This window comes from uncultured Methylobacterium sp., assembly GCF_964244095.1.
Taxonomy (GTDB): domain Bacteria; phylum Pseudomonadota; class Alphaproteobacteria; order Rhizobiales; family Beijerinckiaceae; genus Methylobacterium.
Map to the genome: position 1 here is coordinate 1 of NZ_CAXTHR010000010.1, position 51,851 is coordinate 51,851.

Below are 51,851 nucleotides of genomic sequence, written 5' to 3' on the forward strand. Positions count from 1 at the left end.
CGAGCACGACGCCGACGATGTTCTTGCCGATGTCGTGGACGTCGCCCTTCACGGTGGCCATCAGCACCTTGCCGGCGGCCCGCGGCTTGCCGTCGCCGCCGTTGGCGAGCTTTTCCGCCTCCATGTACGGTTCGAGGTAGGCCACCGCCTGCTTCATCACCCGGGCGGACTTGACCACCTGCGGCAGGAACATCTTGCCCGCGCCGAACAGGTCGCCGACCACGTTCATCCCGGCCATCAGCGGGCCTTCGATGACGTGGAGCGGGCGCGCGACCTGCCCGCGCGCCTCCTCGGTGTCGGCAAGGATGTATTCGGTGATGCCGTTGACCAGCGCGTGCTCGATGCGCTTCTCGACGGTTGCCTCGCGCCACGTCAGGTCGGCGGTCCTGGCCTGGGTCGAGGCGCCGCTCTTGAAACGCTCGGCCGCCTCCAGCAGCCGGTCGGTGGAATCGCCGCGCCGGTTGAGGACCACGTCCTCGCACAACTCGCGAAGTTCGGCCGGCAACTGGTCGTAGACCGCGAGCTGGCCCGCGTTGACGATGCCCATGTCCATGCCGGCCTGGATCGCGTGGTACAGGAACACCGCGTGCATCGCCTCGCGCACCGGCTCGTTGCCGCGGAAGGCGAAGCTGAGGTTCGAGATGCCGCCCGAGATGTGGGCGTGGGGCAGCGTCTCGCGGATGATCCGCGTCGCCTCGATGAAGGCGACGCCGTAGCCGTCGTGCTCCTCGATGCCGGTGGCCACCGCGAAGACGTTGGGATCGAAGATGATGTCCTCGGGCGGAAAGCCGACCTCCTCGGTCAGCACGCGGTAGGCCTTGGTGCAAATCTCGACCTTGCGCGCGAGCGTGTCGGCCTGACCCTGCTCGTCGAAGGCCATCACCACCACCGCCGCGCCGTAGGAGCGGCACACCTTCGCGTCGGCGATAAACTTCGCGATGCCCTCCTTCATCGAGATCGAGTTCACGATCGCCTTGCCCTGGATGCACTTCAGGCCGGCCTCGATGACGTGGAATTTTGAGGAATCCACCATCACCGGCACGCGGGCGATGTCGGGCTCGGCCGCGACGAGGTTGAGGAACTCCACCATCGCCTTCTCGGAATCGAGCAGGCCCTCGTCCATGTTGACGTCGATGATGGTCGCACCCGCCGCGACCTGGTCGCGGGCGACGTCGAGCGCGGCGGCGTAGTCGCCCGCCGTGATCAGCTTGCGGAACTTGGCCGAGCCGGTGACGTTCGTGCGCTCGCCGATGTTCACGAAGGGGATCTCCTTCGTCAGCGTGAACGGCTCCAGGCCCGACAGCCGCATCAGCGGCGCTACCTCCGGGATCGCCCGCGGCGCCTTGCCGGCCACGGCCTCAGAGATTGCACGGATGTGGTCCGGCGTCGTGCCGCAGCAGCCGCCGACCATGTTGACGATGCCGGCCGACGCGAACTCGGCCACCAGCGTCGCCATCGCCTCCGGGCTCTCGTCGTAGAGGCCGAACTCGTTGGGGAGACCCGCGTTCGGGTAGGCGCAGACCAGGGTGTCGCACACGCGCGACAGCTCGGAGATGTGGCCGCGCATCTCGCGGGCGCCGAGCGCGCAGTTCAGGCCGAAGGTCAGCGGGTCGGAATGGCGCAGCGCGTTCCAGAACGCCTCCGGCGTCTGGCCCGACAGCGTGCGGCCGGAGAGGTCGGTGATCGTGCCGGAGATCTGGATCGGCAGCCTGACCCCGCGCTCGTCGAACACCTGCCACGTCGCGGCGACCGCGGCCTTGGCGTTCAGGGTGTCGAACACCGTCTCGATCAGGATCAGCTCGGCGCCGCCGTCCATCAGGCCGCGGACCTGCTCGGCATAGGCCTGCTTGACCTGATCGAAGGTGACCGCGCGGTAGCCGGGGTTGTTCACGTCCGGCGAGATCGACAGCGTGCGGTTGGTCGGCCCGATCGCGCCGGCCACGAACCGGCGGCGGCCGTCCCGGCGCTCGGCGAGCGCCGCCGCCTCGCGGGCGAGCCGCGCGCCCTGCGCGTTCAGGTCGTGGACGATCGCCTCCATGCCGTAATCGGCTTGCGCGATCGTGGTGCCGGAGAACGTGTTCGTTTCGCAGACGTCGGCGCCGGCGAGGAAGTAGTCGAGGTGGATCTGCCGGATCGCATCGGGTTGGGTCAGGATCAGCAGGTCGTTGTTGCCCTTCTGGTCGTGGCCGTGATCCTTGAACCGCTCCCCCCGGAACTCGGCCTCGCCGTAGCCGAGGCGCTGGATCACGGTGCCCATCGCCCCGTCGAGGACGAGGATCTTCTCCTTCGCCCGCTGGCGCAAGGCGGCTTCGATCTCGGTGCCGTCGACGGGGCGGAGGTCGGTCATGAAGATGATCCCATCAGTCACCTCATCCTGAGGTGCCGGAGCGAAGCGGAGGCCTCGAAGGAGCCCTCCGGATGTCTTGCGGTCCCTGGAGCCCTCCTTCGAGGCCCGTTTCACGGGCACCTCAGGATGAGGTGGAGGATGGGACAACGGCTTTGGTTAGGCAGCCTTCGCCGCAACCACCTTCGGCGCCTGGGCGCGCAGGCCGAGCAGGTGGCAGATCGCGTAGACGAGGTCCGAGCGGTTCATCGAGTAGAAGTGGAAGTCGTTGACGCCCTGGTCGACGAGGTCGAGCACCTGCTCGGCGGCGACGGCCGCGGCCACGAGCCGGCGGGTCTCCACGTCGCCGTCGAGGCCCTCGAAGCGCGCGGCGAGCCAGTACGGCACCGAGGCGCCGGTGCGGCGGGCGAAGTTGGCCGCCTGCTTGAAGTTCTGCACCGGCAGGATGCCGGGGATGATCGGGATGTCGATGCCGGCCGCGCGCACCTTCTCGACGTAGCGCAGGTACACGTCGTTCTCGAAGAAGAACTGCGTGATCGCCTGGTCGGCGCCGGCATCGACCTTGGCCTTCAGCGCGTCGATGTCGGCATCGAGGGAACCGGCCTCCGGGTGCTTCTCCGGGTAGGCCGAGACCGAGACCTTGAAGTCGCCGATGCGCTTGATGCCGGCCACGAGGTCGGAGGTCTGCGCGTAGCCGCCGGGATGGGGCCGGTAGGCGTGGCCGACGCCCTCGGCCGGGTCGCCGCGCAACGCCACGATGTGGCGCACGCCCGCGTCCCAGTACGATTGCACCACCGCGTCGATCTCCTCGCGGGTGGCGTCGACGCAGGTGAGGTGGGCGGCGGGCTTCAGGCCGGTCTCGGCGACCATCCGGGCGACCGTGTTGTGGGTGCGCTCGCGGGTCGAGCCGCCGGCCCCGTAGGTCACCGACACGAACTTCGGCCCGAGCGGCGCGAGGCGCTCGATCGAGGACCACAGGATGCGCTCCATCTCCTCGGTCTTGGGCGGGAAGAACTCGATCGACACGCGGATCGGATGGTAGCCGTCGCGGCTGGCGCGGTGGCGGAAGGCGTTGGGCATCGGTTTCGTCCTCTTGCAGTCGCTCGGTTCAGACGATCGCTTTCGATATTCGGGCCGCTGCGGATGGATCAGGCGACGGCGCGTTCGGGATGGCCGGCCCCGGCTGCCGCGCGGGTGTCCGCGGCGAGCCAGAGGGTGACGGTGAGCTGCGCCCGGTCGAGCGGGGCGAGGTCGCGGGTCTCGAGGGTGTCGAGGCCGGCATCGGCGAGCCAGCCCGAAACCTGGTCGGCGGAAAATCCCAGCCGCCGGTGGGCCTGGGCTTCGCGCAGGAATTCGAGGCCGTGGGGCGCGAAGTCGACGACCAGCATGCGGCCGCCCGGCGCTACGAGGCGTGCGGCTTCCCGCAGCGCGCGGGCCGGCTCGTCGAGGTAGTGCAGCACCTGATGCACCACGACGAGGTCGAAGCTGCCGCGGGCGAAGGGCGGGGCGTGGATGTCGCCCTGGCGCAGGTCGACCCGCGACAGGCCGGTCCGTTCCAGGTTGGCCCGGGCCACCGCGAGCATGGCGTGGCTCGCATCGAGCCCGGTCGCGCGGGACGCGAGCGGCGCCAGCAGCCCGAGCATTCGCCCGGTGCCGGTGCCGAGGTCGATCAGGCTGCGGACCGGCCGGTCGCCGAGCGCCGACAGCACCGCCGCCTCCACGGTCGCCTCCGGCACGTGCAGCGAGCGCATCGCGTCCCATTTCGGCGCCAGCCGCGCGAAGAAGCTCTTGGCCGTCTCCGCCCGCTGCGTCCGCACGGCCTCGAGCCGGGCGCGGTCCTCGCAGAGCGGCGCCGCGCCGCGCTCCAGCCCGGCGATCAGCGGATCGACGAGGCCGGCGCGGCCTTCCGCGAGGCGGAAGAACGCCCAGGCGCCCTCGCGGTGGCGCTCGATCAGGCCGGCCTCGACCAGCAGCTTGAGGTGGCGCGAGATCCGCGGCTGCGACTGGCCGAGGATGTCGGTGAGGTCGGAGACCGAGAGCTCGCCCTCGAACAGCAGCGCCAGGATGCGCAGGCGCGTCTCCTCAGCCGCCGCCCGCAGCACGGCGAGCGCGCTGGGGAAGGAGACCGTGACCGTCGTGCTGACGCGATCGTGAGACATAAAGATATCTTTATGTTCGATTTCAGCGCGTGGCAAGCGGCTTTTCGAACGGGCATGAGTCTCATTGGCCAAAGCGTCGGAACCAGGGCAGGCTTCCGGCCGGCGCGGCGTGACGTGTGCGACGAACCGATGTCCACTTCGTCGGGAAGCACGCTAGGCCCGGCCCCAGAGCCAAGCGGCGCCGCGCACGCCGGAGGCGTCGCCGTGCAGGCTCTCGCGGATCGGTGTGTCGAAGCGGTCGGTGAAGACGTGCGGAGCGGTCGCCGCCGGGAGCCCGGCGATCAGTTCCGGCACCCGCGACAGGCCGCCGCCGATGACGATCGCGTCGGGGTCGAGGATGTTGACGACGTGGGCGACGCCGCGGCCGAGCCGGTCGAGGAAGGCGGAAAACGTCGCGGTCGCGGCCGCGTCCCCGGCCCGCATCGTCGCGACGACCGCCTCGCCGGACGCAGCCAAGCCGGTGCGGCGGGCGTGGTCGGCCGCGAGTCCCGGCCCCGACACCCAGGTCTCGATGCAGCCGGACCGCCCGCAGGAGCAGGCCGGACCCGGCCGCTCGTCGTCGCGGGGGGCGGGCAGCGGGTTGTGGCCCCACTCGCCGGCGATGCGGCCGCGGCCAGGGATCGGGCGCCCGTCCACGGCGATGCCTGAGCCGACGCCGGTGCCGAGGATCACCGCCCAGACCACGGCGGCGCCCGCGCCCGCTCCGTCCACGGCCTCGGAGACGGCGAGGCAGTTGGCATCGTTCTCGACGCGGACCGGCCTGCCGAGCGTCCGTTCGAGGTCGGACCCGAAGGCCGTCCCGTTCAGCCAGGTCGAGTTGGCGTTCTTGACGCGGCCGGTCTCGGGCGAGACCGCGCCCGGCATGCCCAGGCCGACGCTGCACCGGCCGCCGGCCTCCGCCTCCAGCCGCGCGACGAGGCCGGCGACCGCGCGAAGGGTCCCGGCATAGTCGCCGCGGGGCGTCGGCACGCGGCCCTCGCTCAGGACGGCTCCCTCGGCGTCGAGGACGAGGCCGGCGATCTTGGTGCCGCCGAGATCGATGCCGAGGCGAAGGGGCGCCCCGGCCGTCTGCACCGTCACTCCGCGGCGGCGATCTTCGGCGCGGCGGGGCCGCCCGTGCGCATCGGCTCCGGCGTGTCGTCGGAGATGAGGGTGCCGATCGAGACCGGGTTCGCCATCACCTGGTTGAGCTTGGCCACGTCGAGTTCGCCCTCCCAACGGCTGACGACGACGCAGGCGACGCCGTTGCCGACGAGGTTGGTCAGCGCGCGGCACTCGGACATGAACTTGTCGATGCCGAGCACCAGCGTCATCGCCGCGACCGGCACCGGGTTGTTCGGGATCGCGGCGAGCGTCGCCGCCAGGGTGATGAAGCCGGCGCCGGTGACGCCCGACGCGCCCTTCGAGGTCAGCATCGCCACGATGAGGATCGTCGCGTACTGGCCGAAGGTCAGGTCCACCCCGATCGCCTGCGCCAGGAACAGGGTCGCCAGCGTCATGTAGATGTTGGTGCCGTCGAGGTTGAACGAGTAGCCGGTCGGCACGACGAGGCCGACGACCGAGTCCGAGGCGCCGAGGCGGCGCATCTTGGTCATCATGTGCGGCAGCACGGTCTCCGACGACGAGGTGCCGAGGACGATCAGCAGCTCGTCCTTGATGTAGGCGAGGAAGCGGAAGATCGAGAAGCCGGCCACCCGCGCGATCCCGCCGAGCACCACGATCACGAACAGGAGCGACGTGACGTAGAAGGTGCCGACCAGCCACGCGAGGTCGTAGACCTTGCCGATGCCGTACTCGCCGATGGTGTAGGCCATCGCGCCGAAGGCGCCGACGGGGGCGAGCTTCACGATCAGGCCGATGATGCGGAAGAAGATCTGCCCGGCCGTGTCGATCGCCCGGTTGATGCCGGCGGCACGCTCGCCCATGCCGGTGACGACGACGCCGGTGAGGATCGAGACCAGCAGCACCTGAAGCAGGTCGCCGGTGGCGAAGGCGTCGAAGAAGCTCTTGGGGATCAGGCCCAGGATGTGGGCGACCGTCGAATCGGCGGCGGCCTTGCTCGCGTAGGTCGCGACCTTGGCAGCGTCGAGCTTGGTCGGGTCGGCGTTGAAGCCGGCGCCGGGGCGGACCACCTCGCCGACCAGCACGCCGATCAGCAGCGCCAGGGTGGAGACCACCTCGAAGTAGAACAATGCCTTCAGCCCGACGCGGCCGACCTTCTTGAGGTCGCCGATCGAGGCGATGCCGTGAACGATGGTGCAGAAGATGATCGGCGCGATCATCATCTTGATCAGCGCGATGAAGGCGTCGCCGAGCCACTTCATCGACTTGCCGGTGGCCGGATCGAAGAAGCCCAGCGCCACGCCGAGCAGGATCGCGATCAGGACCTGGATGTAGAGCACCTTGTACCAGGGCTCGTGGGAAGCCGGGGCCGCTTTCCCGGGCACGCCGTCCGTCGCCGCTCCGTGCATCGCCTGCGCCATGTTCTCACCCGTGCACGGTGCCGTGCACCCTCCCGTTTTGCCGTCAGGCTATCGAAGGTGCTCGCACGGCTCAACGGCGCGTGCGTACTGCGACCCACGGAAACCGTGACAAAAACCTGTCGATCCTCGGAACGGCGACCTTTCCAGCCCACGGGTCTGCCGGCACTCAGGGATGCGCCGTCCAATCGCGTCGACGCCGGATGCCGCGGTCCGCCTGCCGCCGCCCATCGGAGTCCCGTCGTGCCCCTCGTCCGTACCGCCGCCCTCGGCGGCCTGCTCTGCCTCGCCGCCTGCGCGCCGGCGGCCGCCGGCATCGTGGCCCAGATCGACCAGTCGCGCCAGCGCATGCGCGTCTTCGTGGACGGCGCGCTCTCGCACGAATGGCCGGTCTCGACCGCGCGCAGCGGTTACGTCACCCCGAACGGCACGTTCCGGGTGGGGCTGATGGCACCGATGTGGCGCTCGCACAAGTACCACGGCTCGCCGATGCCGCACGCGATGTTCTTCCGCGGCGGCTACGCGATCCACGGCACCTATGCCGTGGGCCAGCTCGGCCGCCGCGCGAGCCACGGCTGCATCCGCCTCGCCCCCGGCCATGCGAGCCGGCTGTTCAGCCTTGCCCGCAGCCATGGCGGCGCCCGCGTCGTGATCCACAACTGACGCAGCCGCCCGGCACGAGGCCCGCGCCGCGAACGGTCAAGTCTGCTGGGTGCGCCGGGGGCGGACGGTCCAACGCTCGAAGGTCGCGGCGGGATCGTCGGAGCCGGCTGCCGGCTCGGTCGGATGCTGGATCGCGGCGCCGAGCGCCTGCGACAGGCTCTCGATCACGTCGTCGATGCGGGCGTCGGGCGGCGGGGCCGGAGGGGCGGCGGCCTCGGGCTCGACGGCGGCCGCGTGCGGTTCCGCGGGGGCGGGCTCGTCCGGCGGCGGCGTGACGGGGGCGGCCGCAGCGGCGGGCGCCGCTGCTGCGCCTCCCGTCACCGCGATGCGCCGAAGCGCATCGACGACGCCGTCCTTCTCGGGCGGTTTCTCGGCCTTCGCCTCGCCCGGACGGCCTGTGCCGCCGTAACGGCCGAAGCCGAAGCGCGGCTCGATCAGGTCGAGGACGGCATCGAGCGCCGCGTTGCTCAATCCGACCTCGCCCGTGGACGGGGTGCCCTGAAGCGCCAGCGCCTGGCGCTCGTAGGCCGCGTCGTCGCTCACGTCGCGTCCGAACCAGGCCGGCGCGGAGAAGCTTGACGCCTCGCCCGCGTCGTCGAACGCGACGCTGATCAGGTCGAGGCTGCCAGGGCTGACGTAGCGATCGATCAACGCCTCGCGGCCGCCGAGCGTCACCGCCGTGCGGTCGTAGGCGGCCTTGCCGGCGCAGACGTCGAGCAGGGCGTCGCCGTGCGCGCGCGGGACTTCGGTGCGTTCCTCCGCGGACGCGCCCTGCGCGCCCTTCGTGACCAGCACGAGGTGGCAGTGTTGCCCATCGATGCGAACGAACGAGGTCCGGCCGCCCTGCGGCGTGAAGTAGCCTTCGGTGATCCGGGCGCCGCCGCGCTCCTTGCGGATCAGACGCACCAGGGCCGGTGCCACGAGAAACCGCCGGACGACGCTCATACTCAACCTCCGCTCAAAAGCTTCCCGGCGGTGCGGCCACCGGCGGACGTTCGGGTCGTTCTTCCCCGCGCGACGGCGGGCTCGACGTTGTCCAAGGCAACCGACGCGACGCGTCGTCGCCGAGCAAGGCGATCGCCGCGCCGCGCCGTGTCGGGCCTTCACGGCCGAGCCTTGGCAGCCTATCGGCCTCAACGGACTCAGCAAAGTGCCGAAATCAAGACCGGGCCGTCCGAAGACCTAAGCCTTCCTGTCTCAACCGGCCGTTGCGCCGGGCTCTTTCGGCGTGAAGGCGAGGGACGTGCCGTTCATGCAGTAGCGCAGGCCGGTCGGCGCCGGGCCGTCGTCGAAGACATGGCCGAGATGGCCCTTGCAGCGGGCGCAATGCGCCTCGGTGCGGACCATCCCATGGCTGCGATCGACCTGGGTCTCGACGGCGCCGGGCAGCGGCGCGAAGAAGCTCGGCCAGCCGGTGCCTGATTCGAACTTGGCTGCGTTGACGAAGAGCGGCGTGCCGCAGCCGGCGCAGGTGAAGGTGCCGGCGCGCTTCTCGGCGAGCAGGCAGCTCGTCCCGGCGCGCTCGGTGCCGTGCTCGCGCAGCACGCGGTACTGCTCCGGCGTCAGCGCCGCCCGCCACTCGGCCTCGCTGCGGGCCTCCGGCGCCATCGCCGCAGCATCCGATCCACTCATGAAATCCTCCCATCGTTGCATGGCATCGATATGGATGCGCCGGGCGCGTCCCGCGAGAGGGTCACGCGGCGGCGCCCACGGTGTCGGCCATGCGCGCGTCGCGAGCGCCCATGGGCCGCGCCGGGCCGGTCGTGGTGTCCTGCCCGGTCTGGTGCTCGATCTCGGCATTGATCTCGCCGCCGAGCAGCACGATCGTCGAGGAGATCCAGATCCAGGTCATGAAGCCGATCACCGCGCCGAGCGAGCCGTAGGTCTCGTTGTAGTTGCCGAAGCTCGACACGTACCAGGAGAACAGCAGCGAGGCGACGAGCCAGAGCAGGCCGGCGACCACGCTGCCGACGCCGACCCAGCGCCAGCGCGCCCGCTCGCGGCTCGGGCCGTAGCGGTAGAGCAAGGACAGGCCGCCGAGCAGCACGACGACGAGCGCCGGCCAGCGCAAAGCCGCGATCAGCCACGCGCCGCCGCTGATCCCGATGAAGTTGAACACCACCGGCAGCACCACGATCGCGACCAGCGCCAGGATCACGAACACCAGGGCGCCGACGGTGAAGGTGAGCGAGCGCAGGTTGAGCATGACGAAGCTGCGCTTCTCGTCCTCCTCGTAGACGACGTTCAACGCATCGAACATCGCCTTCATCGCGGCGTTGGCGCTCCACAGCGACAGCACGAGGCTGGTGAAGAACGTCAGCCCGAGCGTGCCGCCGCCCTTGGCCGCGATGCGCTTGACCTGTTCGCCGACGATCTCGATGGCGCCGGACGGCAGCACCCCCTGGAGGCTGGCGAGATGGTCGTTGATGACGTTCACGTCCGCGAACAGGCCGTAGCTGGAGACCAGCGCGGCGATGGCCGGGAACAGCGAGAGCAGGGTGTAGAAGGTGACGCCGGCGGCGACCGACAGGACGCGGTCCTTGTTGAACTCCAGGTAGGTGCGCACCGCGACGTCCTTCCAGCCGGCCCGCGTGATCTGTGCGGGGTTCGTCGCGGCCCGGCCGCGCTCCGGCTGCGTCTCGGCGACGCGATACGCCGCCCGGCCGGAATGGGAGCGGGCGCCGCCGTCGTCGCGGCGCCGCGCCGGCTCGCTGGCCTCTCCGTCGGCGTCGGATTCCCGAGGCACGGGGCGTCTGGGCGCGAAGGCCAGCGCGATCAGCGCGGAGCCGAGCAGCAGGGTCCACAGGACCGAGCCGGCCGCGTCGCCGGCGGGCGGATCGAGGGGGCGGGGAGCCGGAGAGACCATGGGGGATCGCACTGGGCGGCCACGCGGGAATCGCGGCGCACGGGGGCTGAAACGTCGATACGGCCAAGCCGTTCCGCGCCGGCCGCGCCGAACCCGCCGCCCGCCGGCGCAGCGGCCCCGGCTATCCGCGGTAGAGCGCCGCGTGCGCCTCGCGCAGGAGGTTCTTCTGGACCTTGCCCATGGCGTTGCGCGGCAGGGCGGCGGCGAACAGCACGCGCTTGGGGCATTTGAAGCGGGCAAGCCGCCCTTCGAGATGGGCTAGCACCATCGCCTCGTCCGGCGCGTCGGCGGCGGCGACCACCACGGCGGTGACGCCCTCGCCGAAATCGGCATGCGGCAGGCCGATGACCGCGGATTCGACGATGCCCGGCATCGCGTCGATCTCGGCCTCGACCTCCTTCGGGTAGACGTTGAAGCCGCCGGTGATGATCAGGTCCTTGCCGCGCCCGACGATGTGGACGTAGCCGCGGGCATCGACCTTGCCGAGGTCGCCGGTGACGAAGAACCCGTCCGGCCTGAACTCGGCCGCGGTCTTCTCCGGCATGCGCCAGTAGCCCCTGAACACGTTCGGGCCCTTCACCTCGATCATCCCGACCTCATCGGGACCACGTTCGGCGCCGGTGTCGGGATCGACGACGCGCAGGGCCACGCCGGGAAGCGGGAGCCCGACGGTGCCGGCGACGCGCGCGCCGTCATACGGGTTCGAGGTGCTCATGCTGGTCTCGGTCATGCCGTAGCGTTCGAGGATGGCGTGATGGGTCCGGGCCTGCCACGCGGCATGGGTCTCGGCCAGCAGCGGCGCCGAGCCGGAGGTGAACAGGCGGATGTGCCGGGTCGCCTGCGCCGTGAGGCCGGGCTCCTTGAGCAGCCGCGTGTAGAAGGTCGGCACGCCCATCAGGCTCGTGGCCCGCGGCATCAGCTCGAGGATCAGGCCGGCATCGAGCCTGCGCAGGAACAGCATGCTCCCGCCGGACGCGAGCACGGTGTTGATCGCCACGAACAGGCCGTGGGTGTGGAACACCGGCAGCGCGTGGATCAGCACGTCGCGGTCCGTGAAGCGCCACGCTTCCACCAGCGTGCGGGCGTTCGAGGCGAGGTTGTCGTGGCTCAGCATGGCGCCCTTCGAGCGCCCGGTGGTGCCGGAGGTGTAGAGGATCGCGGCCAGATCCTCCGGCCCGCGCGCCACGTCGGCGAAGTCGGGCGCCTGCGCGTCCGCGGCCTCGGCCATGCTGCCCCGGCCGGCGGCGTCGAGGGTGAGGACGCGGCCGACCCGCGCCGCCTCCGCGACCGATGCGAGGGCGTCGCGCCGCTCCGGGTCGCAGACGAACACGGCGGGCGCGGCGTCGGCGAAGAAGTAGGCGACCTCGGTCGCCGTGTAGGCGGTGTTGAGCGGCAGGAACACCGCGCCGGCCCGCACCGCCCCGAGATACAGGAACACGGTCTCGGGGCTCTTCTCGACCTGCGCCGCGACCCGGTCGCCGGGGCTCACGCCCGCCGCGACGAGCGCGTTCGCGTAAGCCGCGCTGCGCGCCAGCAGGTCGGCGTAGCTGTAGCGGCGCCCGTCCGGGGTCTCGATGAAGGGCCGCGCCGCGGGGTCGGCGGACAGGTTCTCCCGGACCAGGGCGAAGAGATGATTCGTCATGAGACCGTGCCTGACACACCTATGCGACCTGATCCAAAACCCGCCTCACGCCTCGGCGAGCACGACGGCGCGCGGCGGCGGCAGGTTGGCGCGCAGTTCGCGCGAGACCGCGCCGGAGGCCGAGACGGTGCCGAGGTTGGCGTAGGTCTCGTGGTTCTTCTCGATCGCCGAGAGGTCGTAGAGGTAGTTGACCATCAGCCCGAAGGACTGCTTGAGGCCCTTGTCCGAGGTGTCGCCGAGGAAGTTGATCCGCTCGAGCCGGGCGCCGTTGCCGAGGTGGAAGCGCGCCACCGGATCGAGCGGCCGGCCGCGCTCGTTCTTGGCGCGCAGGAAGTAGGCGGCGGCGGCCGGCAGCAGGGCCTTGCGCACCGCGTCCGCCTTGGCCTTGTCGGTCGGCCATTCGGGATCGTCGAGGAGGCGCAGGGCCTCCACGTCCTCGTGCACGAGCCCCTGCGGCACGTCGGCCCGGCGCTCTCGGTCGAGCCAGCGGGCAAAGCCCGGGGCCGGGGACAGGGTGACGAAGGTCTTCAGGGTCGGGATCTCGCGGGTGAGGTCCTCCACCACCTGCTTGATCAGGAAGTTGCCGAAGGTGACGCCGGCCAGGCCCTTCTGGCAATTCGAGATCGAGTAGAAGACCGCCGTGGTGGCCGCCTTCGGGGCGAGCGGCTCGCGCGCCTGCGACAGGATCGGGGCGATCGCCGGGGCGATCGCGCTCGTCAGCGCGACTTCGACGAAGATCAGCGGCTCGTCGACGAGCGCCGGGTGGAAGAAGGCGAAGCAGCGCCGGTCGGCCGGCTCGATCCGGCGGCGCAGGTCGTCCCAGCCGGCGATCTCGTGGACCGCCTCGTAGCGGATGATCTTCTCCAGGATGTGGGCCGGCGTCGTCCAGTCGACGGGGCGCAGCACCAGGAAGCCGCGGTTGAACCACGAGGCGAAGAGGTGCTCGAAATCGGAATCCAGGCTGTCGGCGGCATCGATCAGGGCCGGCTCGCCGTCCTCGCGCAGGGTCCGGCGCAGGTCGAACAGGTCCTCGCGCATGCGCACGAGGCTCAGCGTCCCTTCGCGGGCGAGGTTGAGGCGGCGGATCAGTTCCTGGGAACGGGGCTCGGCCGCCGCGTGCAGGTCCCCGAGGCGGGCGCGGCTCGGTTCAGCGCGGTAGGCGGCGATGGCCGCGTCGACGGCGCCGTGGTCGGCATCGAACTCGACGGCGATCAGGCGCAGGAAGGCGTGGCGCTCGGCCGCCCCGAGGGTCGCGTAGCGGTCGAGGATCAGCCGGGCGAGCGCGACGCCGGAGGCCTCGCCGCGGCGCGAGATCAGGTCCTCGCACAGCCTGACGAGTTCGGCGGCGCTGGCGCGGGCGGCGATGTCGCCGCGGCCGAAGCTGATCAGGTCGCGACCGCGGTCGCTGATGGTCTGGAGCAGGTCGCCGAAGAAAGAGATCGCCGCCATGGAACGCCGTCCGCGCCTCGCCTCAAGCCCGGCGGCCGCGAAGGCTCCGGATGTCCCGGGCGCCACCGCCGCCGGCCCGCCCGTCTACGGCGTGCCGCGCCGTGCGACCAGGGCCGTCCCGCTCCGGGTCGACGCCTCAGCCCCCCGCGTCGCCGGCCTGGGCCACGACGGCGCTGTCGGCGCGCTCGCGCCAGTCGCCGAGGCCGTATTGCCGGGCAAACTTCAGTTCCGCCGCCCGCCGTGCGCGATCCGGGTCGCGGGCGCGCTGGATCTCCACCGAGCCGATGGTGAACGGTAGCCCCAGGATCTGCTTGGCGAAGTCCACACGGTAATTCGGCATGCGACCGTCCCTGTTTCCCGTCCTCGAAGACGTCGTCCGCCGTGCGAATCAATCCCGGCGATCCGATTCGCGGCATCAGAACCCGAATCCCGCCGATCGACAACGCGACGGCGTGCGACCGAATCGCGGGGACGGGCCTCGTCCCTGGTCTTGAGGTAGGTCTGCGCCGCGTCGCGGGCAACCGGGTGCGCCACCGCCGCGCGGCCGCGTCTCGCGTCCGGCGCCGTTGCCATCGCGGCCGACGGCGCCTAGGCGAGGCGGCCTTCCCCCCGAGACATCGCCCATGCCCGCTGCGCCGACCCGCCCGCGCGACCCGCAGGCCCGACCGTGAGCGGCGTGCTCCCCGGCGTGCCGCAGCCGGAACTCACCGCCAAGGCCCGGCTCGGGCTCACGCTGATCGCGGGCGGCGCGGTCGCCAACATCTACTACAACCAGCCGCTGCTCGGCCTGCTCGTCGCCGAGTTCGGGCCGCGCGCCGCCCTTTGGGTGCCGACGGCGAGCCTCGTGGGTTACGCGCTCGGCGTCGTCGGCCTCGTGCCGCTCGGCGACGCCTTGCCGCGGCGCCGGCTCATCCTCGGGCAGTTGCTGGGGCTCGGCCTCGTGCTGGTCGCGGCGGCGCTCAGCCCGAACCTTCCGGCCCTGGCGCTCGCAAGCCTGCTGATCGGCGTCCTCGCCTCGGCCGCGCAGCAGGCGGTGCCCTTCGCGGCGGAGCTGGCGCCCGACGCGACCCGCGGCCGGATCGTGGGCCAGGTGATGACCGGGCTGCTCTCCGGCATCCTGCTGGCGCGGACGGCGAGCGGCTTCGTCGGCGCGCATCTCGGCTGGCGCGCGGTGTTCCTCGCCGCGGCCGGCGTGTCGCTCGGGATGGTCGCGGTCGCCGCCGCGACGCTGCCGCGCACGGCCCGGACCGGGCGGCTGCGCTACCGGGCGTTGATGCTCTCGATCCTGCACCTCGCGCGCACCCAGCCGGTCCTGCGCGACGCCAGCCTGTCGCAGGCCCTGCTGTTTGCCGCCTTCAACGCCTTCTGGGCGACGCTGGCGCTGCTGGTCGAAGCCGAGCCCTTCGGCCTGTCGGCGGCCGGGGCCGGCCTGTTCGGGGTGATCGGCGTCTGCGGCGCCCTGGTCGCGCCGGCGTCCGGCCGCTTCACCGACACCCGCGGCGCACGGCCGGTGGTGGTCGGCGGCAGCCTCCTCGTGGTCGCCGCCTTCGTCGTCCTGTGGGCGGGCGGCACGTGGTCGCTCGTCGCGGTCGGGCTCGGGGTGCTGCTGATCGACATCGGCATCAACGGCGCGCTGATCGCCAACCAGACGCGGGCCTACGCCCTCGTCCCCGGCGCGCGCGGGCGGATCAACACGGTGCTGTTCACGGTGATGTTCGTGTTCGGCGCGCTCGGCGCCTATGCCGGCTCGCAGGCCTTCCTGATCGCCGGCTGGTCCGGCGTCTGCGCCGTCGGCATCGCGTTGGCGGGCCTCGCGGTGCTCGCCGCCGTGCTGGAGCGGCCGGCCGCCGCTACCTAGTGGACTGACGCGATCAGCACCAGAAAGCGATGACGGCGGCGAGCGCGATGGCTGAGGCGTAGGTTGCGAGCGAGCTTGTCGTAGCGGGTGGCGATGCGCCGGAAATCCTTCAGACGGCAGAAGGTGGCCTCGACGCGCCAGCACTTGCGGTAGCGGCGCCTGTCGTGGCGGATGCGGCGCTTGCGGCCGCGCTTGCCCGGGATGATCGGCGTGATGCCTTTCTCCCGCAGGTCGGTGCGCAGCCAGTCGGCATCGTAGCCCTTGTCGGCGGTCAGGCGGCGGATGCGGCCGGGCGCTACGGCCAGAACTTCCGGGGCCGTGCGCACGTCACTGGCATTACCCGGCGTCAGCAGGAGGACGCCGGGACGGCCGAGCACATCGGTGAGGGCGTGGATCTTGGTGGTCTGGCCACCCCGCGACGGGCCGATCGCCTGCGCCTCGGCCGCCCCTTTCCGCCGTGTGCCGAGCGATGGGCCCTGACGTAGGTGCTGTCGATGGCGGCGGCATCTCCTGCCCATCCGGCCTTGGCCAAAGCGGCCAGCATCACCCGCCAGAAACCGCGCGGGGACCACCGGTTGAAGCGGTTGTAGACGGTCGTGCGCTTGACGTAGACGGCCGGGCAGTCACGCCAGTGGCGGCCGAAGCTGAGCACGTGCAGGATGCCCGAGATGACCTGCCGGTCGTCCTTGCGCTCAGGTCCAGGCTGGTTCTGCAGCATGAACGGCGCGATCACCGCCCACTGCTCCTCCGACAGCCAGAACAGGTCCGCCATCACCGCCTCCGCGCTGCAAACGGCCGCCGTGAATCACAAAATCACAATTGCCGCAACACCTTGATGCGGTTCACACCCTAGGTTTATGTCGTGCTGCTGCAGGAGAGAATCCAGGCTTTAATAAAATATGTTGCTGAACGTTGTTGTCAAACGTTGTCGCGAAATTATCGGCCATTAAAATCTTCCTCCAGAAATTCTTGGGCTGGGAGGCTCTATGCGATAAAATCCGGGTATGCGCTCCATGCGGTAATCTGTAATCGCACAGTAATATTGGCGGCCCACTTCAATCTGTGCAGGCTTAGAGCCATAGAATGTGGCGTATAATGCTTTGTGGGTTCCTTTAGTGATAGGACCACGAATAACATCGTCGATTTGAATGTCGATAAGGTAGCCTTCATTTGATGGCTGGTTAGGAACAGCTAAAATAGTAATCTTGACGATGTTAGGGTAAGTTTGTCTGGGGGTACGTTGCTCGGAGACGGCAGATAAAAACGCCTGATGTGAAGGGAAGAAAATGAAGTCGGGTACCGTAAAGGATTGGGCGAAAACTTGGCTGTGTACGGAAAAGAATGGCATCAACAAAGCGACTAATCTCAAGAGGCGCTGGCAGTAGTCATATTGGCGCTTCATGAAACGATCGTATTTCCTGGTGCAGACATCCGTAGATCTGAGCATGGCGCTCTCTGAATCCTGTGGATTTTGGGCGAGTTCAAGGGTGGTTGCGGGGGGGGCACAAAATCGCCGTCACCGCCCACTGCTCGTCCGAGAGCCAGAACAGGTCCGCCATCACCGCCTCCGTGCTGCAAACGGCGACCGTGAATCATAAAACCAGAGCGGACGCAATGCCTTGATGCGGTTCACACCCCAGAGTGCTTCCCGACGAAGTGGACACCGGTTCGTCGCAAGGAAGCACGTCACAACAAGGCCTTAGAGCCGTGCCCGACCCAACGTGGTCGGGCACGGCTCTAAGCAGGCTTTCGTGGCTTCGCCTACGAATGCCTGCTTCGATCTCCTTGGTGACGCATCATTGTCTCGCGCGAACCGGCGGCCACTTCGCGCAATGGTGCTTAGCGGCCGGTCGCCGCTACCTGAGCACCCGCGACAGCCGGCACCATTCGGTGCGGTCGCCCGGCAGGCCGAAGCGCAGCCGCGACGGCGCCTCGGCAAACCGCCGGACATGGAGGCCGGCCGCGCCGAGGCGCCGGACCAAGCCGGGCGCGTCCGCGAAGTCGGCGGTGCGGAACAGGGCGGTGCCGCCGACGATCGTCCCGTGCGCCCGCCGGATCATCCGGTCGAGGCGCGCGGCGTCCGCCGCCCGCGCCACCGCCGCCGCGGCGCGCCACGGCGCGTCGTCGAGCGCCGCCCGGCCGATCGCGAGCGCGGGCCCCGAGACGGCCCAGGGCCCGAGCGCCGCCGCGATCCGCCTCGCGGTATCCGGCGCGGCCACCGCGAAGCCGAGCCGCAGGCCGGCCAGACCGTAGCTCTTGCCGAAGGAGCGCAGCACCACGATCCCCGGCGCCGGCCGCGGGCACAGGCTCTCCACCGGCTCGAAGTCGGCGAAGGCTTCGTCCACGACGAGCAGGCCGCCGCGGGCGCAGAGGGCGCCGGCCAGGGCGAGCAGAGCGGCGGCCGGCCACGTCCGGCCGTCGGGATTGTTCGGGTTGACAACCACCACGACGCGGGCGGCGCCGACCTCGGAGACGTCGGCCACGGTGGAGACCCGGTGGCCGGCCCGCGCCCAGGCGGCGGCGTGCTCGGCGTAGGTCGGCCCGACGACGGCCACCGCGGCCGGCGAAACCAGCCTCGGGATCGTCTCGATCAGCACCTGCGTGCCCGGCGCCGGCACGATGCGGCCGGGCTCGGCGCCGTAGGCCCGCCCGGCCGCCGCGCGCAGGGCCGCGTGGTCGGCCGTTGACGGCAGCCGCCGGAACAGGCTGGCCTCCGGCGGCGGGCAGGGATAGGGGACCGGGTTGATCCCGGTGGAGAGGTCGATCCACGGCTCCGGCGCCCCGGGAAACTCCTTTCGCGCCGCGTCGAGGTCGCCGCCATGGGCGATCGGCGCCGCGTCCAGCAGGTCGGCCACCCAAACGGAATGTCCTGGACCGCGCTCGCTCATCCGCCCGACACGCTCGCCCTCCTCGCCCTCGCCCTGGCGATCGAGGCGGGCGCCGGCTATCCCGACGCGCTCTACAGGGCGCTCGGCCACCCTGTCACCTGGATCGGCCGGCTGATCGCCGCCCTCGATCGTCGGCTGAACCGCGGCTTTCCGGCGGCGCGGCGGGCCGCGGGCGTCGTCGCGCTCGGCCTGCTGCTCGGCGTCGTCGGCATTGCGGCGCTCGGCCTGACGGCCGCCGCGGGCCTGGCCGGGCCCGTTGCCGGCATCGCCGTGCTGGCCGTGCTGGCGGCGAGCCTGCCGGCGCAGCGCAGCCTGCACCAGCACGTCGCCCGCGTCGCCGCCGGGCTGCGCGAGGACGGCCTGCCGGGTGGCCGCAGCGCGGTGGCGATGATCGTCGGGCGCGATCCGCAGACGCTCGACGAGGCCGGCATCTGCCGCGCCGCGATCGAGAGCCTGTCGGAGAATTTTTCCGACGGGATCGTGGCGCCCGCCTTCTGGATCGGGCTCGGCGGCCTGCCGGGCGGGGCGCTCTACAAGGCGATCAACACCGCCGACAGCATGGTCGGCCACCGCACGCCGCGGCACGAAGCCTTCGGCTGGGCCGCCGCGCGCCTGGACGACCTCGTGAACCTGCCGGCCTCGCGGCTGACGGCGCTGCTCATCGTCGCGGCCGCCGCTCGGCATCGCGGCGCCTCGCCGGCCGGGGCGTGGGAGGCCGTATGGCGCGATGCCCGCCGCCACCGCTCGCCCAATGCCGGCTGGCCGGAGGCGGCGATGGCCGGCGCCCTCGGCCTGCGGCTCGCCGGTCCGCGGGTCTATGACGGCGTGACGGTGCGCGACGCCTGGATGGGCGGGGGCCGCGCGGAGGCCGGCCCGGCCGACGTCGAGCGGGCGCTCGCCGTCTACCGCACCGCCTGCCTGCTGCTCTGGCTGCTCACCGCGGTAGCCGCGACGCTCCTCGCCCTCGTCTGACCGGGCACCCGTGCTCAGGCGTGGCGGGCGCCGTCCGGCGTCTGCGCGGTCCGGCGGCTCGCATCGCGCCGCAGGGCGCCGAGCACCACGAAGACGAGGCACGAGCCGACTACCAGGCAGGCCGAGAGGAAGACCATCGGCACGAGGTCGCTGCCGCTGCGGTCGCGGATCATCGGCACGGCGTTCTGCGCGACGAAGCCGCCGAGGTTGCCCACCGAGTTGATCGCCGCGATCCCGGCCGCGGCAGACGCGCCCTTGAGGAAGGTCGGCGGCAGCGACCAGAACACCGGCTGCGCCGAGAAGATGCCGGCCGCCGCCACGCACAGGCAGGCGAACTTGAGCGCCGAGCCCGGCACCACGACGCTTAGCGCCAGCGCGGCGGCGGCGACCAGCCCCGGCCCGACCACGTGCCAGGTCTGCTCGCCGGTGCGCGCGGAATGGCGCGGCACCCACCACAGGGCGAGGCCCGTCACGACCCAGGGGATGACGTTGATGAAGCCGTTGACGGTGTTGGTGACGCCGAAGCTCTTCACCACCGTGGGAAGCCAGTAGCTCAGGCCGTAGGCGCCGAGCGGGAACGCGACGTAGACGCCGGCGAGCATCCACACCCGCCGGTCGAGCAGCGCCGCGAACGGGTTGCCGTGCTCGACCTTGGCCCCGGTCTCGCGCTCGCGCCTCAAGGTGCCTGCGAGCCAATCGCGGCCGGCGCGGTCGAGCCACGGCGCCGTCTCCGGGCCGTCCGGCAGGACGCGCAGCACGACGATGGCGAGCACCAGCGCCGGCAGGCCGGTGCTGACGAACACCCATTGCCAGCCCTTCAGGCCGAGCGCGCCGTCGAGGTCGAGCAGCGCGCCGCCGATCGCCGCGCCGACGGCGTTGGCCGCCGCGCTCGCGATCATGAACCAGCCGATCATCGCCGCCCGGTGCTTCTGCGGGAACCACAGGGTGAGCACGAACAGCACGCCGGGGAAGAACCCGGCTTCCGCGACGCCGAGCAGGAAGCGCAGGACGTAGAACATCACCGTGTTCTGGGTGAAGCCGAGCAGCACGGTGATCAGGCCCCAGGTCGCCATGATCCGGGCAAACCACAGCCGTGCGCCGACCCGCTCCAGGATGACGTTGGCCGGCACCTCGCACAGGAAGTAGCCGAGGAAGAACAGCGACGCGCCGAGCCCGTAGACGCTCTCGCTCAAGCCCAGGTCGCCGACCATCTGCAGCTTGGCGTAGGAGATGTTCTGCCGGTCGATGTAGGCGATCAGGTACATCAGCCCGAGCAGCGGCATCAGCCGCCACGTCACCGTGGCGAGGGTGCTGCGGGCGAGCGCGTCGTCTACGGCGGGCGGATCGACGGGCGGCGTCTGGGTCGGCGTCATCGGGCGTTCCTCGCGTGCCGGCGGTCCTTCATGGAGGCCGCGCTTTGGTGCGAGACTAGGGCTGGACGGCGCGCCTGCCTACCGAACCGGGCGGACCGCACCGCCGCCGCCGCCGCGAATCAGCGCGCGAGCGCCAGCAGCCGGTCGCAATCGACGTGGCGTTCGAGGTGGGCGGCCAGCGCGTCGAGCACGCGCTCGATGCCGGCCTCGTAGGACGCGCCGTCGGAGGCCGCCCCGAGGCGCAGGAGCCAGGCCGCCCGCTGCCGGTCGTCGGCGAAAAGCCCGTGGACGTAGGTGCCGCAGACGCGCCCGTCCGCCGAGACCGCCCCGTCCGGCCGGCCATCGGCGAGCCGCAGCAGCGGCCGGGCCGCATCGGCGCCCGTGGTCTCGCCGACATGCATCTCGTAGCCGGTGAACGGAACGCCGTCGGCCGCGCTCGCGCCGGAGACCGCTTCGAGCCGCTTCAGCGGGGTCATCACCGTGTCGACGGCGAGCAGGCCGAGGCCGGGAACGGTGCGCGGTTCGCCCTCGATCCCGTGCGGGTCGGAGAGCGTCCGCCCCAGCATCTGGTAGCCGCCGCAGAGTCCGAGCACCCGGCCGCCGCGTCGGGTGTGCGCGCGGAGATCCACGTCCCAGCCCTGGGCGCGGAGGAAGGCGAGGTCGTCGATCGTGGTCTTGGAGCCCGGCAGCAGCACCAGCGCGGCATCGCCCGGGATCGGCTCTCCCGGCCGGACCAGCACCACCTCGACCGCGGGCTCGGCCCGCAGCGGATCGAGGTCGTCGAAATTGGCGATCCGCGGGAACACCGGCACGACGACCTTCCTGTGCGTCGGCGCCAGGGCCGCGGAGCCGACCAGGCCCAGGACGTCCTCCGCCGGCAGGCGACTCGCATCGGAAAAGTGCGGGATCAGGCCGAGGCTCGCCCAGCCGGTATGGCGCGCGATCAGATCCATGCCGTCGCAGAACAGGCTCGGATCGCCACGGAAGCGGTTGACCAGGAAGCCGACGATCATCGCCGCATCCTCGGGCGCGATCACCGCCTTCGTCCCCACGAGGCTGGCGATGACGCCGCCCCGGTCGATGTCGCCGAGCAGCACCACCGGCGTGTCCGTGGCGCGGGCGAACCCCATGTTGGCGATGTCGCCTTGGCGCAGGTTCACCTCCGAGGCCGAGCCCGCGCCCTCGACGACAACGAGATCGGCTTGCGACCGCAGGTGGTCGAAGCTCTCGATCACCGAGGCGAGGAGCCGCGGCTTCCAGGCCTGGTAGTCGCGCGCCTTGGCCGTGCCGACCATGCGGCCCTGCACCACCACCTGGGACCCGGTCTCGCTCTGCGGCTTGAGGAGCACCGGGTTCATGTGGACCGACAGCGCGACCCGGGCCGCGCGCGCCTGCAGCGCCTGCGCCCGCCCGATCTCGCCGCCATCCGCCGTGACGGCGGCGTTGTTGGACATGTTCTGCGGCTTGAACGGCCGCACGGTGAGCCCGCGATCGGCGAAGGCCCGGCACAGGCCGGCCACGATCAGCGACTTGCCGACGTCCGAGCCGGTTCCCTGGATCATGATGGCGCGGGCGGTCATGCGGGCGGCCGTGGCGGCAGGGGCCGTTCGCGTCCGCAACCCGGCGCGGGGAGAACGCTGCGGCCGATCCGGGGAAGCCGCCGGCGGATGGAGGGGAACGATAAGATGGCGTCGGCGATGTCGGTCATCGGGTCGATCCGCGCAGGGAGCCTGCCTCAATGCCGACACGGTACGCCGTCTTCGCCGACTACCATCAATTCTATCTCTGGGACCATGGGATCAGCCCGGACCCGCCCGTGGACTATAGCGAGGCCGACGTGGAGCGCCGCATCAAGGCGGCCGCTCACGTCGTCGTCATCCAGCCGGAGCGGAACATGGAGGTGCCGGTCGATGTCGAGATCATGGACGCCGCTCCGCCCCTGGCGCTGGACGCGTGGGACCACGTCGCGGAAGCCAGCCTCGATCTGCCCTCGGGGCGCATGGAGATTCACGAATGCACCGGCGGTTCGATCGCAATCCTTTCCGTGGCGCCCGGCTCGTACCGGGTGCGGGCCTGCTATGGCGGGCTCGGAACCCTGAGCGAGGACCGGCTCGACGGAGACGACCATTACCGCCTCACGCTCTGGCCGGCGCCATGGTCCGACATCGCGATACTCAAGCAGTACGACGGCTTGCCGGCGTCGCGCTGACGCGCTTCGGCAAGGCGCCTCGCGGCGCGATGCGGCATCAGAACTCGATCCCCACCTGCGCCTTCACGCCGGCCGAGAAGTGGTGCTTGACCACGTTCATCTCGGTGACGAGGTCGGCGGCCTCGATCAGGGCCGGCTTGGCGTTGCGGCCGGTGACGACGACGTGGAGGTCGGGCCGGCGCGCCCGGAAGGCCGCGACCACCGCGTCGAGGGGCAGGTAATCGTAGCGCAGCGCGATGTTGAGCTCGTCGAGGACGACGAGGCGGATGGTCGGGTCGGCCATCAGCTCCAGCGCCTTGGCCCAGGCGTGTTCGGCCGCGGCGATGTCGCGGGCCTTGTCCTGCGTCTCCCAGGTGAAGCCTTCGCCCAGCGTGTGCCAGGCGATGCGGTCGCCGAAGGTGCCGAGCGCGTGCTTCTCGCCGGTATCCCAGGCGCCCTTGATGAACTGCACCACGCCGACCCGCCAGCCATGGCCGAGGGCCCGCAGCATCAGGCCGAGTGCGGCCGTAGTCTTGCCCTTGCCGGGGCCGGTGTTGACGATGAGCAGGCCCTTCTCGATCGTCTTTTCCGCCACCTCGGCGTCCTGCACCGCCTTGCGCTTCCCCATTTTCTCGCGATGGCGCGCCGCGTCGTCGATCCCGGCCTCGTCCGTCATGGCGTCCCTTGTGGTTTGACGATCAGCGGCAGCCCGGCGACCACGAGCACGACGCGGTCGGCGTCGGCCGCCAGCCGCTGGTGCAGGCGCCCCGCCGCATCGCGAAAGCGGCGGGCGAGCGCGTTGTCGGGCACGATCCCCAGGCCGACCTCGTTCGAGACCAGGACCAGGGGGCCGCGCGCGTCCGCGCAGGCCGCGCACAACGCCTCGGTCGCGGCGTCGAGGTCGGCGTCGGCGAGCAGCAGGTTGGTGAGCCACAGGGTCAGGCAATCGACCAGCACCGGCCCGCCCGATTCGGCGATCGCCCCGGCCAGCGCGGTCGGCACGTCCCGCGTGATCCAGTTCGCGGGCCGCCGGGCGCGGTGGAGCGCGATGCGCGCCCGCATCTCGTCGTCCCAGGCCTGCGCCGTGGCGAGGTAGAGCCACGGGCCGGGCGCGGCCTCGACCAGCGATTCCGCGTAGGCGCTCTTGCCCGAGCGTGCGCCGCCGAGCACGAGGGTGGTCCGGGGCGCGGGGCTTCGCATCAGCCTCCCATGCCTCAACCCTTGCGCGCCCGTCAAAGCCTCCGTTGTGCCGAGGCCCCCGACAGGGTAAGGCTGGTGCCGACGGTGCCCCGGCAACGGGGTGAAAAGGGAATGCGGTGAGGGGAAACCCGATTCCGCGGCTGCCCCCGCAACTGTGAGCGGTTAGCTCCTGCCATCGCCACCGATACGGATCGGGAAGGCGGCAGGCGCGGCGATCCGCGAGCCAGGAGACCTGCCGTCCCCCGCGCTTTCTCGAACGCCGCCGGCGGGGCGGCCGGAGATGTTTTCGATGATGACCACGCAGACGCTCGCCCAATCCGGCACCCGCGCGAACGAAGGCGTCGCCGCCGCCGTTGTCGCGGCGCTGCTCGGCCTCGGCCTCGTGTTCCTGGCCGGCTTCGCGCCGGCCTCGGCGCTGCACAACGCGGCGCACGACTTCCGGCACACCCAGAACTTCCCGTGCCATTGACCGCCTGAACCCAGGCGCTCCCATGCTCATCCGGCTCCTGTCGGCGGCGCTGGCCGCCGGCTTCCTCGCGGCCGTGCTCGTGACGGGGCTCGAACTCGCGCTGACCTCGCCGCTGATCGTCGCGGCCGAGCGTTACGAGACGCACGCGGCGCCCGGCGCCGCGGCCTTCGCAATACCGCGCCCCGAGCGCCTGCCGATCGTGCTCGCCCACGCCCACGAAGGCGGCGGGCCGCATGCCGCCCCCGAATGGCAACCGGCCGAGGGCCTGCCGCGGATGCTGTTCACCGGGCTCGCGACGCTGGTCGGCGGGATCGGCTACGCGCTGCTGCTGGGCGCCGCGATGCTGGCGACCGGCCGCGAGCCGACGCCGGAACGCGGGCTGGCCTTCGCGGTGGCCGGCTTCCTCGCCGTGGCGCTGGCGCCGGCGCTCGGCCTGCCGCCGGAACTGCCCGGCAGCGAGGCCGCCCCGCTCGCCGCGCGGCAGGCGTGGTGGGTCATGACCGCGGCGGCGACCGCCATGGGCCTCTATCTCATCGCGATCCGCCGGGTGCCGGTGACGATCCTGGGCGGGATCGTGCTGATCGTCGCCCCGCACTTCGCCGGGGCACCGGAGGTGGCGGCGACCCCCTCCGAGCTGCCCGCCGGCCTCGCCGCGCAGTTCGCCGCACGCTCGCTCGCCATCGCCTTCGTGTTCTGGGCGGTGATCGGCCTCGCCTTCGGCCGCGCGTGGCGGATGTTCGCCCCCAAACCCGCGGTGGCCGCCCGTGGCTGAGACGGTCCTCTACGTCTGCACCACCTGCCGGATGGAGGGCGACGCCCCCGACGGTCCGCGTGCCGGCGCGCGCCTGTTCGACGCGCTCCGGCAATCCGCGAGGCCGGAGCACGTGCGGATCGAGCCGGTGGAATGCCTGTCCGTCTGCAAGCGCCCCTGCACCGTGGCGGTCGCGTCCGAGGACCGCTGGACCTACGTCTACGGCGACCTCGACCCGGCGGAGTCCGCCCGCATCATCCTCGACGGCGTCGGGCTCTACGCGGCCACGCCGGACGGGATCGTGCCGTGGAAGGAGCGTCCGCAGGAATTCCGCAAGGGCGTCGTCGCCCGCATCCCGCCCTTCCCGCCGCGCGCGGCCTGAGCCTCCGGCGAGAGCACCCATGAGCATCGTGTCGAAAATCCCCTGCACCATCGTCACCGGCTTCCTCGGCGCGGGCAAGACCACGCTGGTGCGCCACCTGATCGAGAACGCCGGCGGCCGGCGGCTCGCGATCCTGGTCAACGAGTTCGGCGACGTCGGCTTCGACAAGTCGTTCCTGGCCGCCTGCGGCGTCGAGGGCTGCACCGAGGATTCGATCGTCGAGCTGCCGAACGGCTGCATCTGCTGCACGGTCGCCGACGACTTCGTGCCGGCGATGACCGCCCTCCTCGACCGGCCGAACCCGCCCGAGCACATCCTGATCGAGACCTCCGGCCTCGCCCTGCCCAAACCCCTGGTGCAGGCGTTCCAGTGGCCGGCGATCCGCGCGCGGGTGACCGTCGACGGCGTCGTCGCGGTGGTCGACGGACCGGCGGTTGCGTCCGGCGCCTTTGCCGAGGACCCGGAGGCGCTGGCGAACCAGCGCGCGGCCGACGGCGCCGTCGATCACGACAACCCGCTGGAGGAAGTGTTCGAGGACCAGCTCCTCTGCGCCGACCTCGTGGTGCTGAACAAGGCCGACCTGCTCGACGCCGCCGCCCTCGCGAGCGTGCGCGCCGAGGTCGAGCGCCAGCTTCCCCGCGCCGTGAAGGTCGTCGAGACCGCCCACGGCCGGATCGACCCGCGGGTGCTGCTCGGCCTCGGGGCGGCGGCCGAGGACGACCTCGATGCGCGCCCCTCCCATCACGGCGCGGGCGAGGATCACGACCACGACGATTTCGAGACCGTGGCGCTGCCCGTCCGGACGGCCGTCACCGCCGGCGACCTCGCCGCGCGCGTCGAGAAGGCTGCGGCGACCGAAGGCGTGTTGCGGATCAAGGGCTTCTGCGCCGTCGAGGGCAAGCCGATGCGCCTCGTGGTCCAGGGCGTCGGCCGGCGCATCAGCCACCATTTCGACCGGCCCTGGACCGCGTCCGAGCGGCGCGACGGCACGCTGGTGGTGATCGGGCTGAAGGGCTTCGACCAGGGCGCCGTCGCCGCGGCGCTTGCCGGTTGAGGGTGTTGGTGATCGCGCACGCCACGTGTCGCGCCGTTTCAACGAACGTTGTCAGGATGCTCGAGCGCAAACCGCACCCGATGAGCGTGGACGCCTTCTTCGCTTGGCAGGACGCCCAGGCGGAGCGGTACGAGCTCGTCGCCGGCGTGCCGGTTCGCATGATGGCGGGCGCCCGGAACGTCCACGACGACATCGTCGTCAACGTCCTCGCTCTGCTTCGCGCCGCACTCCGCGGCACCGGTTGCCGCCCCTTCACGGGGGACGGCAGCGTCGAAACGCTGCCGGAGCAGATCCGCCGCCCGGACGTCGGCGTGGATTGCGGACCGCGCGATCCGGATGCGCTGAAGGCGGCCGAGCCGCGCGTGGTGGTAGAGGTGCTGTCCCCGAGCACCCGCGACTTCGACGCCTTCGAGAAGGTCGCGGAATACCGGACACTGCGGACCCTCGACCATATCCTCCTGATCGAGCCGAACGCGGCCGAGATCCGGCTGTGGTCGCGCGACGCGGACCGGACCTGGGTGGAGGCGCGCATCCTCGGCCTCGACGGACTCGTCGCGCTCACCGCCCTCGGCATCGCCCTGCCGGCATCCGAGATCTACGACGGCGTGACGTTTCCCGCCCGCCCGCGTCTCGTCGCCGACGGGCCCGGCGCTCCGGGGGCCTGACGCGATGCACCTGATCCGCATCGATACGGTGAGCCTCGACGACGGCGAGGCGGCGGTCGACCTCGGGCAGCAGCCCGGCGATATCGTGTTCCTGTCGTTCACCGATTCGGACCTGCTCGGCATGGCCGACGCGCATGCGCGCTGCGGCCCTGCGTTCCCGTCGCTTCGCCTCGCCAAGCTGTCGCGCCTGCGCCACCCGATGTCGGTCGATCTCTACGTCGAGACGGTCGTGTCGCGGGCCAGGATCGTGGTGATCCGCTGCCTCGGCGGCCTCGATTACTGGCGCTACGGGGTGGAACGCTGCGCGGCGGCCGCGCGCGCCGCCGGCATCAGGCTCGTGGTGCTGCCCGGCTGCGACCGGCCCGATGCGCGGCTCGTCGCCTACGCCACCGCGCCCGACCTCGTGCCGGTGCTCGACGGCTATTTTCGCGCCGGCGGCCCGGACAACCTGCGCCGCATGCTCGGCCGGCTCGCCGCCGAGATCGGGGTCTCGTCCGTCGTCGAGCCGCCCGAGCCGCTGCCCCGCGGCTTTCCCTGGTGCCCCGGATGCGGGCCGCTGGACCTCGACACCGCGCTCGCGGCCGGCGCATCGCCGCTCGGCCTCGGGCCGGCTACGCAGGATCGTCCCTCCGCCGACGGTCCGAGGCCGCATGCGCTGATCCTCGTCTACCGCTCGGCGGCGCTCGGCGGCGACGGCGGGCCGGCCAACGCCCTCGCGATGGCGTTGCGCGCGCGCGGCGTCGGCAGCCTCACGCTCGCCGTATCGAGTCTGAAGGACCCGGAGGCGGTCGCCGCCGTCCGCGCCGCCATCGCCGCCCGGCGCCCGGACCTGATCATCGCCGCCACCGCCTTCTCGGCGCGCGAGGATGCCGGCTTCGTCCTCGACGGCGCCGGTTGCCCGGTGATCCAGGCCTTCACGGTCGGAAGCCCGAAGGCGGCCTGGGCCGCGTCGGCGCGGGGCATGAGCGCGGCGGACCTGGCGATGCAGGTCGCCCTGCCGGAATTTGACGGCCGGCTCTCCGGTTTCCCGATCTCGTTCAAGGAGGAGGCCGCGGAGACCGAGGGGTATGCCGAGCGCCGCGCGATCGCCTACGCGCCCGGCATCGCGGCGCTGGCCGACCGCGCCGCCGCGTGGCTGCGGCTGGCCGCCACGCCGCGTGAGCGGCGCAGGCTCGCGCTCGTGCTGTCCGACTATCCCGCCCGCGGGGGGCGCGCCGGCTTAGCCGTCGGCCTCGACACGCCCGAGAGCGCCCGCGCCATCGTCTCCGACCTCGCCGCTGCGGGCTACGCCGCCGGCGCGCTGCCGGATGCCGCCGCACTGATGCGGGCGCTGACCGAGGGTGAGCCGGCGTTTTCGGTGACGCTTGACGCCTATTGCGTGTGGCTCGCGACCCTGCCCGAGGCATCGCGCACCGCCCTGACCGAGCGGTGGGGCGAGCCCGCGGCCGATCCGGCCTGCACGGACGGTGCCTTTCGCTTCCGGATGGCCGCCGCCCACCACGACGCGCCCCCTTCCCCCTCTGCGGGGGAGGAAGGGAAGCTCGCCGTCTTCCTCCAGCCCGACCGCGGCCGCGCCAGGGACCGCAAGGCCGGCTATCACGACCCCGACGCGCCGCCGACCCATGCCTACCTCGCGTTCCACCTCGGCCTGCGCACGCGGTTCGACGCGCTGGTCCATCTCGGCACGCACGGCACCACCGAGTGGCTGCCGGGCAAGGCCGTGGCGCTCTCGCCCGATTGCTGGCCGGCGCTGGCCGTCGGCGCGCTGCCGGTGATCTATCCGTTCATCGTCGACGATCCGGGCGAGGCCGCGCCGCTCAAGCGTCGCCTCGGCGGGATCGCGCTCGGCCACCTCACGCCGCCGGTCGAGACCGGCGGCCTCGATCCGGAGGCGGCGCGGCTGCGCGAACGCGTGGAGGAATATGCCTCCGCCAGCGTGCTCGATCCGCGCCGCGCCGCGCTGATCGCCCGCGCCATCCTCGACGACGCCGAGGCCGCCGGCCTGCTGGCTGCGGCCGGCATCACCGCCGACACGGCGATGGCCGACGCGCTGGCGGCGCTGGACGCGCATCTGTGCGACCTCGGCGAGACCGCGTTCCGCGACGGGCTCCACGTCTTCGGGCGCGCGCCAGCCGATGCCTCGGTGGCGGTGACCGCGAGCGCGGCCTGCGAGCGCGCCGGCCTGCTTGCTGGGCTGGACGGCCGCTTCGTGCCCCCGGGGCCGGCCGGCTCGCCCTCGCGCGGGCGCACCGACGTGATGCCCACCGGCCGCAACCTCACGACGCTGGACCCGCGCGCGTTGCCGACGCGGGCCGCGGCACAGCTCGGCGAGACGGCCGCCGCCGCGATCGTGCGCCGCCACCTGCAGGACGAGGGCGAATACCCCGCCCGCCTCGTCATGGACCTCTGGGCCTCGCCGACGCTGCGCACCGGCGGCGAGGACGTGGCGCACGCGCTGGCGCTGATGGGCGTGCGCCCGACCTGGGACCACGCCTCGACGCGCGTCACCGGCTTCGAGGTGCTGCCGCTGGCGCTCCTCGACCGGCCGCGCATCGACGTGACCTGCCGCGTCTCCGGCGCGTTCCGCGACACGTTCCCCGACACCCTGGCGCTCCTCGACCGCGCCGCCCGCGCCGTCGCCCTGCGCGAGGAGGACGACGACGAGAACCCGCTCGCCGCCGCCCGCCGCCGCGGCGAGGGACAGGCGCGCATCTACGGCGCGGCACCTGGCCGCTACGGCGCCGGCACCGCCGGGACGGCGCTTGACGGCGCCTGGGCGGATCGCGACGACCTCGGCCGCGCCTACCTCGCCGCGAGCGGCCACGCCTACGGCGATACGGAGGGCGCCGATGCGGGCTTTGCCGCGCGGGTCGCGCAGGCCGACGCCTACCTCCACGCCTTCGACGTGGCCGAGCGCGACCTGTTCGACGGCGATGCCGCGGTCGACGCGATGGGCGGCTTCGCCGCCGCCGCCGCGCTCGGCGGCGGGACGCCGGCGCTCTACAGCCTCGACGTGTCGAACCCCGAGACGCCGAAGGCGCGCACGGCCCGCGAGGACGCCGCCCGGCTGGTGCGCGCACGGCTCGCCGACCCGCGCTGGATCGCCGGACAGCTCCGGCACGGGTATCGCGGCGCGCAGGAGCTGGCGCAGGGCCTCGACGCGGTGTTCGTGCTCGCCGCTACCACCGACGCGGTGACGGATGCCGATTTCGACCGGCTCTACGGCGCCTGGATCGCCGACGGCGACACCTTCGAGACGCTGCGCGCGGCCAACCCGGCGGCGACCCGCGCGATCCTGGAGCGGTTCGACGAGGCCCGGGCCCGCGGCCTGTGGACGACCCGCCGCAACGCGATGCCCGCCGACGAACTCATGCCGCAGGCGGCCGAATGAGCGGTTCGCGCCGCATCCCTCCGGACGCGCCCGCCCGCCGCGGCTGGTGCCCGGGCCTCGCACGCCCGATGCCGACGGGCGACGGGCTGCTCGCCCGCATCCACCCGCCGCTCGGCATCCTGTCGCTCGCCCAGCTTCGTGCCGTGGCGGATGCGGCGCGCCGCTTCGGCAACGCCCACGTCGACGTCACCGCCCGCGCCAACCTCCAGATCCGCGGCGTGACGGAAGCGACCCGCGCCGGCCTCGCCGCCGCGCTGGAACGCGTCGGCCTGGGCGACGCCCGCGCCGACGGCGGTCCGCAGCGCCTGACGCTGACCTCTCCGCGCGCCGGCCTGTCGCCGGCCTTCCTCGACCTGCCGGGGCTCGCCCGGTCGATCGAGGCGCAGGGCCGCGCGATCCCGAACCTCCCGCCCAAGACCCTGGTGTTGATCGAGGGCGGCGGCGCCACCGGCCTGCCGGGGATCGCCGCCGACCTCCACGTGAGGGCGACGGCATCCGGCCGCGCCGCCATCGGCCTCGGCGGCGACGACGGCATCGCCTGGGTCGCGGAGTGCGGCGAGCGCGAGGTCGCCGGTTCGGTCGCGGCGCTGCTGCGCGCTTTTGCCGGGACCGGCCGGCGCCGCGTCCGCGACCTTGCGCCGGCCGAACGCGCGGCGCTGCTTCAGCCACGCGCCGGCGTCGACGGATGCGCGCGCAGGCTCCCTCTCCCAGGGGAAGAGGGACAGGGTGAGGGGCGTGCGGCCTCCGGGGATGGCGCAGGGACAGCAGCGCCGTCCGCCGTTCGGACAAGGAGCTCCGCAACTCCGGCGGTGACGGAGACCGGTGCGTCGCAGGAACCGCAAGGCCGTTCCTTGATGCCTGCGGACGACACCCTTCTCGAACTCGAAGCGCCGTTCGGCCGCTGCACGGCGGACATGCTCGTCCGGCTTGCCGAGGCCGGCGCCGCCCTCGGCGCCGCCGATATCCGCCTCTCGCCGGCCCGCGGCTTCGTGCTGCACGCGCAGGATTCCCGCCCGGATCGGCGCGCCGAGCTTCTCGCCGGCCTCACGGCGGCGGGCTTCGTCACCGCGCCCGACGATCCGCGCCGCGCCGTCGCCGCCTGCCCCGGCGCGCCGGCCTGCGGCTCTGGCTCGACGCCGACCGGCGCCGACGCCGCCCGGCTCGCCGCGGCGTTCCGGCCGCTGGCGGCGCGCGGGCTCACCGCCCACGTCTCCGGCTGCGCCAAGGGCTGCGCCCATCCCGGGCGGGCCGACCTGACGCTGGTCGGCCGGGGCGGTCGCTACGGCGTCGTCCTCGACGGGATGCCCGGCGATGCGCCGGCATGGGAACTGACTTTCGAGGCGGCGCTGGAGCGGGTATGGAGGGCGAACTCCAGCACGCTGGCCGAGGCTTTCGACATCCAGGCGGCCGGCCTTCAAGCCTTCGCCTCTCCATCCTTCGGCGGCGACGCCCGCGCCGGACCAGCCCTCGGGACCCCGCCATGAGCGCCCGCCACGAGTACCTGCGCGACGGCGGCGCGATCTACGCCCGGTCCTTCGCGATGATCCGCGCGGAAGCCGACCTCGCCCGCTGGTCGGGGGCGGCCGAGCGCGTGGTCGTGCGCATGATCCACGCCTGCGGCATGACCGACCTGCCGGCCGACGTCGAGATGTCGGACGGCTTCGCCGAGGCCGGCGAGGCGGCGCTGCGGGCCGGCGCGCCGATCCTCTGCGACGTGCGCATGGTCGCCGACGGCTGCACCCGCGCGCGCCTGCCCGCCGGCAACCGCGTGATCTGCACCCTGACCGACCCGCGCGTGCCGGAGATGGCAGCCGCGATGGGCACCACGCGCTCGGCGGCCGCGATGGAACTGTGGCGCGCGCACCTGCCCGGCAGCGTCGTCGCGGTCGGCAACGCGCCGACCGCTCTGTTCCGCCTGCTCGAACTGCTCGACGAGGGCGTCGCGCCGCCGGCCGTGGTGATCGGCATCCCCGTCGGTTTCATCGGTGCCGCCGAATCGAAGGCGGCGCTCGTCCACGACGGGCGGGTGCCCTTCGTCGTGGTCCACGGCCGCCGCGGCGGAAGCGCGATGGCGGCGGCCGCCGTCAACGCGCTCGCCAACGAGATCGAGTGATGGCGTCCGGCGGGCCGCGTTTCCCCGAGGACCCCGGCGCGGGCGCGGCCAAGCCGGTCTCGACCGCGACCGGCACGCTCTACGGCGTCGGCATGGGTCCGGGCGATCCGGACTACCTGACGGTGCGTGCCGTGCGGGTGCTGGAGCGGGCGCCGGTCCTGGTCCACTTCTGCAAGAAGGGCCGGCGCGGCAACGCGCGGACCATCGCCGACGCGGTGCTGGCGCCGGACGCCGCGCGCGAATTGCCGCTGGCCTACCCCTACACCACCGAACTGCACCCCGATCACCCCGACTACGTCGTGGCCTTGTCCGCCTTCTACGATGACGCGGCCGGGCGGCTCGCCGACCATCTCGGGGCGGGGCGCGACGTCGCGATCCTGTCGGAGGGCGACCCGTTCTTCTACGGCTCGTTCATGCACCTGTGGCGGCGCCTCAAGGACCGCTTCCCCGTGGAGGTTGTGCCCGGCGTCACCGGCATGTCCGGCTGCTGGACCCGGGCCGGCACGCCGATCACCTGGGGCGACGACGTGCTGACGGTCCTGCCCGCCACGCTCCCCGCGGCGGATCTGGCGGCGCGCCTCGCGCACACCGACGCGGCGGTGATCATGAAGCTCGGCCGCCACCTGCCGAAGGTGCGGGCCGCTCTGGAGGAAGCCGGGCTCCTCGGTCGCGCGGTCTATGTCGAGCGCGGCACCATGGCCGGCGAGCGCGTGGTGGCCCTGGCCGACAAGCCCGACGACGCGGCGCCCTACTTCTCGATGGTGCTGGTGCCGGGCGAGGGCCGCAGGCCGTGAGCGGGAATTTGGCGGTCATCGGTCTCGGTCCGGGCGATGCCGGCCTGCTCACGGCCTCGGCGCGCGCCGCGCTCGATGCGGCCGAGGACCTGATCGGCTATCACCCCTACGTCGCCCGCGTGCCCGACCGGCCGGGCCTGACGCGGCACGCCAGCGACAACCGCGTCGAGATCGACCGCGCCCGCTTCGCCCTCGAACGCGCCGCGTCCGGGCGGCGCGTCGCCGTTGTCTCAGGGGGCGACCCCGGCGTGTTCGCCATGGCGGCGGCCGTGTTCGAGGCGGTGGAGCGGGGCGAGCCGTCCTGGCGTGGGCTCACCATCACCGTCGAGCCGGGCATCACCGCGATGCTGGCCGCCGCCGCTCGCCTCGGCGCGCCGCTCGGCGGCGATTTCTGCGCGCTCTCGCTGTCCGACAACCTGAAGCCGTGGGACGTGATCACCGCCCGGCTGGAGGCAGTGCTGCGCGCCGACTTCGTGGTGTCGCTCTACAACCCGATCTCCTCGGCGCGGCCGTGGCAGCTCGGCAGGGCGCTCGGGATCGCCGCAGCGATCCGCGCGCCCACGACGCCGGTGGTCTTCGCCCGCGCGGTGACGCGGCCCGACGAGGCGATCCGCGTGACGACGCTGGCCGAGGCGCAGGACGTGGCCGCCGACATGGCGACGCTGGTGATCATCGGCGCCTCCACGACGCGGCTGATCCCGCGCGGGGCCGGCGAGCGGCCGTTCGTCTACACGCCGCGAAGCGTCGCATGACCCCGGCCGGCGGCAAGAACCCGCTCCAGCGCCGCGGCGGCGTCGGCGACCGAGGCGACCTCCGGCTTCCAGGGCCGGCGCACGATCACCACCGGGATGCCGAGCGCCCGCGCGGCGGCGACCTTGCCGTAGGTGGCGGCCCCGCCGGCGTTCTTCGTGACGAGGACTGCGATGCCGGCCGCGCGCATCAGGGCTTCTTCGGCGGCCGCGTCGAACGGGCCGCGCGCGCGGATCGCGGCGAGCCGCGGCACCGGCAGGGCGTCCCCGAGGGGCTCGATCGTGCGGACCACGTAGTCGTGCTGCGGCGCGGCCGCGAAGGCCGCGACCTCCATCCGGCCGACCGTGAGGAAGACCTTTCTCGGAGCCTCGCCGAGGGCGCCGACGCAGGCGGCGACCGTGTCGACCTCGGTCCAGGCGTCGCCTGGCTGCATGGCCCAGGCCGGCCGGCGGATCGCCAGCAGCGGCACGCCGGCCGCGGCCGCGGCCTCGGCGGCGTTGCGGCCGATGCGGGCGGCGAAGGGATGCGTGGCATCGACGAGTTGGTCGATGGCCCGATCGCGCAGGTATCGCGCGAGCCCCTCGGCCCCGCCGAAGCCGCCGATGCGGGTCGGGACGGGCTCGGCGGCCGGCGCGGCGGTGCGGCCGGCCAGCGACAGCGTGACGTGGAAACCGGGATGGGGGCCGAGGCCGCGGACGAGGGCGCCCGCCTCGCTCGTGCCCCCGAGGACGAGGATGCGCATGGCCGCCTTGTCCGACGCGCCTGAACCGCTGTCGAGCGGCAAAGCCTGGCTCGCGATCGTCGGGATCGGCGAGGACGGGCGGGACGGGCTCTCGCCCGCCGCGCGGGCGGCGCTCGACGGCGCCCGGGTCGTCTATGGCGGCCGGCGCCACCTCGCGCTCGCCGCGCCGCTCGATGCGGAGGCGCGGCCGTGGCCGAGCCCGATCTCAGCGGCCTACGCGGACATCCTCGCCCTGCGCGGCCGGCCGACCTGCCTGCTCGCCACCGGCGATCCGTTCCACTACGGCATCGGCGCCGAAATCGCCCGGCTGGTGCCGGCCGCCGAGATCCGCGCCTTCCCCCAGCCCTCCGCCTTCAGCCTCGCCTGCGCGCGGCTCGGATGGCCGCTCGCCGAGTGCGCCTGCCTCACGCTGCACGGGCGCGCGCTCGCGGGGCTGGTGCCGCACCTGCAGCCGGGCGCGCGCCTCCTCGTCCTGTCCTGGGACGGCGCAACGCCGGCGATGATCGCCGCGCTGCTGACCGAGCGCGGCTTCGGGGCGTCGCCGATCAGCGTGTGCGAGGCGATGGGCGGCCCGAGCGAGGTCCTGCGCACCGCGGTGGCGCAGGACTTCGACCTGCCCGGCATCGCCGCCCTGAACACGGTCGCGATCACCGTGGCCGGCGGCCCGGAGGCCCGCGCGATCGGGCTCGCGCCCGGCCTCGACGACGCATGGTTCGAGAACGACGGGCAACTCACCAAGGCCGAGGTCCGCGCCGTGACGCTTGCCGCCCTGCGGCCGCTTGCCGGGCAGCGCCTGTGGGACGTCGGCGCCGGCGCGGGCTCCGTCGGGATCGAGTGGATGCTGCGCCACCCCGCCATGACGGCGATCGCGATCGAGGCGGACCCGGCGCGCGCCGGGCGGATCGCTCGCAACGCGCAAACCCTCGGCGTCCCGGGGCTGACGGTCGTCCAGGGCGCGGCGCCGGCGGTGCTCGCCGGCCTGCCGGCGCCGGACGCGATCTTCGTCGGCGGCGGGCTCTCGGCGCCCGGCGTGCTGCCGGCGGTGCTCGCCGCGCTGGCGGGCGGCGGTCGGATCGTCGCCAACGCGGTGACGCTCGAGGGCGAGGCGGTCCTGCTCGCCGCCTTCAGCGAACGCGGCGGCACGCTCCGGCGCCTGTCGATCGCCCGCGCCGACCCGGTCGGCAGCCTGCACGGCTGGCGGAGCGCGATGCCGGTGACGCAATGGGCGTGGACCAAGCCGTGAGTGGTGCAGAATCCCGACTCGTCGCCGGTCTCGGCTTCCGGCGTGGCGCGCAGGCCGCGGATATCGTCGCGCTGATCGGCCGGGCACTCGCGGCGGCCGGCCTCGGCGACCGGCTCGTGGCGATCGCCACCGCCGCCGACCGGGCGGCGGAGCCGGCGATCCGGGAGGCGGCGGCCGCCTTCGGCCTCGTGCCCCTGGCGCTGGATGCCGATGCGCTCGTCCGCGCCGACCATCGGGTGCCGACGCGCTCGGTACGCATCGAGCGCCTGCGGGGTGTCGGCTCGCTGGCCGAGGCGGCAGCCCTGGCGGCGGCGGGCGAGGCCGGGCACCTGGCGCTCGCCCGCATCGTCGGCCCGGGCGCGACCTGTGCGCTGGCGGTGATCCGTCCGTCCACGCTGGCAAGCGATGGGGCGGTGAAGACGCCGCGCGGCCTCGGCGAGGTCGGGTGGACCGGGGAAGGCGCCGCGCGGCTCCTTTTCCCGAGGGCGCTACCGGATTCACGCATCGCGCTGGGCTGCCACCGCGCTCTCCCTCCCCCCTCTGCGGGGGAGGGTGGGCCTCGCGTCAGCGAGGGTCGGGAGAGGGGAGCGCCGCATCCGGATACGTGGCTCCCCTCTCCCGACTTAGCTCGCGGGCCACCCTCTCCCGCAGGGGGGAGAGGGAAACGCGCATCACCCGGACGCGCCGCGCGATGCGTGAATCCGGAATCCCGAAGCGCGGACGTTCCCCGCTCCGTCCTCGGCGAAGGCGAGGCCGCGGAGCCCGTCCGGCGGTGGCACGGGGACCGCGCATGACCGTCCATTTCATCGGCGCCGGGCCGGGTGCGGCCGACCTCATCACCGTCCGCGGGCGCGACCGGATCGCGGCCTGCCCGGTCTGCCTGCATGCCGGCTCGCTCGTCGCGCCCGAGATCCTCGGGTGGTGCCCGCCGGGCGCGCGGATCGTCGACACCGCGCCGCTCGACCTCGACGCCATCGTCGCCGAGATCGAGGCGGCGCATGCGCTAGGACAGGACGTCGCCCGGCTGCATTCCGGCGACCTCTCGATCTGGAGCGCGCTCGCCGAGCAGATGCGCCGGCTCGACCGGCTCGGCATCCCCTACACCGTGACGCCGGGCGTGCCCGCCTTTGCCGCCGCCGCCGCCCTGCTGCGGCGCGAGTTGACGGTGCCGGGGGTGGCGCAGTCGGTCGTCCTCACCCGCACCCCGGGGCGGGCGAGCGCGATGCCGGAGCGCGAGACGCTCGCCGCCTTCGCCGCCACCGGCGCGACGCTGGCGCTTCACCTCTCGATCCACGTCACCGACACGGTCGCCGCCGAACTGATGCCGTTCTACGGCGCGCACTGTCCCGCGGCGGTGGTGTTCCGCGCGTCCTGGCCGGACGAGCGCGTGATCGCGGGCACGCTGGCCACGATCGCCGCGCAGGTGGCCGAGGCGGGGATCGAGCGGACCGCGCTGATCCTCGTCGGCCCGGCGCTCGGCGCGGAGGGGTTTCGCGAGAGCGCGCTCTACGCCGCCGATTACGACCGTCGCTTCCGGCCGGGCGGCGCGGTCGGGACGGAGCCGGCATGAGCATTCAGGGCATGAGCATTCAGGGCCTCGGCGTTCCCGGCCTCCTCGTCGCCGCGCCGCGATCGAGTTCGGGCAAGACCACGGTGACGCTCGCGCTGATGCGGGCGCTCGCCCGCCGGGGCCTGCGCGTCCGCGGCGCCAAGTGCGGGCCGGACTACATCGATCCGGCCTTCCACGCGGCAGCCACCGGGCATCCGAGCTTCAACCTCGACAGCTTCGCCATGGGGCCCGGCCTGCTCGATGCGGTGGCCGGGCTCGCGTCGGAGGAGGCCGACATCGTCGTGACTGAGGGCTCGATGGGGCTGTTCGACGGGGTGCGGGCCGGCGAGGGCCGCACCGGCGCGAACGCCGACATCGCCGCGCGCTACGGCTGGCCGGTCCTCCTCGTCCTCGACGTCTCGGGCGCGGCGCAGTCGGCGGCGGCGGTGGCGCTCGGCTGCGCCCGCTACGATCCGCGCGTGCGGATCGCCGGCGTCGTGCTGAACAAGGTCGCGAGCATTCGTCATCGACGGCTGGTGGAGGCCGGCCTCGCGCAGGTCGGCATCCCGGTGCTCGGCGTGCTGATGCGCGATGCCGGGCTGGTGCTGCCGGAGCGCCATCTCGGCCTCGTCCAGGCGCGCGAGACCGCGGACCTCGATGCCCGCCTCGACCGGCTCGGCGACCTCGCCGAGCAGGGGCTCGACCTCGACGCGATCCTCTCGGCCGCGGCCGGGGGCGCCCCGCCCTCGAGCGCCGCCATCCTCCCCCGTCCGCCGGGACAGCGCATCGCCGTCGCGGCGGACGCGGCGTTCAGCTTCCTCTACCCGCATCAGGCGGCGGGCTGGCGGGCGCAGGGGGCCGAGATCGTGCCGTTCTCGCCGCTCGCCGACGAGGCGCCGGCGGGGGATTGCGACGTCTGCTGGCTTCCGGGCGGCTACCCGGAGCTTCATGCCGGCCGGCTCGCGGGCGCCGGGCGCTTCCTCGACGGGTTGCGGGCCTTCGCGCGCGAAAAGCCGGTGCACGGCGAGTGCGGCGGCTACATGGTGCTGGGCGAGAGCCTGGAGGATGCGGCCGGCACCGCGCATCCGATGGCGCGCCTGCTGCCGGTCGCGACCTCGTACAAGGCACGCAAGCTGCATCTCGGATACCGCGTCGCGCATCTGTGCGCGGACGGCGTGCTCGGCGGTGCGGGCGCGCGCCTCGTCGGCCACGAGTTCCACTACGCCAGCGAGCTGACCTCGCCGCCCGGCCGAGCCGAAGCCTTCGCCCGCGTGGCGGACGCGGACGGGGCCGACCTCGGCTTCGCGGGCCATCGGCGCGGCCGCGTCACCGGCACCTTCTTCCACATGATCGCGATGGACGCGGGCTGAGGCGTTCGGGACGTTCGCCGATCACCCGGGGGTGGTCATTCGCCGGCGTCGGCGACCACCGGCATCACGGCCGGCGCCTTCGGCTGGCCGAGCTTGGCCGCGGTGCGCACGATCGCCAGGACGTCCCGGCGCATCTGCTCGTCCTCGATCAGGGCGTAGGCGCGCAGCAATTCGATCGCGCCGTGCGCGCTGAGGAAGGCGAACACGTCCTCCTTCGGCGCCGCGCCGTCGTCCTTCTCCTCGAAGAACGCCGAGACCGGCACGTCGAGCAGGCGCGCGATCTCGCGCAGGCGGCCGGCGCCGACGCGGTTCTGGCCCTTCTCGTATTTCTGGACCTGCTGGAACGTTACGCCGACCGCGGTCCCCAGGGCCGTCTGGCTCAAGCCCCGCGCCTTGCGCAGCGCCGTGATACGAAGGCCGACGAGCCGATCGACGTCGGTGGTCTGTTTTGGCATCATGTTCCGACACGGTCCTCTGTTCGTGTGCTGCCTTCATCCCCAGGCCGTCCACCCTGTTTCCAGGGTGGTTTTGCAGCCGGGATACATCGGGCCCCCGCCCTCACCGATCCGTGACCACGGACGGAAGAAGCAACCGGCGGCCCACTCGTCGGCCGCTTATACGCCTCCACCTAGGACAACTAGGACACGAATTTATTCAAAATTCCAGTCTAGAGATGTTACGGAACCGTGTCCTTCGCGGAGTCGGAACGGCACGGCACGCGTCGGACCGCGCGCCATCGTTTCGATCCATCCCCATCCCGGGCACCAGTCCGCCGCCGCGGCACCGCAGCGGGTTCCGTGTCCGGGGCCGCCTGGAGTAGAGTTCGGCGGACGCATCGCCAAAGGCCCGCATCGCCCAAGGATGGAGACACCCATGTTCATCGCTATGAATCGCTTCAAGGTGGTTAAGGAATCGACAACGGATTTCGAGCAGGTCTGGCTCGGCCGCGACAGCCATCTCGGCGAGATGGCGGGATTCGTGGAGTTCCAGCTCCTGCGCGGCCCCGAGGCCGAGGACCACGTCCTCTACGCTTCGCACACGATCTGGCGCTCCAAGGCCGACTTCGAGGGCTGGACCCGCTCCGAGCAGTTCCGCAAGGCCCATAGCCGCGTGCCGACCACGAAGCCGCTCTATCTCGGGCACCCGCAATTCGAGGGCTTCGAGACTATCCAGACCGTCGAACGGCAGGACGCGGCGGACGCGGCCGCCTGATCCTGCCTCGCCTGGCCGCCTTGCGCCTGACCGGCCGCCTCGCGTGGAGCCGGTCAGGGCGTCGGGCCCAGGCGCGGCAGGAAGACCGCGAGCAGCCCGAGCAACGGCAGGTAGGCGCAGAGCCCGTAGATCTGCACGATGCCGACACGGTCGGCGAGTTCCCCGAGGATCGCCGCTCCGAGGCCGCCCATCCCGAAGGCGAAGCCGAAGAACAGGCCGCCGACCAGCCCGACCCGTCCCGGCAGCAAGTCCTGCGCGTAGACCAGGATCGCCGGCATCGCCGAGGCGAGGATCATCCCGATCGGCACCGTCAGGATCACGGTCCAGGCCAGCCCGACATGCGGCAGGACCAGCGTGAACGGCAGCACGCCGAGGATCGAGCCCCAGATCACCGGCTTGCGCCCGAAGCGGTCGCCGATCGGGCCGCCGAGGATCGTGCCGGCGGCGACCGCGCCGAGGAACACGAACAGGTAGATCTGCGACCGGCCGACCGATATCCCGAACCGGTGGATCAGGTAGAACGTGTAGTACGACGAGAAGCTCGCCATGTAGACGTATTTCGAGAAGATCAGCGCCAGCAGCACGGCGACCGTGCCGCCGATCCTGGCCCGCGAGAGGGTGCCGGCGGCGCTCCGCCGGATGCCGGCGGCCCGGGGCGCGGCGGCCAGCTGTCCGCGATACCACCGGCCGACGGCGGCGAGGATCGCGATGCCGGCGAGCGCGGCGAGCGAGAACCAGGCGACGCTGCCCTGGCCGTTCGGCACAACCACGAACGCCGCGAGCAGCGGCCCGAGCGCCGTGCCGGCATTGCCGCCGACCTGGAACGTCGACTGGGCGAGCCCGTAGCGTCCGCCCGCCGCGAGGCGGGCGACCCGAGAGGCTTCCGGGTGGAAGATCGCCGAGCCGAACCCGACCAGGGCCGCGGCCGCGAGCAGCATCGCGAAGGTGAAGGCACCCGACAGCAGGAGCAGGCCGGCGAGCGAGAGGCCCATGCCGACCGCGAGCGAGAACGGCAGCGGCCTGCGGTCGGTGTAGAGCCCGACGACCGGCTGCAGGATCGACGCCGTGATCTGGAACACGAAGGTGATCAGGCCGACCTGCCCGAAATCGAGGGCGAAGCGCGCCTTGAGCAGCGGGTAGAGCGCCGGCAGCAGCGACTGGACGAGGTCGTTCAGCAGGTGGGACAGGCCGAGGCCCGCAAGGATCGCGAACGCCGTGCCGGCCGGCGCCGACGGCCGCAGCCCCGCTTCGACGGTCTCGCTGTGCGGTGCGTCCATAGCCGCTCCAGAAATGGCCGCTCCGGAACATGCGCGGTCCGGGTTGCGGCCGCGCTCATGCCGGCACCCATGCCAAGCTCCTCTTAGAGCATTTTCCAGCGAGGTGGATACCGGCTCGCGTGAAGAAAATGCGACCACACAAAGACTTAGAGTATTTTCTGTGATCCAGGGATCATGGAAAATGCTCTATGCGCAAAGCACCGCCGCCGCACCACCCGCGCGGCCCATCACGATGGCGTGACGCTTGGCCCTGCACCCGACCCTGCGCGGATGGCCGTATGGACGGGGCATCGTCCCGGTTGCGCGCGATCGGGTGATGCACGGGCAAACGTCGTCTCGGTAGTCTCCAGGTGTTGCGGGACCCTATGACGGCCCGTAAGCCTGTGTCGTCTTGCGGGAGATGATCCGGCAGCAAGATCACGGCCCCGCCCTTGCTCCATAGTCCAGGCGTGATCGGGCCGCGGCAATCTCCGCGTCAGTCCGGGACACCGTCCGGTTCATTTCGGAACATGGCGCGCCAGATGTTTCAAGATCGCCTCCCCGAGACCTTCCAGCCGCTCCCGACCTCGGCCGAACGTCGGCGCAGCGTCTGGACGGCGCTGTTGCCGCGGCGGCGGCGGGCCGCGTTCCGGGTCGGCATCTCGGCCTCGGTCGCGGTCGCGGACATCCTGGCGATCGTCGCGACCGCCCTGGTGGTCGAGTACGGGTATTTCTACCTGCTCAACGGCGGCCTGCTGCCGCTCTCGGCGGGCTGGGGGCTGCAGCTCTCCGGTCTTCTTTCGCTGGTCATCGTGTCGACCTGCGCGCTGCGCGAGGAATACGCGATCGAAGCGATGCTGGCGCAGAAGGCGTCGCTCCAGCGCAGTGCGGCGCTCTGGCTCGTGGCCTGGGCCGCGGCGCTGGTCGTGGGCTTTGCCACCAAGACGACCAACGAGGTCTCGCGCTTCGTCGCGGCGACGGTCTTCGTCACGGGGTTGCCGGCGCTGATGCTGGCGCGCGCGGCGATGATCGGTCTCGTGCGCCGCGGCGTGACGCCGGCCTCGGCCTCGGTCAGCCGCGTCCACCTCGTCGGGTTCGAGGACGACATCGCACGCTTCTATGCCAGCAACGAGGCGGATGCGCTGGGCCTGCGCGTCGTCGGCACGAGCTACCTGCGCCGGGTCGACACGCGCGCCGACGCGGCGACGCGCCATGCCCAGATGTCCGAGGACCTCGACCTTGCGGTCTCCGTGGTGCGGTTCCTGCGCCCCGACGACGTGTTCATCCTGGTGCCGTGGGCCGACACGGCCGAGGTCGAGCGTTGCATCGACGCGTTCCTGCGGGTGCCGGCCGCCCTGCACCTGCGCCCCGGTTCGGTGCTCGACCGTTTCCCCGACATGCGGGTGTCGCGCGTCGGCCGGCTGTCGGGCATCAACATCGGCCGCCGGCCGCTGAGCATGGCCGAGGTGCTGATGAAGCGCGCCCTCGACCTCACGCTCGCCGCGACCGCGCTCGTGGTGCTGAGCCCGGTGCTGGCCGCCGTCGCGGTGGCGATCAAGCTCGACAGCCCCGGGCCGGTGTTCTTCCGGCAGAAACGCTACGGCTTCAACCAGCAGCCCTTCGGCGTGTTCAAGTTCCGCAGCATGAAGGTCGAGGCCGAGGCGGTGTTCAAGCAGGCCGCGCGCAACGATGCGCGCATCACCCGCATCGGCGCCTTCCTGCGCCGCTCGAACCTCGACGAACTGCCGCAGCTCCTCAACGTGCTGAAGGGCGAGATGTCGCTGGTCGGGCCGCGCCCGCACGCGCTCGCCCACGACCGCAGCTTCGAACGGCGCATCGCGCTCTACGCCCGCCGCCACAACGTGCGCCCCGGCATCACCGGCTGGGCGCAGGTCAACGGCCTGCGCGGCGAGACGCTGACCGACCTCGACATGGAGCGCCGCGTCAGCCACGACCTGCACTACATCGACAACTGGTCGATCTGGTTCGACATCCAGATCATGATCCAGACGCTGTTCTCCCGGCGCGCCTACCGCAACGCGTTCTGACCAGGCCCCGGTTCCGTCGGAACGCGGCCCCGACCGCCACCGCCGCGTCTCGCGTTCAGCGCGACGCCTGGGCGTGCCGCTCGTGGCAGGCGCCGCACTCGCCCTCGACTTCGAGGATTCGGCTCGCCGGGCGGAAACCCGCCCGCTCCAGGGTGCGTCCGAGCCCGGCCTCGATCTCCGGCGACGTGGTCTCGTCGATGCCGCCGCAACTGCGGCAGATCAGGAACACGAGCCCCTCTCCGGCGTCGTGCTCGTGGGCGCAGGAGACGAAGGCGTTGCGGCTGGCGATGCGGTGGACGAGGCCGTTCTCCGTGAGGAAGTCGAGCGCCCGGTAGACCGACACCGCGGCGACCCGCCGATCCGGGCCGCTCAGGCGCTCCGCGATGTCGTAGGCGCCCATCGGCCTGGCCGTCTCGGCCACCGCCAGGAGCACGTCGTGCCGGAGCTTGGTGAAGTGAAGGGCGCGCTCCCGGCAGAGTTGCTCGGCGCGCGCGATCGCCGCCGGAACGTGCCCGCAGCCCTCGGCCTGCGCAGGCCCGGCGTGGTCGTGCATCCCGATCCTTGCTTGGCGGGCGTCCCGATTGAACGCCGCGGGTGTTACAGTGTATCACGCCGATTATAGGCCGCCCCCCCGATCCCGGCAACGGATCGGGACCCGCCGACGCCCTTCCCCGACAACGACGATGACCGTGCCGCAGAGATTCCGTCCGCCGGCCGCTTCGGCCCCCTCGCTGTTCCGCAGCGGCCTTACCGTCCGCCTCGGCCTCGCCGCGGCGCTCGCCGGACCGATCTGGCTCGCGATCGCCTGGGCCGTGCGCGCGTGAGCCCTCCGGCGGGCACGACGGCGGCGGGCGACATCCGGCTCGCGGGGCTGACGCTCGGCTACGACCGGCACCCGGCGGTGCATCACCTCGACGGCACCATCCGGCGCGGCGACCTGCTCGCCCTCGTCGGGCCGAACGGCGCCGGCAAGTCGACCCTGCTGAAGGGCCTCGTCGGCGAGATCCCGTGCCTGGACGGGCGCATCCTGCGCGGCGCCCCCGCCCGCGCGGTCGCCTACCTGCCGCAGGCCGACGAGATCGACCGCGCGTTCCCGCTGAGCGTCCTCGACCTCGCCAGCATGGGGCTGTGGCGCCGCGCGGGCGCGTGGCGGAGCCTGCTCGGCCACCGCGGCGCCGTGCTGGCGGCCCTGGATGCCGTCGGGCTCGCCGGCTTCGAGGGCCGGCCGATCGGCACCCTGTCGGGCGGGCAGTTCCAGCGGGCGCTGTTTGCCCGCCTGATCCTGCAGGATGCGCAGGTGATCCTCCTCGACGAGCCGTTCACCGGGGTCGACGCGCGCACGACGCAGGATCTCATCGCGCTGATCCGCACCTGGCACGGCGAGGGGCGGACCATCGTCGCGGCGCTCCACGACCTCGGCCAGGTCCGCGCCCACTTCCCGCAGACCCTGCTGCTCGCCCGCGAGCCCGTCGCGTGGGGGCCGACGGCCGCGGTGCTCTCCGGGCCGAACCTCGCGCGCGCCACGCGCCTGTCGGAGGCCTGGGACGAGGCGGCGCCGATCTGCGCCCGCGACCACGCCCATCCGGCCGACGACGCACGCAGCCATGCCGATCACGCGCACGACCATCACCGCCACGCGGTCCCGTCCGACGAGCACGGGACCGCGGCGTGATCGACGTCCTCGCACCGTTCGTCGAGTTCGGCTTCATGCGGCGCGCCCTGGTCGGCTGCCTCGCGCTGTCGCTCTCGGCGCCGCCGGTCGGCGTCTTCCTGATGCTGCGGCGGATGAGCCTGATGAGCGAGGCGATGAGCCACGCCATCCTGCCCGGCGCCGCGGTCGGCTTCCTCGCCGCCGGCCTGTCGCTGCCGGCGATGACGCTCGGCGGCCTCGTCGCGGGGCTCGCCGTGGCGCTGCTCGCCGGCCTCGTCACCCGCTCCACCGTGATCCGCGAGGATGCGAGTCTCGCCGCCTTCTACCTGATCTCGCTCGCCGCCGGCGTCCTGCTGGTGTCGATGCGCGGCTCGCAGATCGACCTGCTGCACATCCTGTTCGGCACGGTCCTGGCGCTCGACGACCCGGCCCTGCTGCTGCTCGGCGGCATCGCCACGGTGACGCTGTTCGGCCTGGCGCTGCTCTACCGGCCGCTGGTGATGGAATGCGTCGATCCGCTGTTCCTGCGCACCGTGAGCCGGGCGGGCGGCCCGGTGCACTACGCCTTCCTCGGGCTGGTGGTGATGAACCTCGTCGGCGGGTTCCAGGCGCTCGGCACCCTGCTCGCCGTCGGGCTGATGCTGCTGCCGGCGATTGCCGCCCGGTTCTGGGCGCGCGACCTCGGCGGCCTGATCCCGGCCTCTATGCTGATCGCGGTGCTCGCGAGCGTCTCGGGCCTGAGCCTGTCCTACCACCTCGACCTGCCGACCGGACCGGCGATCGTGCTCGCGGCCGGCAGCCTCTACCTCGTCTCGATGCTGGCCGGCCCCCGCGGCGGCCTGCTCTATCGCCTCGTCAAGCCGCGCCACCTCGAAGCGTGAGCCCCAGGGGATCTGTCGGCACGCCGGCAGGCGGCGGCGATCAGAGGCGGAAGAGGCTGATGATCCCGGCGACGATCGCGTAGGCGAAGCCGGCGTTGAGCAGCACGCCGAGCGTGCCGACGGCGAGCCCGACCAGCACGACGATGCCGTCGCGCTCGACCAGCCCGAGGCCGACGAGGCACACCGCGAGCCCGAGCGGGATCTGGCCGATCACCGGCGCCGCGACGATCAGGGCGAGCGAGAGCGTCAGCAGCGCGACGCCCATGCCGCGCATGCCGAGCGCGGTCTCGAACACGCTCATGCGCGGGCGCGACCACCGCTCCAGCCGCCGCAGCACCGGCACCGCGCGCCGGACCGCGCGCTCCACGTCCTTCCGGGCGATCGATCGCCCGAGCAGCGCCCGCGGCAGCCAGGGCGACGCCTTGCCGATGGCGATCTGCACCGCCACGAGCAGCAGAAGCAGGCCGCAGACCAGGGGGATCGGCGGCGGCATCGGCAGGCAGTTGGGCAACCCGAGCAGGACGACGAGCAGCGCGAAGGCGCGATCCCGCAGCACCGCGACGATGTCGCCGACGGTCAGGCGTTCACCCTCCTGGCTCGCGAGAACCGTGAGGACGTCGGACGTTCGGGCGCCGGAATACAAAACGTGGCCGCAGGTTGCTGTCCAGGCGCGGGCTCTAGCCGAGTTCGGCATCGGCGCCAAGCACGGGGCCCGAGCGCGGGGACCGCCGCATGATCACCGGCGCGGCGGCGGCGCGATCGGCCCCGCCACACCGCCACTTTGAGCGGATAAAATTTCCTTCAGGTATGTTAACGCCCTTATATTTTACCTAGAGTATAGTTCAGTTCCTGTCTGCCGGATTTTCTGCAACGGCCTGGATCGAATGGCGCCTGGATTTATACAGTTCACGGAAATAGTGGACGAGGGCGCTCGTTTCGATCATGATCTCTATAGATTTGGCCCTCCACTGAGGAGGCACCGGTTTGGCGAGGCTCGCGGCGCGATCGCGACGACGCGGTGAGGCGGTCCGTGCGGCGCTCGTGCTGTTCGCCTGGGCGCTCGACGCCGGTGCGGCCGGCGCCGGCGAGGTCGACACCCTGCTGTTCGGAAGCCTGGATGCCGGCGCGGCGAGCTTCCTGACGGTCGGCGCGAAGGTCGCGTTCGACAGGCTCGACCGGCCGGGCTTGGTGATCCTGGCAAGCGCCGGCGGCGGGCGCCGCGCCGAGGGCGCCTGCGCCTGTGCGCCCTTCGTCGCCGCACCGAGCCTTGCGCGCTACACCGCCCTCGGAGCGGCGCTGGTCGGCTACCAGTGGTTCGCCGACTGGGGCGTGGTGGCGGCCTTCGCCGGCCCGGAGGGCGCGGTCGAGGCACTGACCGACGGACGCGGCGTGGCGACGCTGCCGGTCCGGTGGGGCCTGCGCCTGCACGGCGAGATCTGGGCGCGCCCGACCGCGGAGACTCTGGTGCAGGCGACCATCATCCTCGGTTCGGCGCGGGATTCCGCCTGGACCCGCCTCGGCCTTGGCTACCGGCTCTGGGGCGCGTATCTCGGGCCGGAGGCGAGCCTCTACGCCGACCGCAGCGGCTACGTGAAATGGAATCTCGGGGTCCACGCCACCGACTTCGCTTTCGGGCGCTACAGCTTCCGCCTGTCGGGCGGGGTGCAGATCGAATCGAGCGAGACGCGGCCGAGCCCCTACGTCGCGCTCTCGGTGTGGACGCCGTGGTGAGGAGGCACACCGCTTTAAACGGGCGGTCCGCCGTTCAACCCGTCTAGGAACCGCGCGGCATCCGCCACGATTTCGGTCCTTCGTCCGTCATCCATCTTCGCAAGCGTCCGATACGGCATCGCCATGCGCGGGTTTCCCGCCAGACGCTCGGCGTTGGCGATGAGGAAGTTCCAGTAGAGGTAGTTGAACGGGCAGGCCCTCGCGCCGGCCTTGCTGCCGACGTCGTAGGCGCAGGCGCCGCAGTAATCCGACATCCGGTTGATGTAGGCGCCGGAGGCCGCGTAGGGCTTCGAGCCCATCACGCCGCCGTCCGCCCACAGCACCATGCCGTGGACGTTGGGCAGTTCGACCCATTCGTAGGCGTCGGCGAAGACGATCAGGTACCATTCCTCGACCTGGGCCGGTGCCAGCCCGGCGAGCAGCGCGAAGTTTCCCGTCACCATCAGGCGCTGGATGTGGTGGGCGTAGGCGTGCGCCTTCGTCTCGGCGACCACCTGCGCGAGGCAGTTCATCGGCGTGTCGCCCGACCAGTAGAACTGCGGCAGGTCGCGGGTGGCGTTCAGCGCGTTGGTCTCGGCATAGGCCGGCATCCGCGCCCAGTAGAGCCCGCGCACGTATTCGCGCCAGCCGAGGATCTGGCGGATGAAGCCCTCGACGGCGTTGAGCGGCGCCGCGCCCTCGCGATAGGCGCGCTCGGCCGCCTGGCACACCTCCTCCGCCGTGAGCAGGCCGGCGTTCAGCGCCGGCGAGAGCAGGGCGTGGGAGAGGAACGGCGCCCCGGTCTTCATCGCGTCCTGGTAATCGCCGAAGGTGGGCAGCGTGTCGGCGATGAAATGCTTGAGCGCCCGGAGCGCCTCGGCGCGCGTCACCGGCCAGCCGAACTCGTCGAGGTCGCCGAAATGCCCGGTAAATTCCCTGGCGACGAGCGCGATCACGTCCCGCGTCGTCGCATCCGGCGCGAAGCGCAGGCGATCGGGCGGCGCGTGGCCCTTCGGCAGCCGCTTGCGGTTGTCCGAATCGAAGTGCCACTGCCCGCCGACGGGCTCGCCGCCGTCCATCAGCAGGCCGGTGCGGCGGCGCATGCCGCGGTAGAACGTCTCCATGCGCAAGCTGCGCCGGTCGCCGGCCCAGTCGGCAAAGTCGCGGCGCGGGCAGAGGAAGCGGTTGTCGTCGCGGATCTCGACCGGAACGGGGAGGTCGTCGCGCCAGCCCTGCATCATCGTCCAGACCCGCCACTCGCCGGGTTCGGTCACGACGATGCGCGCGGGCGCGTGCCGCGCGACGGCGCGACCGAGTTCCCCGGTGAAGCTGCCGGTGTTGCCGGGATCGTCGAGGCGGACGTAGTCGACGGCGACGCCGTCCGCCGCCAGCTCCGCCGCGAAGTGGCGCATCGCCGAGAACAGGAAGGCGATCTTCTGCTTGTGGTGGCGGACATAGGTCGCCTCCGCCGTCACCTCGACGATCAGCACCACGTCGTGGTCGGGATCGAGGTCCGTGAGGCTCGACACGCGGCGGTTGAGCTGGTCGCCGAGGACGAAGCGCAGGGTCCGGCCGGGGTTCGTCCCTTCGTTCACGGCCAAGCGGATCAGCCCTTGGTCCGCAGCATCGAGCGGCCGCCATCGGCACCGATGACCTGCCCGGTGATCCAGCCGGCCTCGGCCGAGACGAGGAAGGCGGCGAGCCCGGCGATGTCCTCCGGCGTGCCGAGGCGTTGGAGGGCGTGCATCGCCGCGATGCCCTGGGCCAGCGTCGCGTTGCCGGTGATCGCGGCGGCGAGCGGCGTGCGCGTCAGCGACGGCGCCACCACGTTCACGCGGATCTGCGGCGCGAGCTCGGCCGCGAGCGACAGGGCGAGCCCCTCGACCGCACCCTTGGCCATCGCGACCGATGCGTGCGCCGGGAACCCCTGCGCCGCGGCGACGGTGGAGAACAGCACGATCCCCGACCCCGCCTCGCCCGCGCCGGCCTTGAGGGCGCTCGCCGCCGCCTGGACCGCGCAGAAGGCGCCGAGCGCGTTGATGCGGAAATCGGTCTCCACGTCAGCCCGCGTCAGCCGCGCGAGCGGGCGCAGGTTGATCGTGCCGACGGCGTAGACGAGGCCGGCGAGCGCATCGCCGGCCTCCGCCGTCGCGCGGGCGAAGAAGTCCGGATCGGCGACGTCGCCGGCGGTGAACGTGGTCTCGCCGAGTTCGGCCGCCGCCGCCGCCAGCCGCTCGCCGTCGCGGGCCGCGAGGTGGAGCGCGAAGTCGCGCGCGCGGAGCGCGTGGGCGGTCGCGAGGCCGATGCCGCCCGTGCCGCCGTAGATCAGGACCCGCCGCATGCTCGCTTCCCCTGCCGGACCGTCGCAGACGCCCCCTTGCCGGGGAAGACGGTTCGACAAGATCAAGCTAAGGCGGACGGGCCGGCGGTGGGAGTCGGCACCGGCCCGCCCGGCCCATCCATGAGGTCGCAGGCCGTCGCGCGTACCGGAGCGTCGAAACCCATGAAGTTCGCCTTCGCCGGCATCGATTTCCTCGGGGGCGTGTTCGAGGCCCTGATCGAGGCTGGCTGGACCCCGATCAAGCTGTTCACGCGCCCCTGCGACGGCCTCTACGACCACAACGAGGTCGTGGTCGCCCGCGCCCGGCAGCATCGGCTGCCGATGCAGCTCTCGCGGCTGAAGAAGGCCGACCTCGATGCGCTGAACGCCGCGCACGGGCGCGACTGGGCGCTGGTGGTGGCGGGCTACCCCTGGCTCGTCACCGGCTGGCGCGCGTGCGCGGCCTTCGCCCTCAACGTCCATCCCGCGCCGCTGCCGACCGGGCGCGGCCCCTACCCGCTGTTCCGGGCGGTGGAGGAGGGCTACGAGACCTGGGGCGTCACCGCCCACGTGCTCGCCGAGGAGGGCTTCGACACCGGCGACATCCTCGCGCAGGACCTGTTTCCCATGGACGCGCTGGAGAACCACGAGACCCTGCTCGCCAAGTGCCAGATGGCGGCACGCCGCCTCGCCGCTGGTCCGATCGCCCGCGAGCTGCCCGCCCGCTGGCGCCGCCCGGAGCCGCAGGGCGACGGCTCGTACTGGCCGCGCGCCGGCGACGCCGACCGCACCCTCGACTTCCGCAAGGACGTCGCCGCGATCCTGCGACGCGTCCGGGCCTTCGGCTCGATCGAGACCCTGGCGCGGCTCGGCGACGTCCGCGTCTACGTCGCCGAGGCCGGTGGCTGGCGCGAGGCCCACGGCCACGTGCCCGGCACGGTCGTCCACCGCCACCGCCGCCACGTCGTGGTCGCGGCCCGCGACGGGTTCATTCAGATCACCCGCTGGTCGCCGGTGGGCCTCGCCGAGGCCGCTCAGATCGGGCGCTGAGCGCATGGGCAAGATGGTGCGCAAGGGCGACCTGCCGCAAAAGACCTGTGCGCACTGCGCGAAGCCCTTTGCGTGGCGCAAGAAGTGGGCGCGGGTCTGGGACGAGGTCCGCTACTGTTCGGACCGGTGCCGGGCCGAGGCCAAGCGCGAGAGCGCGGGTCGAGAGCCGTGAGGATCAGAGCATTTTCCATGATCCCTGGATCACGGAAAATACTCTAAGTCTCCGTGTGGTGGTATTTTCTTCACGCGAGCCAGTATCCACCTCGCTGGAACATGCTCTAGGTGTGTAGTCCCGGAGTGTGATGGTGCATCGTTGGCGCTGACGCGTCAGGCGGAGGATGCATTATGGCAGGCGTTCTTCACGGCAG

At 72.2% G+C, this 51,851-nt stretch carries 49 protein-coding genes, 2 pseudogenes and 1 riboswitch; of the genes and pseudogenes, 26 read left to right on the forward strand and 25 right to left on the reverse strand.

The annotated features are described in order from the left end of the window. From metH to ACFE86_RS03085, 5 genes are all read right to left on the reverse strand, one after another. On the reverse strand, positions 1-2,347 hold a 2,347-nt coding region (gene metH / locus ACFE86_RS03065), incomplete at its 3' end, for a methionine synthase (RefSeq protein WP_375453862.1). A gap of 156 nt (positions 2,348-2,503) precedes the next feature. After that, positions 2,504-3,424, reverse strand: coding sequence for a methylenetetrahydrofolate reductase [NAD(P)H] (gene metF / locus ACFE86_RS03070; RefSeq protein ID WP_375453863.1), 921 nt, complete (start codon positions 3,422-3,424; stop codon positions 2,504-2,506). Positions 3,425-3,492: 68 nt separating this feature from the next. Continuing rightward, positions 3,493-4,503: an ArsR/SmtB family transcription factor gene (locus ACFE86_RS03075; RefSeq protein ID WP_375453864.1), complete on the reverse strand. Its 1,011-nt coding sequence runs from the start codon at positions 4,501-4,503 to the stop codon at positions 3,493-3,495. A 153-nt stretch (positions 4,504-4,656) separates the two neighbouring features. Further along, positions 4,657-5,577 (reverse strand): ROK family protein, encoded by a 921-nt coding sequence (locus ACFE86_RS03080; protein WP_375453865.1) that lies wholly within the window; start codon positions 5,575-5,577, stop codon positions 4,657-4,659. Between the two features lie 2 nt (positions 5,578-5,579). After that, positions 5,580-6,974: a dicarboxylate/amino acid:cation symporter gene (locus ACFE86_RS03085; RefSeq protein WP_375453907.1), complete on the reverse strand. Its 1,395-nt coding sequence runs from the start codon at positions 6,972-6,974 to the stop codon at positions 5,580-5,582. Positions 6,975-7,226: 252 nt separating this feature from the next. Here ACFE86_RS03085 and ACFE86_RS03090 point away from each other — a divergent pair, with 252 nt between their 5' ends. After that, positions 7,227-7,646: a L,D-transpeptidase gene (locus tag ACFE86_RS03090; protein ID WP_375453866.1), complete on the forward strand. Its 420-nt coding sequence runs from the start codon at positions 7,227-7,229 to the stop codon at positions 7,644-7,646. A gap of 36 nt (positions 7,647-7,682) precedes the next feature. Here ACFE86_RS03090 and ACFE86_RS03095 read toward each other — a convergent pair whose 3' ends face one another. The 6 genes from ACFE86_RS03095 to ACFE86_RS03120 form a co-directional block, all read right to left on the reverse strand. Next, positions 7,683-8,591: a hypothetical protein gene (locus ACFE86_RS03095; protein WP_375453867.1), complete on the reverse strand. Its 909-nt coding sequence runs from the start codon at positions 8,589-8,591 to the stop codon at positions 7,683-7,685. Positions 8,592-8,843: 252 nt separating this feature from the next. Continuing rightward, positions 8,844-9,278, reverse strand: coding sequence for a peptide-methionine (R)-S-oxide reductase MsrB (msrB, locus tag ACFE86_RS03100; protein ID WP_375453868.1), 435 nt, complete (start codon positions 9,276-9,278; stop codon positions 8,844-8,846). Positions 9,279-9,339: 61 nt separating this feature from the next. Then, a complete protein-coding gene (locus ACFE86_RS03105) occupies positions 9,340-10,512 on the reverse strand; it encodes a YihY/virulence factor BrkB family protein (protein ID WP_375453869.1) in 1,173 nt (390 codons plus the stop codon). Between the two features lie 121 nt (positions 10,513-10,633). After that, positions 10,634-12,154, reverse strand: coding sequence for a malonyl-CoA synthase (locus ACFE86_RS03110; protein WP_375453870.1), 1,521 nt, complete (start codon positions 12,152-12,154; stop codon positions 10,634-10,636). A 45-nt stretch (positions 12,155-12,199) separates the two neighbouring features. Continuing rightward, on the reverse strand, positions 12,200-13,603 hold the full coding sequence (locus ACFE86_RS03115) for a malonyl-CoA decarboxylase (RefSeq protein WP_375453871.1): 1,404 nt from the start codon (positions 13,601-13,603) through the stop codon (positions 12,200-12,202). Between the two features lie 136 nt (positions 13,604-13,739). Continuing rightward, complete coding sequence (locus ACFE86_RS03120; protein WP_375453872.1) at positions 13,740-13,943, reverse strand: hypothetical protein; 204 nt, start codon at positions 13,941-13,943, stop codon at positions 13,740-13,742. Positions 13,944-14,279: 336 nt separating this feature from the next. On the opposite strand from ACFE86_RS03120, the gene ACFE86_RS03125 reads away from it, so the two are divergent. Beyond that, entirely contained in the window at positions 14,280-15,461 is a 1,182-nt protein-coding gene (locus ACFE86_RS03125) for an MFS transporter (RefSeq protein ID WP_375453908.1), read from the forward strand. Positions 15,462-15,474: 13 nt separating this feature from the next. Here the strand turns inward: ACFE86_RS03125 and ACFE86_RS03130 are convergent. The 3 genes and pseudogenes from ACFE86_RS03130 to cobD all read right to left on the reverse strand — a co-directional run bounded on the left by ACFE86_RS03130 (position 15,475) and on the right by cobD (position 18,349). Then, positions 15,475-16,233 (reverse strand): annotated as a pseudogene (locus ACFE86_RS03130) (IS5 family transposase). A 174-nt stretch (positions 16,234-16,407) separates the two neighbouring features. Beyond that, positions 16,408-16,863, reverse strand: a complete 456-nt coding sequence (locus ACFE86_RS03135) for a hypothetical protein (protein WP_375453873.1) — start codon at positions 16,861-16,863, stop codon at positions 16,408-16,410. Between the two features lie 454 nt (positions 16,864-17,317). Continuing rightward, entirely contained in the window at positions 17,318-18,349 is a 1,032-nt protein-coding gene (gene cobD, locus ACFE86_RS03140; RefSeq protein ID WP_375453874.1) for a threonine-phosphate decarboxylase CobD, read from the reverse strand. On the opposite strand from cobD, the gene cbiB reads away from it, so the two are divergent. Then, positions 18,326-19,321, forward strand: a complete 996-nt coding sequence (cbiB, locus tag ACFE86_RS03145; protein WP_375453875.1) for an adenosylcobinamide-phosphate synthase CbiB — start codon at positions 18,326-18,328, stop codon at positions 19,319-19,321. The genes cobD and cbiB overlap by 24 nt on opposite strands. A 14-nt stretch (positions 19,322-19,335) precedes the next feature. Here cbiB and ACFE86_RS03150 read toward each other — a convergent pair whose 3' ends face one another. Together ACFE86_RS03150 and ACFE86_RS03155 are read right to left on the reverse strand one after the other, a co-directional pair. Continuing rightward, positions 19,336-20,694 (reverse strand): MFS transporter, encoded by a 1,359-nt coding sequence (locus tag ACFE86_RS03150; protein ID WP_375453876.1) that lies wholly within the window; start codon positions 20,692-20,694, stop codon positions 19,336-19,338. Between the two features lie 119 nt (positions 20,695-20,813). Further along, on the reverse strand, positions 20,814-22,274 hold the full coding sequence (locus tag ACFE86_RS03155; RefSeq protein ID WP_375453877.1) for a cobyric acid synthase: 1,461 nt from the start codon (positions 22,272-22,274) through the stop codon (positions 20,814-20,816). A 158-nt stretch (positions 22,275-22,432) separates the two neighbouring features. On the opposite strand from ACFE86_RS03155, the gene ACFE86_RS03160 reads away from it, so the two are divergent. Further along, on the forward strand, positions 22,433-22,903 hold the full coding sequence (locus ACFE86_RS03160) for a hypothetical protein (RefSeq protein ID WP_375453878.1): 471 nt from the start codon (positions 22,433-22,435) through the stop codon (positions 22,901-22,903). A 37-nt stretch (positions 22,904-22,940) separates the two neighbouring features. Here the strand turns inward: ACFE86_RS03160 and cobO are convergent, their stop codons facing one another. Continuing rightward, positions 22,941-23,558: a cob(I)yrinic acid a,c-diamide adenosyltransferase gene (gene cobO / locus ACFE86_RS03165; RefSeq protein ID WP_375453879.1), complete on the reverse strand. Its 618-nt coding sequence runs from the start codon at positions 23,556-23,558 to the stop codon at positions 22,941-22,943. Continuing rightward, on the reverse strand, positions 23,555-24,082 hold the full coding sequence (cobU, locus tag ACFE86_RS03170; RefSeq protein WP_375453880.1) for a bifunctional adenosylcobinamide kinase/adenosylcobinamide-phosphate guanylyltransferase: 528 nt from the start codon (positions 24,080-24,082) through the stop codon (positions 23,555-23,557). Before cobU ends, cobO begins: the two co-directional genes overlap by 4 nt. Before the next feature lie 65 nt (positions 24,083-24,147). Further along, positions 24,148-24,337: riboswitch (cobalamin riboswitch) on the forward strand. 37 nt (positions 24,338-24,374) lie between these two features. Between cobU and ACFE86_RS03175 the strand changes: the two genes are divergently transcribed. The 10 genes from ACFE86_RS03175 to cobJ are packed head-to-tail and all read left to right on the forward strand — an operon-like array spanning position 24,375 to position 34,453. Beyond that, positions 24,375-24,551, forward strand: coding sequence for a CbtB domain-containing protein (locus tag ACFE86_RS03175; RefSeq protein WP_375453909.1), 177 nt, complete (start codon positions 24,375-24,377; stop codon positions 24,549-24,551). A gap of 22 nt (positions 24,552-24,573) precedes the next feature. Beyond that, entirely contained in the window at positions 24,574-25,323 is a 750-nt protein-coding gene (locus ACFE86_RS03180; protein ID WP_375453881.1) for a CbtA family protein, read from the forward strand. Then, a complete protein-coding gene (locus tag ACFE86_RS03185) occupies positions 25,316-25,684 on the forward strand; it encodes a DUF1636 family protein (protein WP_375453882.1) in 369 nt (122 codons plus the stop codon). The genes ACFE86_RS03180 and ACFE86_RS03185 overlap by 8 nt, the downstream gene beginning before the upstream one ends. Before the next feature lie 19 nt (positions 25,685-25,703). Continuing rightward, complete coding sequence (gene cobW / locus ACFE86_RS03190) at positions 25,704-26,738, forward strand: cobalamin biosynthesis protein CobW (RefSeq protein WP_375453883.1); 1,035 nt, start codon at positions 25,704-25,706, stop codon at positions 26,736-26,738. Positions 26,739-26,794: 56 nt separating this feature from the next. After that, a complete protein-coding gene (locus tag ACFE86_RS03195) occupies positions 26,795-27,403 on the forward strand; it encodes a Uma2 family endonuclease (RefSeq protein ID WP_375453884.1) in 609 nt (202 codons plus the stop codon). A 4-nt stretch (positions 27,404-27,407) separates the two neighbouring features. Continuing rightward, positions 27,408-30,794, forward strand: a complete 3,387-nt coding sequence (cobN, locus tag ACFE86_RS03200) for a cobaltochelatase subunit CobN (protein ID WP_375453885.1) — start codon at positions 27,408-27,410, stop codon at positions 30,792-30,794. Further along, on the forward strand, positions 30,791-32,278 hold the full coding sequence (cobG, locus tag ACFE86_RS03205; RefSeq protein WP_375453886.1) for a precorrin-3B synthase: 1,488 nt from the start codon (positions 30,791-30,793) through the stop codon (positions 32,276-32,278). The genes cobN and cobG overlap by 4 nt, the downstream gene beginning before the upstream one ends. Further along, entirely contained in the window at positions 32,275-32,907 is a 633-nt protein-coding gene (locus tag ACFE86_RS03210; RefSeq protein WP_375453887.1) for a precorrin-8X methylmutase, read from the forward strand. Before cobG ends, ACFE86_RS03210 begins: the two co-directional genes overlap by 4 nt. Then, positions 32,907-33,701, forward strand: coding sequence for a precorrin-2 C(20)-methyltransferase (locus ACFE86_RS03215; RefSeq protein ID WP_375453888.1), 795 nt, complete (start codon positions 32,907-32,909; stop codon positions 33,699-33,701). The genes ACFE86_RS03210 and ACFE86_RS03215 overlap by 1 nt, the downstream gene beginning before the upstream one ends. Beyond that, a complete protein-coding gene (gene cobJ, locus ACFE86_RS03220; RefSeq protein WP_375453889.1) occupies positions 33,698-34,453 on the forward strand; it encodes a precorrin-3B C(17)-methyltransferase in 756 nt (251 codons plus the stop codon). The genes ACFE86_RS03215 and cobJ overlap by 4 nt, the downstream gene beginning before the upstream one ends. Here cobJ and ACFE86_RS03225 read toward each other — a convergent pair. Further along, positions 34,429-35,193 (reverse strand): cobalt-precorrin-6A reductase, encoded by a 765-nt coding sequence (locus ACFE86_RS03225; RefSeq protein ID WP_375453890.1) that lies wholly within the window; start codon positions 35,191-35,193, stop codon positions 34,429-34,431. The two genes, cobJ and ACFE86_RS03225, sit on opposite strands and share 25 nt — an antisense overlap. Here ACFE86_RS03225 and cbiE point away from each other — a divergent pair. The 4 genes and pseudogenes from cbiE (at position 35,192) to ACFE86_RS03245 (ending at position 39,355) form a co-directional block, all read left to right on the forward strand. Next, positions 35,192-36,436 carry a precorrin-6y C5,15-methyltransferase (decarboxylating) subunit CbiE gene (gene cbiE, locus ACFE86_RS03230; protein WP_375453891.1) on the forward strand — a complete coding sequence of 415 codons (1,245 nt, stop codon included), beginning with the start codon at positions 35,192-35,194 and terminating at the stop codon, positions 36,434-36,436. The two genes, ACFE86_RS03225 and cbiE, sit on opposite strands and share 2 nt — an antisense overlap. Further along, positions 36,415-36,816 (forward strand): annotated as a pseudogene (locus ACFE86_RS03235) (cobalamin biosynthesis protein); the annotation flags it as partial. The gene cbiE and the pseudogene ACFE86_RS03235, both read left to right, overlap by 22 nt. Before the next feature lie 410 nt (positions 36,817-37,226). Beyond that, complete coding sequence (cobM, locus tag ACFE86_RS03240; protein ID WP_375453892.1) at positions 37,227-38,006, forward strand: precorrin-4 C(11)-methyltransferase; 780 nt, start codon at positions 37,227-37,229, stop codon at positions 38,004-38,006. Continuing rightward, positions 38,003-39,355 (forward strand): cobyrinate a,c-diamide synthase, encoded by a 1,353-nt coding sequence (locus ACFE86_RS03245; protein WP_375453893.1) that lies wholly within the window; start codon positions 38,003-38,005, stop codon positions 39,353-39,355. The genes cobM and ACFE86_RS03245 overlap by 4 nt, the downstream gene beginning before the upstream one ends. A gap of 35 nt (positions 39,356-39,390) precedes the next feature. On the opposite strand, the gene ACFE86_RS03250 is transcribed toward ACFE86_RS03245, so the two are convergent. Further along, positions 39,391-39,813 (reverse strand): helix-turn-helix domain-containing protein, encoded by a 423-nt coding sequence (locus ACFE86_RS03250; RefSeq protein ID WP_375453894.1) that lies wholly within the window; start codon positions 39,811-39,813, stop codon positions 39,391-39,393. A 415-nt stretch (positions 39,814-40,228) separates the two neighbouring features. Here ACFE86_RS03250 and ACFE86_RS03255 point away from each other — a divergent pair, with 415 nt between their 5' ends. Next, the gene (locus ACFE86_RS03255; protein WP_375453895.1) at positions 40,229-40,567 is read left to right on the forward strand and encodes an antibiotic biosynthesis monooxygenase family protein; all 339 of its coding nucleotides are present in this window, start codon (positions 40,229-40,231) and stop codon (positions 40,565-40,567) included. Between the two features lie 53 nt (positions 40,568-40,620). Here the strand turns inward: ACFE86_RS03255 and ACFE86_RS03260 are convergent, their stop codons facing one another. Next, positions 40,621-41,844, reverse strand: coding sequence for an MFS transporter (locus tag ACFE86_RS03260; protein WP_375453896.1), 1,224 nt, complete (start codon positions 41,842-41,844; stop codon positions 40,621-40,623). A 521-nt stretch (positions 41,845-42,365) separates the two neighbouring features. Between ACFE86_RS03260 and ACFE86_RS03265 the strand changes: the two genes are divergently transcribed. Next, positions 42,366-43,871 carry an exopolysaccharide biosynthesis polyprenyl glycosylphosphotransferase gene (locus ACFE86_RS03265; protein WP_375453897.1) on the forward strand — a complete coding sequence of 502 codons (1,506 nt, stop codon included), beginning with the start codon at positions 42,366-42,368 and terminating at the stop codon, positions 43,869-43,871. A 55-nt stretch (positions 43,872-43,926) separates the two neighbouring features. On the opposite strand, the gene ACFE86_RS03270 is transcribed toward ACFE86_RS03265, so the two are convergent. Continuing rightward, entirely contained in the window at positions 43,927-44,424 is a 498-nt protein-coding gene (locus ACFE86_RS03270; protein ID WP_375453898.1) for a Fur family transcriptional regulator, read from the reverse strand. Between the two features lie 136 nt (positions 44,425-44,560). On the opposite strand from ACFE86_RS03270, the gene ACFE86_RS03275 reads away from it, so the two are divergent. Genes ACFE86_RS03275 through ACFE86_RS03285 form a run of 3 tightly spaced genes read left to right on the forward strand, consistent with a single transcriptional unit; the run spans position 44,561 to position 46,403 of the window. Beyond that, positions 44,561-44,695 carry a hypothetical protein gene (locus ACFE86_RS03275; protein ID WP_375453899.1) on the forward strand — a complete coding sequence of 45 codons (135 nt, stop codon included), beginning with the start codon at positions 44,561-44,563 and terminating at the stop codon, positions 44,693-44,695. Then, the gene (locus tag ACFE86_RS03280; protein ID WP_375453900.1) at positions 44,692-45,543 is read left to right on the forward strand and encodes a metal ABC transporter ATP-binding protein; all 852 of its coding nucleotides are present in this window, start codon (positions 44,692-44,694) and stop codon (positions 45,541-45,543) included. The genes ACFE86_RS03275 and ACFE86_RS03280 overlap by 4 nt, the downstream gene beginning before the upstream one ends. Positions 45,544-45,578: 35 nt before the next feature. Beyond that, on the forward strand, positions 45,579-46,403 hold the full coding sequence (locus tag ACFE86_RS03285; protein WP_375453910.1) for a metal ABC transporter permease: 825 nt from the start codon (positions 45,579-45,581) through the stop codon (positions 46,401-46,403). 40 nt (positions 46,404-46,443) lie between these two features. Here the strand turns inward: ACFE86_RS03285 and ACFE86_RS03290 are convergent, their stop codons facing one another. Beyond that, positions 46,444-47,046 (reverse strand): exopolysaccharide biosynthesis protein, encoded by a 603-nt coding sequence (locus ACFE86_RS03290; protein WP_375453901.1) that lies wholly within the window; start codon positions 47,044-47,046, stop codon positions 46,444-46,446. A 341-nt stretch (positions 47,047-47,387) separates the two neighbouring features. Here ACFE86_RS03290 and bcsS point away from each other — a divergent pair, with 341 nt between their 5' ends. Then, positions 47,388-48,134, forward strand: coding sequence for a cellulose biosynthesis protein BcsS (bcsS, locus tag ACFE86_RS03295; RefSeq protein WP_375453902.1), 747 nt, complete (start codon positions 47,388-47,390; stop codon positions 48,132-48,134). Positions 48,135-48,148: 14 nt separating this feature from the next. Here bcsS and ACFE86_RS03300 read toward each other — a convergent pair whose 3' ends face one another. Further along, on the reverse strand, positions 48,149-49,708 hold the full coding sequence (locus ACFE86_RS03300) for a cryptochrome/photolyase family protein (protein ID WP_375453903.1): 1,560 nt from the start codon (positions 49,706-49,708) through the stop codon (positions 48,149-48,151). A gap of 11 nt (positions 49,709-49,719) precedes the next feature. Next, entirely contained in the window at positions 49,720-50,454 is a 735-nt protein-coding gene (locus tag ACFE86_RS03305) for an SDR family NAD(P)-dependent oxidoreductase (protein ID WP_375453904.1), read from the reverse strand. A gap of 162 nt (positions 50,455-50,616) precedes the next feature. Here ACFE86_RS03305 and ACFE86_RS03310 point away from each other — a divergent pair, with 162 nt between their 5' ends. Both ACFE86_RS03310 and ACFE86_RS03315 read left to right on the forward strand, forming a co-directional pair. Next, positions 50,617-51,483: a formyltransferase family protein gene (locus tag ACFE86_RS03310; protein ID WP_375453905.1), complete on the forward strand. Its 867-nt coding sequence runs from the start codon at positions 50,617-50,619 to the stop codon at positions 51,481-51,483. Between the two features lie 4 nt (positions 51,484-51,487). Further along, positions 51,488-51,655, forward strand: a complete 168-nt coding sequence (locus ACFE86_RS03315; protein WP_375453906.1) for a DUF2256 domain-containing protein — start codon at positions 51,488-51,490, stop codon at positions 51,653-51,655. Positions 51,656-51,851: the final 196 nt, after the last annotated feature.

Bases quoted from the DNA above. Each gene is read 5' to 3' on its own strand.
- metF (WP_375453863.1), bottom strand. From the start codon at position 3,424: ATGCCCAACGCCTTCCGCCACCGCGCCAGCCGCGACGGCTACCATCCG.
- ACFE86_RS03075 (WP_375453864.1), bottom strand. From the start codon at position 4,503: ATGTCTCACGATCGCGTCAGCACGACGGTCACGGTCTCCTTCCCCAGC.
- ACFE86_RS03085 (WP_375453907.1), bottom strand. From the start codon at position 6,974: ATGCACGGAGCGGCGACGGACGGCGTGCCCGGGAAAGCGGCCCCGGCT.
- ACFE86_RS03095 (WP_375453867.1), bottom strand. From the start codon at position 8,591: ATGAGCGTCGTCCGGCGGTTTCTCGTGGCACCGGCCCTGGTGCGTCTG.
- msrB (WP_375453868.1), bottom strand. From the start codon at position 9,278: ATGAGTGGATCGGATGCTGCGGCGATGGCGCCGGAGGCCCGCAGCGAG.
- ACFE86_RS03105 (WP_375453869.1), bottom strand. From the start codon at position 10,512: ATGGTCTCTCCGGCTCCCCGCCCCCTCGATCCGCCCGCCGGCGACGCG.
- ACFE86_RS03110 (WP_375453870.1), bottom strand. From the start codon at position 12,154: ATGACGAATCATCTCTTCGCCCTGGTCCGGGAGAACCTGTCCGCCGAC.
- ACFE86_RS03115 (WP_375453871.1), bottom strand. From the start codon at position 13,603: ATGGCGGCGATCTCTTTCTTCGGCGACCTGCTCCAGACCATCAGCGAC.
- ACFE86_RS03120 (WP_375453872.1), bottom strand. From the start codon at position 13,943: ATGCCGAATTACCGTGTGGACTTCGCCAAGCAGATCCTGGGGCTACCG.
- ACFE86_RS03135 (WP_375453873.1), bottom strand. From the start codon at position 16,863: ATGAAGCGCCAATATGACTACTGCCAGCGCCTCTTGAGATTAGTCGCT.
- cbiB (WP_375453875.1), top strand. From the start codon at position 18,326: ATGTCCTGGACCGCGCTCGCTCATCCGCCCGACACGCTCGCCCTCCTC.
- cobD (WP_375453874.1), bottom strand. From the start codon at position 18,349: ATGAGCGAGCGCGGTCCAGGACATTCCGTTTGGGTGGCCGACCTGCTG.
- ACFE86_RS03150 (WP_375453876.1), bottom strand. From the start codon at position 20,694: ATGACGCCGACCCAGACGCCGCCCGTCGATCCGCCCGCCGTAGACGAC.
- ACFE86_RS03155 (WP_375453877.1), bottom strand. From the start codon at position 22,274: ATGACCGCCCGCGCCATCATGATCCAGGGAACCGGCTCGGACGTCGGC.
- ACFE86_RS03160 (WP_375453878.1), top strand. From the start codon at position 22,433: ATGCCGACACGGTACGCCGTCTTCGCCGACTACCATCAATTCTATCTC.
- cobO (WP_375453879.1), bottom strand. From the start codon at position 23,558: ATGACGGACGAGGCCGGGATCGACGACGCGGCGCGCCATCGCGAGAAA.
- cobU (WP_375453880.1), bottom strand. From the start codon at position 24,082: ATGCGAAGCCCCGCGCCCCGGACCACCCTCGTGCTCGGCGGCGCACGC.
- ACFE86_RS03175 (WP_375453909.1), top strand. From the start codon at position 24,375: ATGACCACGCAGACGCTCGCCCAATCCGGCACCCGCGCGAACGAAGGC.
- ACFE86_RS03180 (WP_375453881.1), top strand. From the start codon at position 24,574: ATGCTCATCCGGCTCCTGTCGGCGGCGCTGGCCGCCGGCTTCCTCGCG.
- cobW (WP_375453883.1), top strand. From the start codon at position 25,704: ATGAGCATCGTGTCGAAAATCCCCTGCACCATCGTCACCGGCTTCCTC.
- ACFE86_RS03195 (WP_375453884.1), top strand. From the start codon at position 26,795: ATGCTCGAGCGCAAACCGCACCCGATGAGCGTGGACGCCTTCTTCGCT.
- cobN (WP_375453885.1), top strand. From the start codon at position 27,408: ATGCACCTGATCCGCATCGATACGGTGAGCCTCGACGACGGCGAGGCG.
- cobG (WP_375453886.1), top strand. From the start codon at position 30,791: ATGAGCGGTTCGCGCCGCATCCCTCCGGACGCGCCCGCCCGCCGCGGC.
- ACFE86_RS03210 (WP_375453887.1), top strand. From the start codon at position 32,275: ATGAGCGCCCGCCACGAGTACCTGCGCGACGGCGGCGCGATCTACGCC.
- ACFE86_RS03215 (WP_375453888.1), top strand. From the start codon at position 32,907: ATGGCGTCCGGCGGGCCGCGTTTCCCCGAGGACCCCGGCGCGGGCGCG.
- cbiE (WP_375453891.1), top strand. From the start codon at position 35,192: ATGGCCGCCTTGTCCGACGCGCCTGAACCGCTGTCGAGCGGCAAAGCC.
- ACFE86_RS03225 (WP_375453890.1), bottom strand. From the start codon at position 35,193: ATGCGCATCCTCGTCCTCGGGGGCACGAGCGAGGCGGGCGCCCTCGTC.
- cobM (WP_375453892.1), top strand. From the start codon at position 37,227: ATGACCGTCCATTTCATCGGCGCCGGGCCGGGTGCGGCCGACCTCATC.
- ACFE86_RS03245 (WP_375453893.1), top strand. From the start codon at position 38,003: ATGAGCATTCAGGGCATGAGCATTCAGGGCCTCGGCGTTCCCGGCCTC.
- ACFE86_RS03250 (WP_375453894.1), bottom strand. From the start codon at position 39,813: ATGATGCCAAAACAGACCACCGACGTCGATCGGCTCGTCGGCCTTCGT.
- ACFE86_RS03255 (WP_375453895.1), top strand. From the start codon at position 40,229: ATGTTCATCGCTATGAATCGCTTCAAGGTGGTTAAGGAATCGACAACG.
- ACFE86_RS03260 (WP_375453896.1), bottom strand. From the start codon at position 41,844: ATGGACGCACCGCACAGCGAGACCGTCGAAGCGGGGCTGCGGCCGTCG.
- ACFE86_RS03265 (WP_375453897.1), top strand. From the start codon at position 42,366: ATGTTTCAAGATCGCCTCCCCGAGACCTTCCAGCCGCTCCCGACCTCG.
- ACFE86_RS03270 (WP_375453898.1), bottom strand. From the start codon at position 44,424: ATGCACGACCACGCCGGGCCTGCGCAGGCCGAGGGCTGCGGGCACGTT.
- ACFE86_RS03285 (WP_375453910.1), top strand. From the start codon at position 45,579: ATGCGGCGCGCCCTGGTCGGCTGCCTCGCGCTGTCGCTCTCGGCGCCG.
- ACFE86_RS03305 (WP_375453904.1), bottom strand. From the start codon at position 50,454: ATGCGGCGGGTCCTGATCTACGGCGGCACGGGCGGCATCGGCCTCGCG.
- ACFE86_RS03310 (WP_375453905.1), top strand. From the start codon at position 50,617: ATGAAGTTCGCCTTCGCCGGCATCGATTTCCTCGGGGGCGTGTTCGAG.
- ACFE86_RS03315 (WP_375453906.1), top strand. From the start codon at position 51,488: ATGGGCAAGATGGTGCGCAAGGGCGACCTGCCGCAAAAGACCTGTGCG.